The organism is Marinobacter sp. (assembly GCF_052091845.1).
In the GTDB taxonomy this organism is placed as follows: Bacteria; Pseudomonadota; Gammaproteobacteria; order Pseudomonadales; family Oleiphilaceae; genus Marinobacter.
The window spans coordinates 57,308-112,633 of sequence record NZ_JBQDCO010000002.1 but is presented as its reverse complement, the minus strand read 5'-3'; the positions used below and the strand labels follow the sequence as shown (position 1 = coordinate 112,633).

At 54.0% G+C, this 55,326-nt stretch carries 59 protein-coding genes and 1 other RNA gene (1 of these 60 running past the window's edge); 20 read left to right on the top strand and 40 right to left on the bottom strand.

The window, feature by feature from the left end; translation table 11 throughout:
- The 6 genes from ACTHYN_RS01345 to ACTHYN_RS01320 form a co-directional block, all read right to left on the bottom strand.
- Nucleotides 1-932, bottom strand: the 5' portion of a protein-coding gene (locus ACTHYN_RS01345) for a class I SAM-dependent methyltransferase (RefSeq protein ID WP_441810732.1). 367 nt of this gene lie to the left of the window's left edge; 932 of the gene's 1,299 nt are visible here — the first part of the coding sequence; it begins with the start codon at nt 930-932; its stop codon lies beyond the left edge, outside the window.
- Between the two features lie 247 nt (nt 933-1,179).
- On the bottom strand, nt 1,180-2,475 hold the full coding sequence (locus ACTHYN_RS01340) for a TRAP transporter large permease (RefSeq protein ID WP_441810685.1): 1,296 nt from the start codon (nt 2,473-2,475) through the stop codon (nt 1,180-1,182).
- Nucleotides 2,472-3,017, bottom strand: a complete 546-nt coding sequence (locus ACTHYN_RS01335; protein WP_441810684.1) for a TRAP transporter small permease subunit — start codon at nt 3,015-3,017, stop codon at nt 2,472-2,474. Before ACTHYN_RS01335 ends, ACTHYN_RS01340 begins: the two co-directional genes overlap by 4 nt.
- Nucleotides 3,018-3,117: 100 nt before the next feature.
- A complete protein-coding gene (locus ACTHYN_RS01330) occupies nt 3,118-3,252 on the bottom strand; it encodes a hypothetical protein (protein ID WP_441810737.1) in 135 nt (44 codons plus the stop codon).
- A 116-nt stretch (nt 3,253-3,368) separates the two neighbouring features.
- Nucleotides 3,369-3,827, bottom strand: coding sequence for an ATPase (locus ACTHYN_RS01325; RefSeq protein WP_441810683.1), 459 nt, complete (start codon nt 3,825-3,827; stop codon nt 3,369-3,371).
- Between the two features lie 51 nt (nt 3,828-3,878).
- On the bottom strand, nt 3,879-4,940 hold the full coding sequence (locus ACTHYN_RS01320; protein WP_441810682.1) for an acyltransferase family protein: 1,062 nt from the start codon (nt 4,938-4,940) through the stop codon (nt 3,879-3,881).
- 129 nt (nt 4,941-5,069) lie between these two features.
- Here ACTHYN_RS01320 and ACTHYN_RS01315 point away from each other — a divergent pair, with 129 nt between their 5' ends.
- A complete protein-coding gene (locus ACTHYN_RS01315) occupies nt 5,070-6,137 on the top strand; it encodes a beta-N-acetylglucosaminidase domain-containing protein (RefSeq protein ID WP_441810681.1) in 1,068 nt (355 codons plus the stop codon).
- Nucleotides 6,138-6,156: 19 nt separating this feature from the next.
- On the opposite strand, the gene ACTHYN_RS01310 is transcribed toward ACTHYN_RS01315, so the two are convergent.
- Together ACTHYN_RS01310 and ACTHYN_RS01305 are read right to left on the bottom strand one after the other, a co-directional pair.
- Nucleotides 6,157-6,867 (bottom strand): SIMPL domain-containing protein, encoded by a 711-nt coding sequence (locus tag ACTHYN_RS01310; RefSeq protein WP_441810680.1) that lies wholly within the window; start codon nt 6,865-6,867, stop codon nt 6,157-6,159.
- Nucleotides 6,864-7,820 carry a ChaN family lipoprotein gene (locus tag ACTHYN_RS01305; protein ID WP_441810679.1) on the bottom strand — a complete coding sequence of 319 codons (957 nt, stop codon included), beginning with the start codon at nt 7,818-7,820 and terminating at the stop codon, nt 6,864-6,866. Before ACTHYN_RS01305 ends, ACTHYN_RS01310 begins: the two co-directional genes overlap by 4 nt.
- 125 nt (nt 7,821-7,945) lie before the next feature.
- Between ACTHYN_RS01305 and dauA the strand changes: the two genes are divergently transcribed.
- From dauA to ACTHYN_RS01270, 7 genes are all read left to right on the top strand, one after another.
- Nucleotides 7,946-9,718: a C4-dicarboxylic acid transporter DauA gene (gene dauA / locus ACTHYN_RS01300; RefSeq protein ID WP_441810678.1), complete on the top strand. Its 1,773-nt coding sequence runs from the start codon at nt 7,946-7,948 to the stop codon at nt 9,716-9,718.
- A gap of 11 nt (nt 9,719-9,729) precedes the next feature.
- Nucleotides 9,730-11,676 carry a CASTOR/POLLUX-related putative ion channel gene (locus ACTHYN_RS01295; protein ID WP_441810731.1) on the top strand — a complete coding sequence of 649 codons (1,947 nt, stop codon included), beginning with the start codon at nt 9,730-9,732 and terminating at the stop codon, nt 11,674-11,676.
- A 141-nt stretch (nt 11,677-11,817) separates the two neighbouring features.
- The gene (locus ACTHYN_RS01290; RefSeq protein WP_441810677.1) at nt 11,818-13,407 is read left to right on the top strand and encodes an isocitrate lyase; all 1,590 of its coding nucleotides are present in this window, start codon (nt 11,818-11,820) and stop codon (nt 13,405-13,407) included.
- Between the two features lie 377 nt (nt 13,408-13,784).
- Nucleotides 13,785-14,786: a hypothetical protein gene (locus ACTHYN_RS01285; RefSeq protein WP_441810676.1), complete on the top strand. Its 1,002-nt coding sequence runs from the start codon at nt 13,785-13,787 to the stop codon at nt 14,784-14,786.
- Nucleotides 14,787-14,852: 66 nt separating this feature from the next.
- Nucleotides 14,853-15,203 carry a hypothetical protein gene (locus ACTHYN_RS01280; RefSeq protein ID WP_441810675.1) on the top strand — a complete coding sequence of 117 codons (351 nt, stop codon included), beginning with the start codon at nt 14,853-14,855 and terminating at the stop codon, nt 15,201-15,203.
- Nucleotides 15,204-15,216: 13 nt separating this feature from the next.
- Nucleotides 15,217-15,909 (top strand): C39 family peptidase, encoded by a 693-nt coding sequence (locus ACTHYN_RS01275; RefSeq protein ID WP_441810674.1) that lies wholly within the window; start codon nt 15,217-15,219, stop codon nt 15,907-15,909.
- A 4-nt stretch (nt 15,910-15,913) separates the two neighbouring features.
- The gene (locus ACTHYN_RS01270; RefSeq protein ID WP_441810673.1) at nt 15,914-16,405 is read left to right on the top strand and encodes a hypothetical protein; all 492 of its coding nucleotides are present in this window, start codon (nt 15,914-15,916) and stop codon (nt 16,403-16,405) included.
- Nucleotides 16,406-16,432: 27 nt separating this feature from the next.
- Here the strand turns inward: ACTHYN_RS01270 and ACTHYN_RS01265 are convergent, their stop codons facing one another.
- Together ACTHYN_RS01265 and ACTHYN_RS01260 are read right to left on the bottom strand one after the other, a co-directional pair.
- Nucleotides 16,433-17,497, bottom strand: coding sequence for a transporter (locus ACTHYN_RS01265; protein ID WP_441810672.1), 1,065 nt, complete (start codon nt 17,495-17,497; stop codon nt 16,433-16,435).
- Entirely contained in the window at nt 17,494-18,888 is a 1,395-nt protein-coding gene (locus ACTHYN_RS01260) for a sigma 54-interacting transcriptional regulator (RefSeq protein ID WP_441810671.1), read from the bottom strand. Before ACTHYN_RS01260 ends, ACTHYN_RS01265 begins: the two co-directional genes overlap by 4 nt.
- 345 nt (nt 18,889-19,233) lie before the next feature.
- Between ACTHYN_RS01260 and senA the strand changes: the two genes are divergently transcribed.
- Nucleotides 19,234-20,604, top strand: coding sequence for a selenoneine synthase SenA (gene senA / locus ACTHYN_RS01255; RefSeq protein WP_441810670.1), 1,371 nt, complete (start codon nt 19,234-19,236; stop codon nt 20,602-20,604).
- Nucleotides 20,605-20,630: 26 nt separating this feature from the next.
- Here senA and ACTHYN_RS01250 read toward each other — a convergent pair whose 3' ends face one another.
- The 12 genes from ACTHYN_RS01250 to ACTHYN_RS01195 all read right to left on the bottom strand — a co-directional run bounded on the left by ACTHYN_RS01250 (nt 20,631) and on the right by ACTHYN_RS01195 (nt 33,987).
- Nucleotides 20,631-22,202 (bottom strand): cation:proton antiporter domain-containing protein, encoded by a 1,572-nt coding sequence (locus tag ACTHYN_RS01250; RefSeq protein WP_441810669.1) that lies wholly within the window; start codon nt 22,200-22,202, stop codon nt 20,631-20,633.
- A gap of 103 nt (nt 22,203-22,305) precedes the next feature.
- Nucleotides 22,306-23,016 (bottom strand): alpha/beta fold hydrolase, encoded by a 711-nt coding sequence (locus ACTHYN_RS01245; protein WP_441810730.1) that lies wholly within the window; start codon nt 23,014-23,016, stop codon nt 22,306-22,308.
- A 119-nt stretch (nt 23,017-23,135) separates the two neighbouring features.
- Entirely contained in the window at nt 23,136-24,422 is a 1,287-nt protein-coding gene (gene purD, locus ACTHYN_RS01240) for a phosphoribosylamine--glycine ligase (protein WP_441810668.1), read from the bottom strand.
- A gap of 34 nt (nt 24,423-24,456) precedes the next feature.
- Complete coding sequence (gene purH, locus ACTHYN_RS01235) at nt 24,457-26,037, bottom strand: bifunctional phosphoribosylaminoimidazolecarboxamide formyltransferase/IMP cyclohydrolase (protein ID WP_441810667.1); 1,581 nt, start codon at nt 26,035-26,037, stop codon at nt 24,457-24,459.
- Nucleotides 26,038-26,122: 85 nt separating this feature from the next.
- Entirely contained in the window at nt 26,123-26,440 is a 318-nt protein-coding gene (fis, locus tag ACTHYN_RS01230; protein ID WP_441810666.1) for a DNA-binding transcriptional regulator Fis, read from the bottom strand.
- Nucleotides 26,437-27,435 (bottom strand): tRNA dihydrouridine synthase DusB, encoded by a 999-nt coding sequence (gene dusB / locus ACTHYN_RS01225; RefSeq protein WP_441810665.1) that lies wholly within the window; start codon nt 27,433-27,435, stop codon nt 26,437-26,439. The genes fis and dusB overlap by 4 nt, the downstream gene beginning before the upstream one ends.
- A 223-nt stretch (nt 27,436-27,658) precedes the next feature.
- Nucleotides 27,659-28,819, bottom strand: a complete 1,161-nt coding sequence (locus ACTHYN_RS01220) for a DUF3426 domain-containing protein (protein WP_441810664.1) — start codon at nt 28,817-28,819, stop codon at nt 27,659-27,661.
- Between the two features lie 62 nt (nt 28,820-28,881).
- Nucleotides 28,882-29,778 carry a 50S ribosomal protein L11 methyltransferase gene (gene prmA, locus ACTHYN_RS01215; RefSeq protein WP_441810663.1) on the bottom strand — a complete coding sequence of 299 codons (897 nt, stop codon included), beginning with the start codon at nt 29,776-29,778 and terminating at the stop codon, nt 28,882-28,884.
- Between the two features lie 28 nt (nt 29,779-29,806).
- The gene (gene accC, locus ACTHYN_RS01210) at nt 29,807-31,153 is read right to left on the bottom strand and encodes an acetyl-CoA carboxylase biotin carboxylase subunit (RefSeq protein ID WP_441810662.1); all 1,347 of its coding nucleotides are present in this window, start codon (nt 31,151-31,153) and stop codon (nt 29,807-29,809) included.
- An 18-nt stretch (nt 31,154-31,171) separates the two neighbouring features.
- Nucleotides 31,172-31,636 carry an acetyl-CoA carboxylase biotin carboxyl carrier protein gene (gene accB / locus ACTHYN_RS01205; RefSeq protein ID WP_441810661.1) on the bottom strand — a complete coding sequence of 155 codons (465 nt, stop codon included), beginning with the start codon at nt 31,634-31,636 and terminating at the stop codon, nt 31,172-31,174.
- Nucleotides 31,637-31,663: 27 nt separating this feature from the next.
- The gene (gene aroQ, locus ACTHYN_RS01200) at nt 31,664-32,104 is read right to left on the bottom strand and encodes a type II 3-dehydroquinate dehydratase (RefSeq protein ID WP_441810660.1); all 441 of its coding nucleotides are present in this window, start codon (nt 32,102-32,104) and stop codon (nt 31,664-31,666) included.
- A gap of 266 nt (nt 32,105-32,370) precedes the next feature.
- Nucleotides 32,371-33,987: a diguanylate cyclase gene (locus tag ACTHYN_RS01195; protein WP_441810659.1), complete on the bottom strand. Its 1,617-nt coding sequence runs from the start codon at nt 33,985-33,987 to the stop codon at nt 32,371-32,373.
- A 224-nt stretch (nt 33,988-34,211) separates the two neighbouring features.
- On the opposite strand from ACTHYN_RS01195, the gene ACTHYN_RS01190 reads away from it, so the two are divergent.
- Entirely contained in the window at nt 34,212-35,264 is a 1,053-nt protein-coding gene (locus ACTHYN_RS01190) for a DUF2333 family protein (RefSeq protein WP_441810658.1), read from the top strand.
- Nucleotides 35,265-35,325: 61 nt separating this feature from the next.
- Here the strand turns inward: ACTHYN_RS01190 and ppa are convergent, their stop codons facing one another.
- The 3 genes from ppa to rpiA all read right to left on the bottom strand — a co-directional run bounded on the left by ppa (nt 35,326) and on the right by rpiA (nt 38,020).
- The gene (ppa, locus tag ACTHYN_RS01185) at nt 35,326-35,853 is read right to left on the bottom strand and encodes an inorganic diphosphatase (protein ID WP_441810657.1); all 528 of its coding nucleotides are present in this window, start codon (nt 35,851-35,853) and stop codon (nt 35,326-35,328) included.
- A gap of 190 nt (nt 35,854-36,043) precedes the next feature.
- A complete protein-coding gene (locus ACTHYN_RS01180) occupies nt 36,044-37,183 on the bottom strand; it encodes an acyl-CoA dehydrogenase family protein (protein ID WP_441810656.1) in 1,140 nt (379 codons plus the stop codon).
- 156 nt (nt 37,184-37,339) lie between these two features.
- The gene (gene rpiA, locus ACTHYN_RS01175) at nt 37,340-38,020 is read right to left on the bottom strand and encodes a ribose-5-phosphate isomerase RpiA (protein WP_441810729.1); all 681 of its coding nucleotides are present in this window, start codon (nt 38,018-38,020) and stop codon (nt 37,340-37,342) included.
- A gap of 135 nt (nt 38,021-38,155) precedes the next feature.
- Here rpiA and ilvA point away from each other — a divergent pair, with 135 nt between their 5' ends.
- Together ilvA and ACTHYN_RS01165 are read left to right on the top strand one after the other, a co-directional pair.
- A complete protein-coding gene (gene ilvA, locus ACTHYN_RS01170) occupies nt 38,156-39,691 on the top strand; it encodes a threonine ammonia-lyase, biosynthetic (RefSeq protein WP_441810655.1) in 1,536 nt (511 codons plus the stop codon).
- A 214-nt stretch (nt 39,692-39,905) separates the two neighbouring features.
- The gene (locus ACTHYN_RS01165; RefSeq protein ID WP_441810654.1) at nt 39,906-40,070 is read left to right on the top strand and encodes a hypothetical protein; all 165 of its coding nucleotides are present in this window, start codon (nt 39,906-39,908) and stop codon (nt 40,068-40,070) included.
- Between the two features lie 24 nt (nt 40,071-40,094).
- Here ACTHYN_RS01165 and ACTHYN_RS01160 read toward each other — a convergent pair whose 3' ends face one another.
- From ACTHYN_RS01160 to ACTHYN_RS01145, 4 genes are all read right to left on the bottom strand, one after another.
- A complete protein-coding gene (locus tag ACTHYN_RS01160) occupies nt 40,095-40,727 on the bottom strand; it encodes a 5-formyltetrahydrofolate cyclo-ligase (protein WP_441810653.1) in 633 nt (210 codons plus the stop codon).
- 4 nt (nt 40,728-40,731) lie between these two features.
- Nucleotides 40,732-40,912, bottom strand: a non-coding RNA gene (gene ssrS, locus ACTHYN_RS01155) — 6S RNA.
- A 61-nt stretch (nt 40,913-40,973) separates the two neighbouring features.
- A complete protein-coding gene (locus ACTHYN_RS01150) occupies nt 40,974-41,270 on the bottom strand; it encodes a cell division protein ZapA (protein ID WP_441810652.1) in 297 nt (98 codons plus the stop codon).
- Nucleotides 41,270-41,476 carry a TIGR02449 family protein gene (locus ACTHYN_RS01145; protein WP_441810651.1) on the bottom strand — a complete coding sequence of 69 codons (207 nt, stop codon included), beginning with the start codon at nt 41,474-41,476 and terminating at the stop codon, nt 41,270-41,272. Before ACTHYN_RS01145 ends, ACTHYN_RS01150 begins: the two co-directional genes overlap by 1 nt.
- 161 nt (nt 41,477-41,637) lie before the next feature.
- Here ACTHYN_RS01145 and ACTHYN_RS01140 point away from each other — a divergent pair, with 161 nt between their 5' ends.
- Genes ACTHYN_RS01140 through ACTHYN_RS01120 form a run of 5 tightly spaced genes read left to right on the top strand, consistent with a single transcriptional unit; the run spans nt 41,638 to nt 47,035 of the window.
- A complete protein-coding gene (locus tag ACTHYN_RS01140; RefSeq protein ID WP_441810650.1) occupies nt 41,638-42,237 on the top strand; it encodes a UPF0149 family protein in 600 nt (199 codons plus the stop codon).
- Nucleotides 42,238-42,263: 26 nt separating this feature from the next.
- On the top strand, nt 42,264-43,583 hold the full coding sequence (pepP, locus tag ACTHYN_RS01135) for a Xaa-Pro aminopeptidase (RefSeq protein WP_441810649.1): 1,320 nt from the start codon (nt 42,264-42,266) through the stop codon (nt 43,581-43,583).
- A 4-nt stretch (nt 43,584-43,587) separates the two neighbouring features.
- Nucleotides 43,588-44,853 carry a 2-octaprenyl-6-methoxyphenyl hydroxylase gene (gene ubiH / locus ACTHYN_RS01130; protein ID WP_441810648.1) on the top strand — a complete coding sequence of 422 codons (1,266 nt, stop codon included), beginning with the start codon at nt 43,588-43,590 and terminating at the stop codon, nt 44,851-44,853.
- A complete protein-coding gene (locus ACTHYN_RS01125; RefSeq protein WP_441810647.1) occupies nt 44,850-46,073 on the top strand; it encodes an FAD-dependent monooxygenase in 1,224 nt (407 codons plus the stop codon). Before ubiH ends, ACTHYN_RS01125 begins: the two co-directional genes overlap by 4 nt.
- 41 nt (nt 46,074-46,114) lie before the next feature.
- Nucleotides 46,115-47,035, top strand: a complete 921-nt coding sequence (locus tag ACTHYN_RS01120) for a DUF808 domain-containing protein (protein WP_441810646.1) — start codon at nt 46,115-46,117, stop codon at nt 47,033-47,035.
- A gap of 17 nt (nt 47,036-47,052) precedes the next feature.
- On the opposite strand, the gene ACTHYN_RS01115 is transcribed toward ACTHYN_RS01120, so the two are convergent.
- From ACTHYN_RS01115 to ACTHYN_RS01070, 10 genes are all read right to left on the bottom strand, one after another.
- A complete protein-coding gene (locus ACTHYN_RS01115) occupies nt 47,053-47,772 on the bottom strand; it encodes a 16S rRNA (uracil(1498)-N(3))-methyltransferase (protein ID WP_441810645.1) in 720 nt (239 codons plus the stop codon).
- Nucleotides 47,769-48,569 carry a twin-arginine translocase subunit TatC gene (gene tatC, locus ACTHYN_RS01110; protein WP_441810644.1) on the bottom strand — a complete coding sequence of 267 codons (801 nt, stop codon included), beginning with the start codon at nt 48,567-48,569 and terminating at the stop codon, nt 47,769-47,771. The genes ACTHYN_RS01115 and tatC overlap by 4 nt, the downstream gene beginning before the upstream one ends.
- The gene (tatB, locus tag ACTHYN_RS01105; RefSeq protein WP_441810643.1) at nt 48,566-48,988 is read right to left on the bottom strand and encodes a Sec-independent protein translocase protein TatB; all 423 of its coding nucleotides are present in this window, start codon (nt 48,986-48,988) and stop codon (nt 48,566-48,568) included. Before tatB ends, tatC begins: the two co-directional genes overlap by 4 nt.
- 11 nt (nt 48,989-48,999) lie before the next feature.
- Nucleotides 49,000-49,239, bottom strand: a complete 240-nt coding sequence (gene tatA / locus ACTHYN_RS01100) for a twin-arginine translocase TatA/TatE family subunit (protein WP_441810642.1) — start codon at nt 49,237-49,239, stop codon at nt 49,000-49,002.
- Nucleotides 49,240-49,329: 90 nt separating this feature from the next.
- Nucleotides 49,330-49,659, bottom strand: coding sequence for a phosphoribosyl-ATP diphosphatase (locus ACTHYN_RS01095; protein WP_441810641.1), 330 nt, complete (start codon nt 49,657-49,659; stop codon nt 49,330-49,332).
- Nucleotides 49,660-49,671: 12 nt separating this feature from the next.
- Nucleotides 49,672-50,088, bottom strand: coding sequence for a phosphoribosyl-AMP cyclohydrolase (gene hisI / locus ACTHYN_RS01090; protein WP_441810640.1), 417 nt, complete (start codon nt 50,086-50,088; stop codon nt 49,672-49,674).
- A 54-nt stretch (nt 50,089-50,142) separates the two neighbouring features.
- Nucleotides 50,143-50,769, bottom strand: coding sequence for a LysE family translocator (locus tag ACTHYN_RS01085; RefSeq protein ID WP_441810639.1), 627 nt, complete (start codon nt 50,767-50,769; stop codon nt 50,143-50,145).
- A gap of 35 nt (nt 50,770-50,804) precedes the next feature.
- Nucleotides 50,805-51,404 (bottom strand): pentapeptide repeat-containing protein, encoded by a 600-nt coding sequence (locus ACTHYN_RS01080; protein WP_441810638.1) that lies wholly within the window; start codon nt 51,402-51,404, stop codon nt 50,805-50,807.
- Nucleotides 51,401-51,634, bottom strand: coding sequence for a hypothetical protein (locus ACTHYN_RS01075; protein WP_441810637.1), 234 nt, complete (start codon nt 51,632-51,634; stop codon nt 51,401-51,403). The genes ACTHYN_RS01080 and ACTHYN_RS01075 overlap by 4 nt, the downstream gene beginning before the upstream one ends.
- 39 nt (nt 51,635-51,673) lie before the next feature.
- On the bottom strand, nt 51,674-51,964 hold the full coding sequence (locus ACTHYN_RS01070; RefSeq protein ID WP_441810636.1) for a hypothetical protein: 291 nt from the start codon (nt 51,962-51,964) through the stop codon (nt 51,674-51,676).
- A gap of 240 nt (nt 51,965-52,204) precedes the next feature.
- Here ACTHYN_RS01070 and ACTHYN_RS01065 point away from each other — a divergent pair, with 240 nt between their 5' ends.
- The 3 genes from ACTHYN_RS01065 to ACTHYN_RS01055 are packed head-to-tail and all read left to right on the top strand — an operon-like array spanning nt 52,205 to nt 54,210.
- On the top strand, nt 52,205-52,762 hold the full coding sequence (locus ACTHYN_RS01065) for a LemA family protein (RefSeq protein WP_441810728.1): 558 nt from the start codon (nt 52,205-52,207) through the stop codon (nt 52,760-52,762).
- Nucleotides 52,762-53,538 (top strand): TPM domain-containing protein, encoded by a 777-nt coding sequence (locus ACTHYN_RS01060; protein ID WP_441810635.1) that lies wholly within the window; start codon nt 52,762-52,764, stop codon nt 53,536-53,538. Before ACTHYN_RS01065 ends, ACTHYN_RS01060 begins: the two co-directional genes overlap by 1 nt.
- 54 nt (nt 53,539-53,592) lie before the next feature.
- Entirely contained in the window at nt 53,593-54,210 is a 618-nt protein-coding gene (locus ACTHYN_RS01055) for a TPM domain-containing protein (RefSeq protein ID WP_441810634.1), read from the top strand.
- 14 nt (nt 54,211-54,224) lie between these two features.
- On the opposite strand, the gene ACTHYN_RS01050 is transcribed toward ACTHYN_RS01055, so the two are convergent.
- Entirely contained in the window at nt 54,225-54,503 is a 279-nt protein-coding gene (locus ACTHYN_RS01050) for a M23 family metallopeptidase (RefSeq protein ID WP_441810727.1), read from the bottom strand.
- Between the last annotated feature and the right edge of the window lie 823 nt (nt 54,504-55,326).

Sequence of the window (55,326 nt, the reverse complement as noted above, 5' to 3'; positions counted from 1 at the left end):
ATGGGCCTGTTGCGGCCGATGCTGTGAAGAAGCGCTATGCCGTTTGGCTTCAGTGAACGTTTAATCAGCTCGGCAAGGGCCGGGTAGTTCTCCTTACCCACATGCTCCAGCATGCCAACCGAGACGAAGGCATCGTACTGGCCCTCTATGTTGCGGTAATCGTCTTCAATGTAATCAATCTGATTTTCCAGCCCCTGTGTGCGAGCTTGCTTCCGAGCGTAACTCAGTTGTTCCCGGGAAATATTATAAGCGTGAACGGTTACGCCGTAATTTCGTGCCATGTAACGGGCCAGCCCGCCCCAGCCACAGCCCGCCTCTACGACCTTCATGCCGGGCTTGAGCCTGAGTTTTCGGCACACGTGCTCCAGCTTTGCCAGCTGTGCTTGCTCCAGGCTTAATTCCGGCCGTTCGTAATAGGCGCAGGTGTACTGCATTTCGGCCTGGTCCAGCCAAAGCCGATAAAAGTCGTTGCCCAGATCATAATGGTGGTGAATATTCTCCCTTGCTTCAGACAGACCTGTTGCGCGGGGCGCATGGTTGCGCCACAGGGCTTCCAGCCAGCGTGGCCATTTCTGGCGGGCCTGATGAATCGTGCGGTAAAGAGTTTCCATCAGATCTGGCAGTTCGCCCTCTACATCCAGCCGGCCGGAACTGTAAAGATCGCCAAATGCCAGGTTCGGGTTGGACACCAGGGTGTAAAGCGCCTTTGGGTCCTTGAGATACACAGTAAACCTGGCCGGTAATACCTGGGGCTCAATGACCTCACCATTCCACAGGCGAAAGCGAACTGGAGGAGACCCGGCCATGCGAACCAGTTTGGCCACTAGCCAGCGTTCATGGGTGTGTGGCGTACGGTCTACATGAGAGCCTTGCAAAGGCAGGTTCAGAATATGGGATTTATCATTTTGTTCATTGAGCCCTGTGCTCTTGATGCTTTTTTGAACACTTTTGTGATTCACGGATTTGCTCCCTTCTGACCTTAACATGGCTGTTTAGGATGGCGGCTGCGCGCTAGGGCTTGTCCCGAATACCTGTCTGAGAATTGCCAATTGCCTACTCAGTATAGAAAACGTTCTGGTTTTGTCAGGTTTACCGTAAAGCACGGCAGAGGAAGGGCGTTAAGGTGTGAAGAAGGAGCGCGACCTTGCGACCGGGCCAGGCGACCCGGTCGCGGGTAATTCAGTATGAGGAACTCATGCCGAACCATTCAGGGAAAATCACAATCATCGCCAGCACCAACACCTGCAGGGCGATAAATGGCAGTACGCCTTTGTAGATGTCGACCGTTCGTACTTGCCGCGGTGCGACTCCTTTGAGATAGAACAACGAGAACCCGAAAGGCGGCGTAAGAAAACTGGTTTGCAGGTTCATGGCAATCAGAATGGCAAACCAGAGCATGTTGATGCCCATAGCTTCGGCCACCGGCGCCAGAATAGGCACAATAATGAAGGAAATCTCGACAAAATCGATGAAGAAACCCAGCACCATAATGACCAGCATAGCGAGTATGATAAAGCCCCATTTCTCGCCCGGTAGGGCCAGCATCCAATCTTCCAGCAGGTAGTCGCCGCCGGTGTAGCTGAAGACCATTGAAAAGGCCGTTGCACCAATCAGGATAGCAAACACCATTGCCGTTACTTTGACTGTATCTTTCGAAGCATCCCATACCATCTGGAATGAAAATTGGCGATAGATGATCGCCAGCACAATGGCGCCAATACCACCCAGGGCCGAGGATTCTGTAGGCGTGGCTATACCCGTAAAGATAGAACCAAGCACGATTACGATCAGCGCCAATGGCGGAATGATCGCCAGTAATGCATTCATAATCTCTTTTTTTCGGGAGATGGTGCTGTCTTCCGGCATGGCCGGGGCGGTTTCAGGTCTGAAACGGGTCATAATCAGGATATAGGCAACGTAGAGCCCGACAAGAACCACGCCTGGCCCAATAGCGGCCTTGAACAAGTCGCCCACCGGAAGGCCCAGCACGTCACCCAGAATAATCAGAATAATGGAGGGTGGAACAATTTGGCCCAGCGTGCCTGCGGCACAGATGGTGCCTGCTGCCAAACGTTTATCGTAGTTGTGGGCCAGCATGACAGGCAGGGAAATCAGACCCATGGCAACCACGCTTGCGCCGACAACGCCGGTAGAAGCTGCCAGCAGTGCACCCACCAGAATGGTAGAAATTGCCAAACCGCCGGGTAAACCACCAAATAGCCGCCCCATGGAGGTCAGTAACTGCTCGGCCAAACGGGTACGCTGCAGAATAACACCCATGAAAATAAACAGCGGCACAGCCATCAGAACGGTATTCGTCATAACGCTCATGATGCGATAGGGCATGAAGGCAAACAGGTCCATGCCTTCAGCAAACACCCCAAAGAAAAGGGCAACGCCGCCAAAAGTGAAGGCGACAGGGAAGCCCAGCATCAACATGAAAAGGGCAGCGACGAACATAATCATGCCGATCATGCGAGCCCCTCCCCGCCATTTTCGCCTTCGTATTGTTTTTCACCAGACATTACGCGCAACGCGAACGTTGCCATGTTGAGGCCGGCAACGGCGATAAAAAGTGCTGTGATTGGAATAACAGACTTGATGATCCAGCGTTGAGGCAGCCCGCCCGGGTCGCCACTGCCTTCACCCATGTTGTAGGAGTCCAGCGCAAAATCGTAGCCATAAAAGCCGATAAGCCAGGCGAATGGCACCACAAAAACCAGGGCGCCTATCAGGTTCACACAGGCTTTGGCTTTGTTGCTCCAGCGGGCATAAAACACATCAACCCGAACATGACCATCTGTGCGCAACGCATAGGGAATACCGAGCAGGAATACCACCGAATAGAGGTGCCACTCCATTTCCTGCATGCCTATGGATACTTCATTGAACGCATAACGGGCAACAACGTCGTAAAAAACGTTACCAGCCATTAGCAGCATCGCGACACAGGCAATCCAGCCGCAGAACATGGATACACGGGCAAGGCCCTCATCCAGCTTTATAATCCACTGCATTCACAATCCTCCGCCACAGAACTGGCGATTTCACTATTACTATAAACAACAAAACCGGGATCACTTTCAGAGCGATCCCGGCTCCATTACAGCCACTATCTTACTCTACTGTGCCCATGGTGTTCAGGTATGCGCGCTCAGAAATATCGGTATAAGCACGGCTCTGCTCCAGATAGCCCTGTTGGGACTTCACAATTCGCGCTGCCTGTTCATTGCTCTTGTGTCCTTTTGTCATTGTTTTGGATCGAGCGAGGCTTTCTTGGGGAAGCTTTCAACCAGTTCACATTAGCAAGTAATCAGACACAGCGAAATGAAAATAACGCCCGGCTGCGACCTAGGTTGTAGGCTTTTTTAAACGTCGTTCATTCGGCCAATCTGGCTCGCTAACTGTTTGGCCTCGTGCTGCTCAAGTGCCAGTAAATCTTCCAGTAATGACTTGGCCTCTTCAATTTCAGCTTTACCAATCAGTGTGTCATAGAGACTGAGAATCTGATCGTGAAAACCAAAAATGTCCCTGACAATGTCATCGAACCCCATAGAGGCGTACCGGTCATCGCAAATCTGGTTGTATGTCGGCGGCTTGTGCTCAATGTAATCGTATATGCGGGTATTCAGAGCGTTGGGGTTAGCCTGCTTTTCGAACTCACTCACGGTGGTGGCTAAAGTTGATTCATGTTCGGCCACGTAGTCCAGCAAGGCACCGATTCGCTCATCGCTGTTTTGCGCGGCGGATTCATGCAAGCACTTTGCAAGATGCAGGTGCATTTGGCGCGTCCAGTCAATCAGGTTGCCAAACGTTTTGATTTCCATAATAAGCCCCATCAATCCAGTGTTGGTTCAAGTGAATGGTCAAACCTGAGTCTAGTCAATAATTTTGGCGGGTGCTCCTGCTGTTTGAGCGGTTTCTGTTTGGCTGCGCCAGGCACGGAACCGTCGCAAAGCCGGTTTTTCGATGAAATAATGAATCAGCGACGCCAGAGCCACCGCGGTGGTAATCGCGAGGCAGACGCCTAGCCAGCCTGGCAGGCCAGCCTTGTAGCTTAAGGTGATAACGCCGTAGCCAATGTTTTGATGCACCAGATACAGGCTGTATGAGAGACTTCCCAGCCATAACATCGGCTTGTTGGCCAGCCAGTTAAGGTGGCCTGCAACGGCCAGGGCGAACACAGCAAAACAACCCAGCACAAACAGGCTGTATGGGAATTTGTATGCAAGCAGGCCGTGGCAGACAGCTAGCGCGAGCAATAGCGCATCACCCATTGCAGGGCGGCCGTACCGATGAATTCGGAAAATCAGCATGCCGCCCATAAACAAGGGGGCGTATTTTACAAACATCAGGTCTTTGACCAGAAACTCGAGATTGTCGGGTATTTGCTTCCACCAGATAACGCCAGCGTAGCTCACCAGCATCCATGCCCAGAAGGCCAGCCGCAGCCGTGACCAGCCACGCAAGGTGTAAAACAGCAAAGCCATCCAGCTGTAAAAGGTCACTTCTATTACCAAGCTCCAATAAGCGCCGTCGACGTGTTCCGCTCCGAGATACTCATGCAACAGCGTTGCGTTGAGTATGGCGGTTTCAAGACTGACTGCCCGGCTTTCCGGCCCGAAAAAATGCACGGACACAAACGTAAGGGCAATGCCGGTCCAAAGTGCCGGCATGAGCCGAACCCCTCTTGCAAGCCCAAACCAGGCGGCATTACGGGTGCGTTCAAGGGTCATGAAAATGACAAAGCCACTGAGAATAAAAAACAGATGCACACCGTAGCGGCCAAACAGCAGGGTGTCTGTTAGCAACGGGGGCAGGTCGAATGAGTGGCCGAAGAGCTTGTCGTAATAGGGCAGGTAATGAAAAAGCACGACCCCAAAAGCGGCGAGGCCCCGCAATGCATCAAGACTGCCCAGCCTTGCCTGGGAACGGCTCATAAAGATTTCCTACACGAATTTCACCTATAGTAGCCTGCTTGGGCCGCGTGCAATACAGATGAGATATACCATTGTCTTGCCGCAGGTATACCATGTGGTAATACACTGAGTCGCCACAGGGAGACAGCTATGGCCACAACGCTGGGGATTATTGAAGGATTCTACGGGCCGGTATGGAGCTGGCAGGAGCGACAACAGTTGGTGCGCACTCTGGCACCGCACGGGTATGGCTTTTACCTTTATGCGCCCAAAGCAGATGCTTTCTTGCGCAGACGCTGGCAAGAGCCGCACCCGCCCGCCATGGTAACGGAACTTGCAGAGTTTGGCCGGTTTTGTCGCAAACAGGGGCTCAGGTTTGGTATCGGGCTGAGCCCCTTCGAAATCTTTAACCGTTTTGATGGCGCGGCCCGCGCTGCACTTGCGTCGAAACTTGAGTTGCTTGATCGCATAGGTATTGACGAACTGGCTATTCTGTTTGATGACATGCGCGCCGATACGCCAGCGCTGGCTGAAACCCAGGCGGATATCATGCACTGGATTGGTGAGCGAACTCAGGCGAAATACCTTTCAGTTTGCCCCAGCTATTACTCAGACGACCCGGTGCTGGACAGGGTGTTTGGTGAGCGCCCGCCTGGTTACCTGGAAACACTCGGGCGCCGGTTGGGCCATGATATTCAAATATTCTGGACCGGCGAAGAAGTCTGCTCCCGGGAGATTTCTCCCGGACATTTAAAGCGTGTGGGAGAGCAGCTTGGGCGAAAGCCGGTGCTTTGGGACAATTACCCGGTCAATGACGGCGATCGTATGTCCCGGCACCTTCATTTGCGGGGCTTTTCCGGACGCCCGACGGCCAATGGTGCCTACATAGCGGGACATGGCATTAACCCGGCGTTGCAGCCGGTGCTGACCGCGATTCCTGCTATTACGCTGGCAGAATCTTACCGGCTGGGCGGGGATTATCAGTACGGGCAAGCGTTTCGCCAGGCGGCGAAAGAGGTGCTGGGCAGGGAATTGGCAGGCCAGCTCCATGCCGACCTGCTGGTGTTGCAGGATGCAGGCCTGGGCCGCATCAGTGACGAAAAGCGACAAAGCCTGATGCGAACCTACGACGCTTATGATCATCCTGCAGCCAGCGAGATCCTGCGTTGGCTGGTAGGGGAGTACCAGGTCACCGACGAAATGGTCAGAACCCAGTAATACCTTTTGCCTTGGCGCATTAGCGCAAATAATACTGAATGGTCGAAACCACCCGTACGGTTTTCGCAGGCTGTTGCTGCTCCGAAACCCCGGGAGCCTGGTCCCGGGCCAGTATCTGGAACACACCCTGGTTGGCGCGGCGCAGTTCGCCCAGGGTGGTGTCGGCATCTTTGGCAAACTGGTTGGCGGACTCGCGGGCAGAGGCCGTCGCTTCGGCAATCATCTCTGGCTTGATATCGTTCAGCCCGTTAAAGAGGTAGGTTGGGCCGCTTGGCCCATAGTCGGATGACAATACCACGCCGGAATCAACCAGTTCGCCTACAGCCTGAGCCGCCTGGCTGATTTTTTCTATGTCGTCGCTGCGCACCATGAGTGTCTGGCTTATAATAAACTTCTGTTTGCTGTTATTGTCCTGATACGGGTTGGCGCGGGTATCTGTCACATCCAGCCGTTGCAGCTCCACCGCATCATCGCTGATAGCCTGCAGTTTCAGGAACGCCATGATGGCATTGCGGCTGTCATTAGCTTTTCCCCGGGCTTCGTCGAGAGTATCGCCTGTGCCTACAAAACGGATCGGCCACAGGGCTAAGTCGGCCGTTACTTCCCGCTCTGACACACCTTTCACTGTCACGTAACGGTCTCCGGTGCGCAGGTCGGTCAGGCCACCGCTGATGAATGCGGCGGAAATAACGGCGCTGATACCCAGAATAAGGGCAGCAATGACTTTCATGGAGAATCTCCTCGGCAGGTTTCTTTTGCGGGCCGCCGGAATTTGGCAGACATCGCCTTTTGTTCGCGTGTGTCGTCGCGGAAAGCGTCGGGCAGAGGCTGAATGAAATAGAGAAAATCGCCTTTATACCGATTGTTGTGCAAGGGCATCTCATTTGCGTCAGCAGGCCAGACTACCGGCGAGATAACGGCCACTGACAAATCTGGAGCCCGCTGTTTGAGTAATGCAACCGTTCCCAGGTGCTCTTCACTGTGAAATGTACCGGTGATGTGAGTAATCTGATAGCCGGGGTGAGTCTCGCGAGCAGCCAGTATGCGGCTGGCCATGGTGTTGTCACGCAGTAGCTGAGCGTTGTACGTGTTGTTTATGCGCTTGCGCATGGCTTCATCTGCGGCGCGGTGGCTGTTTGTAATCGCCCCGGTGAATTTTTCCCGGTAAGCCGGGATGTCCATAAAGGGGGTGTCTGGCAGCCCTTGTTGCTGGGCTTTGGGCAGCGTGTTCAGGTAGCCTGACCCTTGCCGGCCGACACAGCGTACCATCGCTGCCGGCGCATTGGCTGCAATAACCGGCAGACCATGCTGGCGTGAAAACTCTATCAATGGCCGGTAGGAGCCGCGGTAGTTATCCCAGGCGTTACTGTCTTCTATCATTTCTGTCTCGCCGGTTTTGCCATTCAGGTAGGCATCAAGGGCTGCCTGATTGTCCATGTTGAACTGCTCCATGGACAGCACTTGCATCGGGTTTTGGCGATAGAGTGCAGCCTGAAGCTGTGACTGCAGAAGGTGGGAGGCCTGGTGGCCATGGTATTCACCCACGACAATTACATCGGTTTGTGCCAGCCGTTGACCGAGCGCTTCCACGCTCAGCGTGCTGCCGTTTTCTGGCTCAACGAGACGAGCCTCATAAAGGGTTTGAGGCCTTGTCTCAGCGATATTTTTGCCGGGCTGGCTCACCGTTGCACACCCGGTCAGATTGCCGGCCAGAATCATTAGTATAGTGATGGAACATTTTTTCATGACAAAATTATATATGATGGTGGGCCTCGCTTCCTGTATGCATTCCTAGACACGAGGACAGTATGCCCCATCGCGCTCACTTATTTTCACTCCGGTTTGCCCATGCTTTCCGGGAAGCCTGCATTGACCAGCCATATAACGGCCATCGCTTTCTGCGCGATCTCATGGCTGGTGTCACCGTGGGTATTATCGCTATTCCCCTGGCCATGGCACTGGCTATCGCCAGTGGCGTTGCGCCTCAGTATGGCCTTTATACAGCCTTTATTGCCGGCTTTGTTATTGCGCTAACAGGCGGTAGCCGCTTTAGTGTGTCCGGCCCCACTGCGGCGTTTGTGGTTATCCTTTACCCCATCGCGCAAACATACGGTCTTGGCGGTTTATTGCTGGCTTCCCTGATGTCCGGTGTTCTGCTGATAATCATGGCAGTCATGCGGCTGGGCCGTTTTATTGAATACATTCCAGAGTCGGTCACGCTCGGGTTTACCGGCGGTATCGCGGTGGTGATTGCCACTTTGCAGGTAAAAGACTTTTTTGGTTTGACCGTGGAAACCATGCCGGAGCATTACTGGGATAAAGTGACGGTTCTTGCTCAAAACTTTCCGGCGCTGGATTCCATGAGTGCGTTGGTTGCCGTGGTAACACTTGCAGTGATGCTGCTTTGGCCACGCCTGAAAAGCCCGGTTCCGCCGCACTTGCCGGCGGTGGTGGTTGGCAGCTTGCTGGCGGTTTGGCTGAACGCGAACGGTGCGTCGGTGGATACCATTGGATCACGTTTCAGTTACCTGCTGCCGGGCGGTGGCACCGGGGCAGGTATACCACCTGTTCTGCCGGAGTTTGCCTGGCCGTGGCAGCAGGCGAATGCCAGTGGTGAGCCCATCGGGCTGTCCTGGAATATGGTGCGGGAGTTGTTGCCGGCGGCGTTTGCGATCGCCATGCTGGGCGCCATTGAGTCCCTGCTGTGTGCCGTGGTTCTGGATGGCATGACCGGTAAGCGCCACAGTGCCAACAGTGAGCTGATGGGGCAGGGTCTGGGAAATATTATTGCGCCGTTTTTCGGTGGCATTACCGCAACGGCCGCCATTGCCCGCTCTGCTGCCAACTACCGTGCGGGTGCCGAATCGCCGGTCTCCTCTATGATTCATGCCGCTGTGGTGCTGCTGGCGCTGGTGTCACTGGCCGGTGTGCTGGCCTACTTACCCATGCCCGCCATGGCGGCCTTGCTGATTATGGTGGCCTGGAACATGAGCGAAGCGCCAAAGGCCGTGCGACTGCTGAAAACAGCGCCGCGCAGCGATGTGTTGGTTTTTTTAACCTGCTTTTCCTTAACTGTGGCGCTGGATATGGTGATCGCCATTACCACCGGTGTGTTGCTGGCGGCAGTGTTATTCATGCGTGAAATGGCCGAGATGACCAAGGTAACCGACATCACGAATGGCAAGCGGGTCAGAGAAGAAAACCTGCCGGCTGGCTGGCAGGTTTTCAAAATTAACGGCCCACTGTTTTTTGCAGCGGCCGATCGTATTTTTGGCGAACTCGCTGCGCTATCCGGAAATGTTAACGGGATTATCCTGTATATGGATGGCGTTACCGTGTTGGACGCGGGTGGGTTGTCTGCCCTCAACAAGCTGATTGCCACGTGCCAAGACGATGGCACCCGCATGGTCATTGCCGATCTGCAGTCCCAGCCGCAGCGAACTCTGGCCCGCGGTGGCCTCGGGCCGGTAGAAGGAGTGTTGCAGTTTACAGCGACACTGCAGGAGGCACTGGCCCTGCCGTTGTCATCCATGGTTGCGCACAATCCGATACCTTCCCAACGTTTAGGGCCAAGCTCATGAAAAAGGCTGCCATGTTGCCCTTCCGGCTGATCGATCGGGTAAAGTTTATTGTTGAGCGCCAACTGGTGAAAGGGGCCGGCTTCCAGCTATTGGTGGTGGGCGTATTCATCGGATTTATTTCCCTGGTTGGTGGCTTGCTGGTGGTGCCCCAGGGGGGTGAATTTGATGACCCGGGATCTGCCATCTGGTGGGCTTTTTTGCGTCTCACCGATCCCGGCTATCTGGGTGACGATGTGGGCACCTGGCAACGTTTTGTCTCAACACTGCTGACCATCAGTGGCTATGTGGTGTTTATGGGCACTCTGGTAGCCATTCTTACCCGCTGGCTGATTGCCAAAATGGCAGATCTTGAGCGCGGCCTCACGCCGGTAACCCTGAAAAACCACATAGTCGTGCTGGGTTGGTCCAGTCAAACCCTGCCACTGCTCAGCGAATTGCTGGGTTCATCAGGCCGCATGCGCCGGTTTTTGAAAATACACGATGCCCAGAGACTGAACCTGGTTGTATTGTCGCAGGAAGCCTCCGCAGAACAGGTGCACGAACTGCGCAGTGAACCCGGCATTGGCCGCCGCGCCCGCCAGATTATTTTGCGCTCCGGTTCCGCCATTCAGCCAGACGCTCTGCAGCGGGTTGCGTGTCTTGATGCCGCCGCCGTGATCGTACCCAGTGCAGCCCATGAGGTTGGCAGCTTGATCACCTCCGATGTGGAAACCGTTAAAGCCTTGCTGTCGATTACTGCGCAGGCAAGGCAGCATCAGGCAGCCTTGCCTTATGTAGTGGCGGAAATCCAGGACATTCGCAAACTACCGGTGGTTGAGCGGGCATACCCCGGTGCTGTTGAAGTGGTTGCCGGTAACGCCACTATAAGCCGCTTGATGGTGCAAAACGTACTGCACCCCGGGTTATCTGAAGTTTACAACGAACTGCTCACAGCCGGTGAAGGCAATGAGATATATATTCGGGGCGGTGAATCTGTTGCGGGCCAGACCCTTGGGGAGCTGGCTTCTGAACGCCCGAATGCCGTGGTGCTGGGCTTGCTCCAACAGGGTGAGAGCGGGTGGGATATCCGGTTGGCAGCGCCTTCGGCGACACCTATTAATGTGGACGATCGGGTTGTGATGATGGCCCGGGATTACGCCGAAACAGATGCGGACCCCAAGGTACAGGTTTTACCCAAAATCACCCGTGGTAAAACCAGGCTTGCTGCTCGGGGAAAAGGGCTGGAAGGGCGTCGCATACTGCTGCTTGGCTGGAATCGCAGGGTGCCCAGTTTGATGGCTGAGTTCGCAAGTTATGGCCCGGGACAACCAATGGTGGATGTTGTCTCTGTTGTGCCGGTATCTGAAAGAGAGCATGCGCTCCACCGGTATGCGGCTGGAAACCTACTCGATAACTACAGCCACATTGAAGCCGATTACATGGTTGAAGATGAATTGCGCCGGATCAACCCTGCGCATTACGACACTATTATACTGCTCAGTAGCGATAGACTGGTCTCGGGTGAAGAGGCGGATGCGCGAACGATGGTTGGCTATCTTCAACTTGAAGATGTGCTGGCGGAGTCGCCCGGGCGGCCACAACTGATTATGGAGCTAAGCGATCCGGATAACAGCCACCTGCTCTATGGCCATCAGAGCGAAATGCTCATCAGCCCAATGATTCTCAGCCATATTTTGGCTCAGGTGGCATTGCGTCGTGAGTTAAGAGTAGTCTTGGATGAATTGTTTACCGTGGGCGGAGCCGAGATTCAGTTCCAGAATCCTGAGGGTTACTTTTTGCCTGCAAGCGCGGATTTCCATGTGCTGGAGAAGGTTCTGGCTGCTGAAGGCGAGGTGGCTCTGGGCGTGTTCCGCGCCACCGCAGACGCGCACGGCCGACACCTTATGTTGAACCCGCCCCGTAAACAGTATCTGGATTTACAGCCCGGCGACCGCCTGGTTGTACTTTGCCAGTCTTAATGCCCACTGCGGGCCGCATTACTTATCAGGTGGCATTCATGGCAAAAATGCTGAAAATAGATTATATAAATTTCAATTATAAGCACTAAGCCATTAAAGTGCTCGCAGCCTAGTTAAATCATCAACCCAAGGATAGACATTATGCCTTATTCAAGCGACGTCGATGCGATTGCATCCGTACTGAAGCAAAACCCGACCTGGAATGCGATTAACCCCAAGCACGCTGCTCGTATGCGCGCTCAGAACAAATTCAGAACCGGTCTGGATATCGCCAGGTACACCGCCAAAATCATGCGCGAAGACATGGCTAACTACGACAACGACAAGTCTCAGTACACTCAGTCTCTGGGTTGCTGGCACGGCTTCATTGGTCAGCAGAAGATGATTTCTATCAAGAAGCACTTCAACAGCACCAAGCGTCGTTATTTGTACCTGTCGGGCTGGATGGTTGCAGCACTGCGCTCCGAGTTCGGCCCGCTGCCTGACCAGTCCATGCACGAGAAGACGGCTGTTTCCGGCCTGATCGAAGAGCTGTACACCTTTCTGCGTCAGGCAGATTCCTGGGAACTGAACCACCTGTTCCGCGATCTGGAAGCTGCTGAAAATGCTGGCGACAACGCCAAGGTAGCCGAGCTGACCAAGCAGATCGACAACCATGAAACCCACGTTGTACCAATCATTGCAGACATCGACGCTGGTTTCGGAAACGACGAAGCAACCTACCTGCTGGCCAAGCAGATGATCGAAGCGGGTGCTTGCGCTATCCAGATCGAAAACCAGGTATCTGACGAGAAGCAGTGTGGCCACCAGGACGGTAAAGTAACTGTTCCTCACGCCGACTTCCTGTCGAAGATCAATGCGGTTCGTCTGGCGTTCCTGGAGCTGGGTGTTGAAGACGGTGTGATCGTTGCCCGTACTGACTCCCTGGGCGCTGGACTGACCAAGCAAATCGCTGTAACCGATGAGCCGGGCGACCTGGGCGACCAGTACAACAGCTTTATCGATGGCGATGTGATCGAAAACGCTGAAGACATCAACAACGGCGACATCGTAATCAAGCAAGACGGCAAGCTGGTTAAGCCCAAGCGTTTGGCATCTGGCCTGTTCCAGTTCAAAGAAGGCTCAGGCGAAGACCGGGTTGTTCTGGACTGCATCACCAGCCTGCAGAACGGCGCTGACATGCTGTGGATCGAAACCGAGAAGCCGCACGTTGGCCAGATCGCTGGCATGGTAAACCGCATCAAGGCAGAGGTTCCCGATGCCAAGCTGGTTTACAACAACAGCCCATCGTTCAACTGGACCCTGAACTTCCGTCAGCAGGTGTTCGACGCCTGGACTGAAGAAGGCAAGGATGTATCTGCCTACGACCGCGCCAATCTGATGAGCGAAGAGTATGACAACACCGAGCTTGGTAAGCTGGCCGATGAGTGGACAGCTAACTTCCAGCGTGATGCGGCTCGTGAAGCGGGTGTGTTCCACCACCTGATTACTCTGCCGACTTATCACACTGCGGCACTGTCTACCGACAACCTGGCCAAAGGCTACTTCGGCGACCAGGGCATGCTGGCTTACGTTAAAGGCGTACAGCGTGAAGAAATCCGTCAGGGTATCGCCACAGTCAAGCACCAGGATATGGCTGGTTCTAACATCGGTGACGACCACAAGGAATTCTTCGCAGGTGATGCTGCGCTGAAAGCCGGTGGTGGAGACAACACCATGAACCAGTTCTGATTGAACGGTTCGGATGTTACTGAAGTGAGCTAAAGCGCTCTTTTCAGTCCGCAAAACCCTGCCTGGTGCAGGGTTTTGTTTTTTTACACTGGCAATTTTCTGTATATGCCTGAAACCAAAGTATAAACCTTCATACCATTGCCTCTCCTGTTTGCTTGCTGTTTCAAGTCTGAAACAGTTCCTGCCTCCGCAGTATCTGAGCCCCCTGAGTCGCCTCCCTTAAAAAGCTTTTAAATCAGTAACTTAGCCGTTTGTTTCTGATTCTGGCGTGTTAATTGCGTTGTGCTGTCTTGCGGATCTGGACCTTGGACTGCCAGATAGTGAGCGGGTTGGGTTTGATCCTTTTAAAAACGAATAAAATCGAAGGAAGCGACATCATGAATACTAGGAAAAGCTTGCTAGCAGCTGCTATTGCAATGAGTCTGGGCGTTTCCGGTTTCGCCTACGCGGATATGGGTGGCGACGGAGATCCGAATACCAATGCGAAGAACAGCTCCACGGCCAGTAACGGGTATTCGGGTAATACCGATTCCGGTAATGATAACTCAACCACAGACAACAACTCTGACAACAGCACCACTGACAGCGGTAACACCGCACAGACCGACAGCTCGAACAACAGCACCAATGACAGCGGCAACGCTGACAATACGAACAACTCGGATAACAGCACCAATGACAGCGGCAACACCGCACAGACCGACAGCTCGAACAACAGTACCAATGACAGCGGCAACGCTGACAATACGAACAACTCGGATAACAGCACCCACGATAGCGGCAACACTGCACAGACCGACAACTCGGACAACAGTACCAATGACAGCGGCAACGCTGACAACACGAATAATTCGGATAACAGCACTAACAGCAGTACCAACGACAGCGGTAATACCGCACAGACCGATAATTCGGATAACAGCACCAACGACAGCGGCAACACCGACAACACGAATAATTCAGACAACAGCACCAGTGACAGTGGTAACACTGCACAGACCGATAGCTCGGACAATAGCACCAACGACAGCGGTAATACCGACAATACGAACAACTCTGATAACAGCGTGAATGATTCGTACAATACGGCTGACAGTGGTAACGACAGCTCTGATCATTCCATGGCGCTAGACATGGATGTATTCATGAATAACGCCGAGCTGAACGCTACCGTCTCTGGCACTTCGACCACATACGGAAACGCTAATGCGGATGGTTCGTACACCGAGGTTCGTAATCATAACGAGATCTCTGGTGGCTCAGCGAACTTCACCGGCGTCGGGGCGTTTGCCCAGAATGCAGGTAATGGCAGCATTACGCAGGCTAATGTCAGTGTAATGTCTAACCTTTCCACTGGTGGTGGTGGCGGCACCAAATAAGGAGTCCTGGCTGCACCCGCGCCCTGTTGTAGCGGGTTGCGGCCGGATGGTTCCGGGAGAATTGCCATGGATCGTGTCATCGGCTGGGCATTGAAGGCTGCCGTGCTGACGTTAATGTTCGGGACAACGGGGTATTTATCGGCTGAGGAATGGATGGATGTCACACCGTTAACGGCAGATCAGTTGGCGGAATCCAGCGGTCGTCAGGGAGTCCCGGTGCAATGGCAGCTTAACGATAACCAGCAAAATGGAAACGTGTCCGATAACCTGCTGACGGGAAATGTCATCACGGGCGATAACATTATTTCCGACAATGCGTTCGGAAACATGAGCGGTATTGCCACTGTCATCCAGAACACAGGCAACCAGGTGGTGATTCAGGACAGTACTCAGGTGAACATTCTTATCAATCGCTGACAGGAGGTGGGCCATGGTGAGTCGCAGGCTTGTTGTGTCCACAGTGGGCGTTGCGATGCTGTGGTCCACTGCGTTTGCGGGAACAGTGATGTTGCCGGGAATGGGTGGCGACTTGCAACTGGGGGTGCGCAGTTTCAAAGAGCAGCGTTTCAGTTCGGTGATGCAGCAGCAGTATGATTTCAGTTGTGGCTCGGCCGCGATTGCCTCGCTGTTGTCTTATCACTATGACGACCGGGTTACCGAACAGGCTGTTTTTTCCGGAATGTTTTCTCTGGCGGATGCGGAAAAAGTGCGCCTTGAAGGCTTTTCCATGCTGGACATGAAGCGTTTTCTGGAATCCAGGGGCTATCAGGCGGATGGCTTTCGCATGCCGTTATCCGGCCTGCGGGACAAGGTTCGTTTGCCTATTATTGTGCTTTTGAACATGAATGGTTTCCGGCACTTCGTGGTCATTAAGGGAATCAGTGAGAAAGAAGTGTTTATTGGTGATCCGGCCCGCGGGCTTAAAGTTTACTCCAGAGCGGAGTTTGATGAGTATTGGAATGGCGCTGCTTTTGTTATCCGCAGCCACATACAACAGGGGCGCAGCACATTCCTGACGGGCGGAGATTGGCCACAGATTGTCAGGGCTCCTCTGTCCAGAGGCCAACAAGGGCCGTCACTGGGCCATACGCTGCCATATTGGCCATCCACGAGGGAGTGGTAACGCCATGATGACCATGCAGCGGCTTGCCATAACAGGGCTTGGGTTTGTTTTTATAAGTGCTGCGGTGCCTGCCGTAGCCGATGGCGTGTTTTTAACACCCCCTTTGAGCGACCGCGAGCTTGCCTCTCAAAGGGGCGGTTTCAGTTTGGATAATCTGGAAATTTCGATTGGGCTGGAGCAGGTAATTTCCGTAAACGGCGAGGCCCTTGCTGTCAACCGGCTGACCATTCCCAACCTGAACCAGGTGATGAGTGGAAAGGTTATGCCGCACCAGATGGAGAAGGTATTTGGCATCCTTGGCTCCGGGCAAAGCGGGAGAGCATTGGTCTCAAGTGCATCGGGGGACGGCGGCTGGATGACACTGATTCAGAATGACCTGAATGGGTCAGTTATCCAGAATGCGCGGCAGCTGAACATTGAACTGAACAATCTTGGTGCAGGCTATCGCATTCCCGATAACCTGCGGGAGCCTATTCTTCAGTTTCTCGGCCGCTAAGCTTTTATGTAAGCAGCACCCAACCTCCTAGAGGCTAATGGGTAGCTTTAATGTTATCTCTGTGTTCGGTGCATTTTCCGTTACGCCAATCCCCACCGCCAGGCTCAGAGTGACATCGGGTGACAGCCTCTGGGAAAGCCCAAACGACAATGAGCCAATCTGAATCCGGTCGAAGTTGGCTGCGAAAAGATCAATGTCTCGCTCATAACTTGTTTTTCGGATAACCGAGTGATCGTAGCCAAGGCTGAACGAGGTACGCTGATTAAATGCGAACCCCATACCAAATCCGAACCTGATCACATCCCCCGGGTTTATGGTGCTGCCATTCTCAAAGCCCTTATCGTCTTTCAGGGTGTAAACATAGCTCAGGTTGCCATAGAGAACGGCAGGATCGGAAGGGTAAATGAACGATACACCGGGCTCGAATGACCAGAAACCGGAGCCTGTTGGCCGTTCTTGGAGCTCAACTCCGATGGGGTTTCCATTATCTGTATCTTTGATAATTCGCTGACCAACGTCATAAGGGCTATTGCCGGTAGGCGCCTTTGCCCGGAATGAGCCGATGACATAGGGCCAGCCGTGCAGGCCGTCATTCAGTTGATAGCGCAGGGACAGCTCCACATCACCCAGACCTTCGCCTGATGATTCGCGAAGCGTGTCGACCGGGGTGCCTTCAAAGGCCTGGCGTTCTCTCAGGTCTTCCTGAATGCTCAAATAAGGCGCTCGCACCGCGGCTTCAAACCGGCTGGTAACGCCGTATTTGAATGATAGGGCGCCGACAAAGATATCCCGCTGAACTTTGGATATGTTGATCAGCCCCACCAGCAGAGCAGGAACCACTGTATAGCCCTCCACCGCAACCAGGGTTGCGTTACTGTGGGCAAAAGAAACAGAAGGCTCAATGGTGAAACGCCCGGGGTGGGTAACAATTCCCCGATCTGCGGTAATTGAGGCAATATCAGAAGCCTGACTTTGGGATTCTTCAGATCGAATGGGCGTTTTTTCTGACTCACCGGATTCTGGTTTTGCGGCGCTGATTGCGGGAATCATGCAGGCACTGATAGCGAATAACAGGTGAATTCGGGCATTCATGGCAAATCCCTCTTTCCGTCAGGTCTTGGACGGTTGCTTCGGTTTTTTTCGTTCGGGTTGTACTTGTTCATGAGCCTATACAGGGAGACTCTCGATATGTTCAGCAGCCTTGCGGCCTCGGACATATTGTTGTTTGCCAGTTGGAGGCTGCATAACAGAGCCTGTCGGTCGGCCCGGGCGCGGAATTCTTTGAGGCTGAACCTGCAAGCAGACGCGTCTGAACCTGGTCCCGAATGAGGCAGCCCAAGATCGGAAGCCTCAATGACTGATTTATCGCTAAGCAACCATCCTTGTTGCAGGCAATTCTGTAATTCCCGAAAGTTACCAGGCCATGGGTGGCTAAACAGGCTCTTGACAGCCTCATTGCTCAAGCGTTTTTGTACCGCCCCTGAGGAGGCGGCTTCCAGTAGCGCTTTGGCAAGGAATGGTATGTCTTCAAGCCTGTTTCTAAGCTCGGGAAGTTCCACTTCCAGGCCGCCAAGCCGATAATAAACATCGCTTCGGAAATGCCCGAGTGCCATCAAATCGGGTAATGATTGGCGGGTAGTTGTGATTACTCTGCAGTTTACTGGTATCCGGGCAGAGCCACCGACCCGCTCAATGCAGCCTTCCTGGAGAAACCTCAGGATGACAGATTGCTGTTCCAGCTTGAGTTCGTCGATGCCGGAGAATATCAGCGTACCCCCATCTGCCTGCTCGATTCGCCCTTTTCGTGCGCTCAGTGCATGCGTAAAAGCCCCCTTTTCATGACCGAAAAGCTCACTCTGGGTGAGGGTTTCGGGTAAAGCTGCACAGTTAATCGTAACCAGTGGGCCGCAAGCCCGGGAGGAATGCGAATGAATGAATCTGGCTGCGGCGTCCTTGCCGGTGCTGCTTTTTCCGGTAATCAACACTGGTTCCAGCGTTGCGGAAAAGCGTCGCAGCAGGCTGCGGACCTGTTGGATGGAAGGGGAGTCTCCCTGTAATGCTAAATCCTGGTAATGATCACGGGCAAGATTTCTGGCCGGTTCCACAAGGGTTGCCATGCCCCAAAGATGGCCAAGTACGGTATTCATTCGGCTGCAATCTACAGGGGGCGTATGAAAGTCAGAGCAAAAGTGTGTGATTATCCTCGCAATGGGCGTTCCGCAAGCCGGCCACAGAGGAGTAATAGCGACCCAATGTGTCAGGCCAAGAGTCTCGAGCCAGGTGTCTGGCTGTGGTGTATCCTCCCCGGATGATGTCGGTAATTCCAACACGCCAATCCTGGCCCCATCAGGGACAGCCGCCAGTAAGGGTGCAGGTTCATCAAAACTGAAATCAATCAGGCTCCAGTCTGCTTCCAGTTCTTTTCGTAGGCCTGCATTACTGCCTGTCGTTGATAACCAAACAAGCGGTCGCTTTTCCACCATGGCAAACCTCCATATTGGTGGTGGCTTGAAAATAGGCCTGCCAGTCGTTCAGGATTACGTTAATGCACCGGTAAGACAAAAGAGCCGGTCACTGCCCTGTTAGACCCGCCATGAAACTGCTCGATAATGGGAGACCGCTGCAGGTTTTGTGCCCGAAAGCATATTCACACGCCTGTACAAGTAGTTGCGAACGGCAAGTATCTGGCGTGGTTTAAAACTGTAAATTTGGCCGACACTTTTGGCGTGTGTGTGTTCATTTATGCGCCAGTGGATGGGCTACTTGGCAGTCCGCATGCGGGTCTGCATACTGATCCCTTGAAAGTAAACCTAGCTTGAGGAACCAAGATGAAGGCAGAGCGGATGCAAAAGGCCGAGTTGCTGGCGGAGCTTGCTTTAACGCGCAAACGCACGCGGCAGCTCATCACCTCGTTAAGAGAGCCACAGCTTGAGGTGCCTTACCACCCGGGGGTGAACCCGCCACTTTGGGAAATGGGGCATGCTGCTTTTTTCTATGAAGTGTTTGTGTTCAACCTGCTGGATGGCGATGCCAGCTTTGATCCTTCCATGGACGATTTGTGGGATTCGTTTCATATCGATCACCAGGACCGTTGGCGCAGAGACTTGTTTCCCGGCCTTGCAAAGACCTTGGCCTATTTTGATCATGTATATGACAAGATAGCTGGCCGTATCGAGCGTAAGCCTCTGACAGACCAAGATTTGTATCTGTATCGCTATGCCATTTATCACCAGAATATGCATATTGAATCACTGGTGTGGTGCCGACAGACAGTGGGTTTGGCCCCCCCGCCAGGGGCCGGTTGCGAGCGCCCGGCTCCGCCCGAATCACAGGACAGCTCGTTAGAAGGCGATGCCGTTGTGCCTGCGGGCGACTGGCTGATCGGTATGCCGGGCGACTCGGATCAGTATGCAACCGAAGACTTTGCATTCGACGCGGAGAAGCCCCGCTATACAGTGAGGCTGAATGAATTTGCCATTTCCCGGTGCCTGGTCAGTAACCGCCAGTTTAGGGCGTTTGTAGAAGACGGTGGCTATCAAAAACCGGAACTGTGGTCGTTTGGTGGTCAGAAATGGCTGCGAACAGATATCGACATGGCATTAGTGCAGGGGCAGGCGAAGCCTGTGCTTATGCCCCCCAGACACCCTGTTTACTGGCGAAAGCAAGACAGCCAGTGGCAGGAAAAGCTCTTTGATCAATGGCAGCCATTGCCCCTCGAGGCGCCTGTAACCCACATTAGCTATTGGGAGGCAGAAGCCTATTGCCACTGGGCAGGACGGCGCCTGCCCACCGAGCAGGAATGGGAGGTGGCGGCACTGGGTAACCGGCCGGGAGAGCCTTTTCAGCGGTATCCGTGGGGTAATGAGCAGCCTGATGCTGTTCACGCTGATATGAGCGCAACCGGTATGGCGCAGAATCCGGTGACTGATTACCCGGCGGGAGACAGTCGATTTGGCTGTCGGCAAATGATCGGTACAGTGTGGGAATGGACCAGCAGCCAGTTTTTCCCTTATGACGGCTTTCGCAAAGACATGTATCCGTTCATGTCCACGCTTCAGTTTGGCGACCATAAGGTCAGCCGGGGAGGCAGCTGTGCTACCTCGTCGTGTCTGATTCGGGGTACATACCGCCAGGCATACCTGCCCCAACGGAATGACGTGTACACTGGTTTTCGGACATGCGCTTTGCCAGCAGAATAGTCTGAGGTAACAGGCTACCTCACGGCTTATGACGCCAGTTCCGGTTTGTTTGCGGACGACCGATCCAGCAGATGGCTGGCCAGCGCCACGCCGGTCTCGCTCATGGTCAGGTAGGCATCATCCGCACCTGCTTCCTGAATATGCGTGGCCTCGTCCGGGTACATGGTGTGTGCAACGATATAGCCGGTAAACCCCAGTTTTCGCAGCATGCGCGCAGCAATCAGTTTGGCTTCGATATCACTCATGGCCAGAATGACGGCCTCCAGTGCCGGCATGTGAAGGCTCTCCCAGAAGGTGTTGTCTTCTGCGTCTGCATAGATCACGGTTCTTCCCTCACGCTGGTGTCTTGCGACTTTTGCGGGGTCAGAGTCTAACGCCATCAGGTGTGGCTCTGTTGCCTGCAGCCAATCGTAGGCAGACGTGCCGGTACGCCCCATGCCCATTACCAGAACCCGCGTCTCACCCAGGGAAATCGGCTGTTCATCCGGGTGCCTTTGCTTGCTCTCGAAGGGGGCGAGACGATGGCTAAGCCATTCATAGAGGGGGTGAGCAAACCGGTTCAAGGGCGCGGAAATCAGAAATGACAGAGCAACCGTGATCGCCAGAGGAACCAGCCATTCAGGCAGAGCAATGCTAGCGACAATTAACCCGAACTCACTGTAATTGGTGAGCGAAAGCGCAGTCAAAAAGCCACTGCGGGCCCGTAGGCGGAACAGCAGCATCAGGAAGAAGAACAAAATGCCTTTCAGCGGTAGCACCAGCGCCGCAACTATCGCAAAAACAATGGCGCTGGTATCCGGCAGGCCGCCTATGCCGATTTGCAAAAAGAAGCCAACCAGAAAGATCTCTTTTACACTCCACAGGGATTTGGCCAGCTCCTGGCTTCGGGGATGGTTTGCCAGAATGGCACCGAATATCAGCGCGCCCAGCTCTGAGCTCAGCCCGACGGTTTCAAACCCCATACCGCCAAGCACCAACGCCAATAACAGGCCCAAAAGCACCAGTAGCTCATCGTGGCCACTGGCATCCAGTAGCTTGAACAACAGCGGCCGCAACAGGGGCAGGCCAAATATAATCAACGCCCATTCTGAAGGTGTCTGGCCCGCAGCTAAACTCATCACCACCAGGGCAATCAAGTCCTGCATGATCAGGATACCAATGGACACCCGGCCGTGGAACGCTCTCAGTTCGCGTTTGTTTTCCAGTACCTTTGCGGCAAGCACCGTGGATGAGAAGGAAAGGGCCACCGCCAGCATAAAGGCGACGTACCAGGTAATATCCAGCAGCAGGTAAATCCCCGGCGTAAACACAAAGCAGGTAATGGCAAAGTGGAGAAGGCTGCCGCCGATGACTTCGGGGCTGATAACCGACTTGAGCTTGAGTTTCAGGCCCACAGTAAACAGCATCAACAGCACGCCCAGATGCGCGATGTGCGCCAGCACCGAGGTGGGTTCAGCCGAAATGCCGATAGACGGGACAGCGGCAAGGCCGCTGAGTACAAAGCCCGCCGCCAGGTAGCCAATGAGTGGTGGCAGACCAACGGCTTTGATTATAAGGCCTAGACCGAATGCAAAGGAAATCCAGATAGCTTCAGGCATGAGAGGTTCTTTCAGGGAAAACGGATAATATTCCGTGTAAGGCTACCTTGTTTTCCCCGGTCGTTGAAGCTGATAACAGGGAGTACCTCTCAGCCAGCCTGCGTTATCCCGCGTTTGACGTGCGGGGTTTGGCAAACTCCCGGAACAGCCGGGCTGACTCTTCTGGCGTTTCTATCATGGGAGCATGGCCAATGCCTGGCAATATTTCCAGCTGTGAGCCGGGGATGGCTTTGCGGAACGCTTCGCCGTTGCGATAATCGAGTATGCGATCTTCCTTTCCCCACACGATGAGCACCGGCGTCCTGATCTGTTTAACCGTGTTGCGAAAATATGACTCGAAACCGGCTTCTTTGATAGCGTCGAAAATCACTTCATTTACTTCCTGATTGGCCAGAGCCTGTTCCTCCATAACCCCCATAATTGGCCAGGGAACAAACGGCTTTTCCTCCAGTGCAAAATCCATCAGGCGCTCGAAATCGCCAGGCTTTGACGGTATGAGTGGGTTGTCTCCGGCGAGCACCATATCAACCATTTCGTTTTCATACTCGAGAATACCGGCAGGATCGAACAACACAGCGGTTTTTACCTGTTCCGGGTAGGTGGCTGCGTAAAGGGCCGTAATACCGCCGCCCATGGAGTTGCCCATCAGGTGCATTTCGCTGATATTCAAAGCCGAAAGAATACGGGCTACATGGTTGGTCTGTTCTTGCAGTGTGTAGCCCAGGTCCAGCGGCTTGCTGCTCTGGCCGTGGCCCGGGAACAGGCGCTTACAAGAAAAATGGACACGAGAAGCAAAACGACAGTAAAGCGGGATGTCTTGAGCATTTTTAATGGCTCCTGGCAGTTCGGGTAACACTCAAATTGGGCGAATCTGACCAGATTACCGCAAAAAAAAGCCCGGTCATTGGCCGGGCTGTAACTTGCAGGGCGGCGCTACGACCTTTCCCGGGCAATGGCCCGGTAAGCAATGTCGTTCCGGTAGAACATGCCGTCCCACTGGATTTTTTCGGCCAGCCGGTAAGCCCGGTGCTGTGCCTCAGTTACGGTGTTGCCAAGCGCCGTTGCACAAAGCACCCGGCCACCGTTGGTAACGGCCTTGCCATTATCAAGTCTGGTGCCGGCATGGAATGCTTTCTCGCCGTCTGTGTCTGCTTCCGGCAGGCCTGAGATAACATCGCCTTTACTGTAGCTGCCCGGGTAGCCTCCAGCAGCCAGTACAATGCCCACGGCTGCGCGCTCGTCCCACTCAGAGCTGCACTGATCCAGCTTGCCATCAATGGCAGCCTGGCAGAGTTCTACAATATCGGATTGCATGCGCAGCAGGATAGGCTGGGTTTCCGGGTCGCCAAAACGGCAGTTGAATTCGATAACCTTGGGCGCACCAGCGGTGTCGATCATCAAGCCGGCATACAGGAAACCTTTGTATGGCAAGCCTTCGGCAGCCATACCGCGCACGGTTGGGTAGATGACTTCCTCCATGATGCGCTGGTTCACATCGGCGGTGACCACTGGCGCTGGAGAATAGGCTCCCATGCCGCCGGTGTTGGGGCCGGTATCGCCATCTCCTACCCGCTTATGATCCTGGGAGGTGGCCATGGGCAGAACATTGTCGCCATCTACCATGACAATAAAGCTGGCTTCCTCGCCGTCGAGAAATTCTTCAACCACCACGCGGCTGCCGGCATCGCCAAAAGTATTGCCGGCAAGCATGTCACGTATGGCGTCTTCGGCTTCTGCAAGAGTCATGGCAACAATCACGCCTTTGCCGGCGGCCAGGCCGTCAGCTTTCACAACAATGGGTGCGCCTTGCTTGCGAACATAAGCCAGGGCTTCGTCTACGTCTGTGAAGTTGCCGTAGCTGGCAGAGGGAATATTCTGGCGGGCCAGGAAATCCTTGGTAAACGCTTTAGAGCCTTCCAGTTGTGCTGCGCTGGCGCTAGGGCCGAATACGCGCAGGCCGCGTTCTTCGAAGAGATCTACAATGCCGGCCACCAATGGTGCCTCTGGCCCTACAATGGTTAAGCCAACGTTGTTGTTGGCGGCAAATGTGGCCAAACCTTCCAAATCAAGCACATCAATGTCAACGTTTTTTACGCCCGGTTCATGGGCGGTACCGGCGTTGCCGGGTGCGACAAAAACCGTATCTGCATCCGGAGACTGGGCCGCTTTCCAGGCCAGTGCGTGCTCGCGCCCACCGCTGCCGATTACCAGAATATTCATATCTCGTTGCCCTGTACTTTAATAAGGTGTTGTCTCAGTGCCGGAAGTGGCGCATGCCAGTGAATACCATGGCTATGCCATGCTCATTGGCGGCATCAATTACTTCCTGATCCCGCATGGAGCCACCTGGCTGGATAACGGCGGTAATGCCAGCTTCGGCTGCCGCATCGATGCCATCCCGGAACGGGAAGAAGGCATCAGAGGCCATAACTGATCCTTTTACTTCCAGGTCTTCATCAGCGGCTTTGATACCGGCGATTCTGGCGCTGTATACGCGGCTCATCTGGCCTGCGCCAACACCAATAGTGCGGCCTGACCTGGCATAAACGATGGCATTGGATTTAACGTACTTTGCCACTTCCCACGCAAATAACAGATCGTTCAGTTCGTGCTCCGTTGGCTGGCGGGTCGTCACGACTTTTACGTCGTCCATGGCTACCATGCCCAGGTCGCGATCCTGAACCAGCAGCCCTCCGGTGACTCGCTTGTAGTCCATGCTCTGGGCGCGTTCGCCAGCCAGATTGCCGCAGGCCAACAGACGTACATTCTTTTTGGCGCTGACAAGCTCGATGGCTTCAGGGGCGATGGTGGGCGCAATAATCACCTCTACAAACTGGCGGTCAATTATGGCCTTGGCTGTTGCGGCGTCCAGTTCGCGGTTGAAGGCAATGATGCCACCAAACGAAGATGTGGGGTCGGTGGCAAAGGCCAGATCATAAGCCTGGAGGATATCGGCACCGATCGCGACACCGCAGGGGTTCGCGTGCTTAACGATCACGCAGGCCGGGTCTGCAAACGGCTTCACACATTCCAGCGCCGCGTCTGTATCTGCCACGTTGTTGTAAGACAACTCTTTACCCTGAAGCTGTTTTGCTGTGGCAACACTGGCTTCTTTCGGGTTGCGCTCCGCATAAAAAGCCGCGCGCTGGTGCGGGTTTTCGCCGTAACGCATGTCCTGCACTTTCACGTATTGGCTATTGAAGGTGCGTGGGAAATCGGCGTTTTCGTTACCGGCTGTGCGACCGCCCAGGTAGTTGGCAATAGCACCGTCATACCCTGCCGTATGCTCAAAAGCCTTTACGGCCAGATCAAAACGCGTGCTGTGGGTTAGCTGGCTGTCGTTATCGTCCAGCTCTTTCAGCACCCGGCTGTAATCTGAGGCATTAACCACTATGGCCACGTCGTTATGGTTCTTGGCCGCCGCGCGAACCATGGTGGGGCCGCCGATATCGATGTTTTCGATGGCGGTGGCGAGATCGCAGTCGGGGTTGGCAACGGTGGATTCAAAGGGATAAAGGTTGACCACTACCATATCAATGGGGTCGATACCGTGTTCGCCCATAATGACATCGTCTGTGCCCCGGCGGCCCAGAATGCCACCGTGAATTTTCGGGTGCAGGGTTTTTACCCGGCCGTCCATCATTTCAGGAAACCCGGTGTGATCAGACACCTCGGTAACAGGAACACTGTTTTCTTTAAGCAGACGAAAGGTGCCGCCAGTGGAGAGCAGTTCAATGCCGCGGTCGGTGAGGGCACGGCCGAACTCGACGATGCCGGATTTATCACTCACGCTAATCAATGCGCGACGGACGGAGGTATTAGCCTGGTTTGCCATGGGGTCACATTCTTCACTTGGGGTGAACGAACAAGGGCCTCGCGAAGGGTATCCGGGAGGCCCCTTTCAGGTCAGGGTGTGTCGATTATAGCAGGCCGTACTGCTTTAACTTTTTGCGCAGGGTTCCGCGATTCAGGCCAAGCATGGTGGATGCTTTGGTCTGGTTGTTCCGGGTGTACTTCATTACCTGCTCCAGTAGTGGCGCTTCCACTTCAGATAGCACTAGTTGGTACACCTCGGTAACCGGAGCACCGTCAAGCTGGGCAATGTAGTTTTTCAGGGCCACCTCAACGTGATCGCGCAGGGTAACGGTGGTGCCGCTGCTGTTCACCGTTTGTAACTGGTGATTATCATCGTTGGCCGGGGTGTTAAGCGTGTTGTTTGCCAAAGTTTCAGCGGTCATGCTGCGAATACCTCTCCATTTCGTAAGCCTGAAAAATACTGTTGAATACTCTGTTTTTGCTCCATTGCATCGTTGATCGCATTGAAGCATTTACGGAACTGTTTGCCGGGATCGTGGGACTGCATGTACCAGCCCACGTGTTTTCTGGCAATGCGCACGCCCATGTGCTCTCCGTAAAAACGGTGCAGGGCAGTTAAGTGTTCGCTTAAAATGCGCTCTACTTCATTCAGGGATGGCGCCTGCAGATGTTCGCCGGTCTCAAGGAAGTGCAGAATTTCTCTGAAAATCCATGGGCTGCCTTGCGCTGCACGGCCGATGAGCAGGCCATCTGCACGGGTGTGTTGCAAAACCCGGCGGGCTTTCTCCGGTGACGTAATATCACCGTTGGCGAAAACCGGGATACCCACTCGGGATTTTACGTCGGCAATAGTGTCGTACTCTGCGTCGCCGTTGTATTTATCGGTGCGGGTACGGCCATGAATTGCCAGTGCCTGAATGCCTAGATCTTCTGCCATACGTGCAATGGTGAGTGCGTTACGGTTGTCTTGATCCCAGCCGGTGCGCATTTTCAGCGTTACAGGGATATCAACGGCACAGACGACTGCTTCCAGTATGTCTCTGACCAGCCCTTCATCTTTCATCAGCGCGGAGCCAGCCGCTTTGTTGCACACTTTTTTTGCCGGGCAGCCCATATTAATGTCGACAATTTGAGCACCAGACTCCGCATTAAGCCGAGCCGCGTTGGCCAGCATGTCAGGATCGCCGCCGGCAATTTGTACAGATCTTGGTTCTGGTTCCCCGGCGTGATCCATACGGGTTTTAGATTTGCGCGTATGCCAGAGTTTGCTGTCTGCGATGACCATTTCCGACACGGCCAGTCCGGCACCCATCCTGCGACAGAGAAGCCGGAAAGGGCGGTCTGTCACACCTGCCATGGGTGCAACAATCAGCGGATTGGGCAGCGTGTACGGCCCGATTTTTGCCGTTGGCAACATGGTTTGAATCCGTATCACAGCAGGTTAAGCAAAAGTCGGACTGGAACGGTTGTTTAATAAATAACCGATGTCAGTTCCGAGGGGCGCTAATGATACCGCTGAGGCCACCGTGATTGAAGGGGCAAAGGCGCGAAAAAACTGATTATTTTTCGCTCTTTTTGGTTGACTTTTGCTCTACGGTTGAAAGCTGGAAGGGCTGCCGGGAGATCATCTGCAGCCTGCTTCAGGGCGCGTAGGGGCGAAAGATAATGTTGTAATTTACGGCGTCCCGGCCTGGGTCGCGGATATTTATGGCAATGCGCACGGGTGTTTCCACTGGCATGATATCCAGCTCACCTGCGTCGCCGGCCAGGTATTCCGACGGAGTGAAAATGCTCTGGGCGACAACGTCTCCGTTCAGATTGGAGAAGGTCAGTGCGATGGCCGGGAAAGGCTGTTGAAAGTCTGCCCGATTAATGATGACAGCATCAACCACCAATTGATTCCGGTTTTCCGGGTCTGTGCGAACGACCAGCTTGCGGCTTTGAATGGCCTCAACATTGATCAGAGGGGCCAGCTCACAACCTGCCAATTCACAACCTTTTTCATAGAATGGTCGAAGTTCCGGTACAGCAGACAACCGGTCAAACTGAAACCAGGTCACTTGCGCAACCAGTACACCTATCAGTCCAAGTACAATGAACGACCACACGAGAGTGCGCAGCCAGCTTTTATTGCCACTGCCAACAGATACCGGGTCGTGCCTGAGATCGTCAAATGGAGCGCTTGCCGAGAAGGGCTCTTCTTGCTGCTCCAGAGGACTTTCTTTTTCTTCGTTTACAGGTGCGGCTGAGCTGTTGTTGACGGGCTCGGAAGGCGGTTCCTGTGTTGTTTCGGGCTCTGGCTCCGGTTCTGGTGTGTGAGTGACTTTTTCAGAAGCGCTGTCTTCCCGGAGCATCGCTTCGGCCCAGCTTTCATCAATTTTCTCTTCATGCTCTTCGTCGGTCTCATCCTGCGTGGATGAATCCGTATCGTCGAAGCTGCGAAAGCTATCGCTTAGCTCATCATCGGAGAATGTCAGTTTTGTGCCGGCGTAGCGATCTTCTTCAGCGTCTTCTTCGGGATTATCCGCAAAAAGGAATTCGTCTTCTGTGGTGTCACTGGTAAAGCTGGTGGTAGAGCTTTCAGGCGCGGCGCTCTGCTCTGTCGCTTTGCTGTCTGCGCCAGGGGGCGTTTTCGGTGAGTCACCGCTACTACCGGTGGCCACCTGGTGTTCTACGGCATTGAAGACATCCATGCAGTGCCCACAGCGTACTTTGCCCTTGGCAATGCCAAGCTGCTCATCGGTCACCCGAAAGCGGGTACGACATTTGGGGCACTGGGTTTGCAGGCTACTCTGGGTCATGCTTCGTTCCTGAAAGCGACTGAACTACGAGTTAGGCAGTTTAGTTGTTAAGACAGGCTTCGTCATCTGTCGTTACGTCGCCCTGTGAGGCGTATCCATTCTTCACGCTGTTCCGGCTCGTCCATAATAAACCAGGGCTCATAGGCAGCCATCACCTCTCGGGACTGATAAGACAGGATACCCGAAAGCACCAAATCGCCTCCCGGTTTTGTGAGTGACGCCAGATGAGGAGCCAAACCAATCAGGGGCTGCGCGAGGATGTTCGCCAGCATGACATCCGCTTTGGTGTCGGGCTCGTCTTTGGGTAGATAAAGGTCAAGCCTGGCCTGGTCCACACCATTACGGCGTGCGTTCTCGCGGCTGGCTTCCAGAGCCTGAGAATCAGTGTCTACGCCAACCACGTGGTTGGCACCCAATAACAGCGCCGCCAGGCCAAGGATACCCGAGCCGCAACCATAGTCAGTCACCTGCTTGCCGGTAACGTCTTTGCCATCGAGCCACTCCAGGCACAGGGCTGTGGTGGGATGAGTGCCGGTTCCGAAGGCCAGCCCGGGGTCGAGCATCAGGTTTGCTGCATCCGAATCGGGCGCGTCGGTCCAACTGGGAACAATCCACAGGCGTTCGCCGAATTGCAGCGGGTGAAAATCGTCCATCCAGGCTCGCTCCCAGTCTTTGTCTTCAACCAGGGTGACGTCTATGTCTGCGAGATCCTGCTGGGTTTGTTGGTGCCAGGCATTGCGCACATCGCTGCACAGTTGGTCGATATCCCGGTCTGACTGAAACAGTCCTGTTACCGTCGTCTGGCTCCACAGGGGGGTGGTGCCCGGGTCTGGCTCGTAGAGCGGCTGGTCTGCGGCGTCTTCCATGGAGACGGCATCAGCGCCAATCTCCATAAGTAGATCCTCAAGCTGATCCGCAGTATCGGGATCAGCTGGAATCTGAAGTTGTATCCAGGGCATAGATTTTCCTGCAATGTGAGGCAGGATCTCAGTCCCGCATCAGTTTCTCGAGGTAATGAATGGTGAAGTCTACCGTTTTAAAGCCACCATCGCGCACCAGTTTTCGGTGCAGAGGCTGGTTGGTTTTAATTCCTTCTACCAGCATCTCGTCCAGAGCGATCTTCATGCGCCGGCGAGCAACCTGGCGATCGTCGCCCCAGGTGATCAGTTTTGCAATGAGTGAGTCATAAAACGGAGGCACCGTGTAGCCACTGTAAAGGTGCGAATCGACACGAACACCGTTACCGCCCGGTGGGTGGAAGTGCGTCACTTTACCCGGGCTGGGCACAAAAGTGGCAGGGTCTTCCGCGTTAATACGGCACTCCATGGCATGGCCAGAGATGTGGATTTCGTCCTGGGTATATTGCAGTGGCAGGCCACTCGCAATGCGAAGCTGCTCGCGAACAATATCCACGCCGGTGACCATCTCGGATACCGGGTGCTCCACCTGCACGCGGGTGTTCATTTCGATGAAAAAGAACTCGCCGTCCTGGTACAGAAACTCGAAAGTACCGGCACCGACATAGCCAATTTCCTTACAGGCGTCCACGCAGGCTTTCAGGGTGCGTTCCCGTGCCTCCGGGTCGATGTTCGGCGCCGGGGCTTCTTCGATTACCTTCTGATTGCGGCGCTGCATGGAGCAGTCGCGGTCACCCAGGTGGATGCAGTTGCCATGCATGTCGGCCAGTATCTGAATTTCCACGTGGCGCGGCGTTTCCAGGAATTTCTCCAGGTACACCGTGGCATCGCCAAAGGCATTTTTGGCTTCGGACTGGGTAATTTGCACCGCCTTGAGCAGTGCCGCTTCGGAATGCACCACCTGCATACCGCGACCACCGCCCCCGGACGCAGCTTTGATCATAACCGGGTAGCCAATTCTGCGGGCTATCTGCAGGGTGCGTTCGTCATCATCTGTTAGCGGGCCGTCTGAGCCAGGCACCGTAGGCACGCCAGCGCGAATCATGGCATTAATGGCAGAAACCTTGTTGCCCATCAAGCGAATAGTTTCGGCCCGCGGGCCGATGAAACGGAAACCACTTTTTTCAACCTGTTCAGCAAAATCGGCATTCTCGGCGAGGAACCCGTAGCCGGGGTGGATGCCCACGGAATCGGTTACTTCCGCCGCGCTGATGATAGTTGGAATGTTGAGGTAGCTTTCCAACGGGCTATTGGGGCCGATACAGACGGATTCATCAGCCAGACGCACGTGCATCAGGTCGCGATCAACCTGTGAATGAACCGCAACAGTCTTGATGCCGAGTTCTTTGCATGCGCGCAGGATCCGAAGGGCTATTTCACCCCGGTTTGCGATCAGAACTTTTTCTAACATGGCCATGAGTAGCTATCACCGGGTTCAGGAAATGATTAACAGCGGTTGGTCAAACTCTACGGGCTGACCATTCTCAACCAGAATTTCTGCGACCGTACCACTCTTGTCGGCTTCAATCTGGTTCATCATTTTCATGGCCTCAACGATGCAGACAACCTCGCCGGCTTTAACCGATTGGCCCACCTCAACAAATACCTTTGACGTGGGAGAAGGCGCCCGGTAGAAGGTTCCGACCATGGGAGAAAGAAGGGCGTGCCCGTTCCGGATAGCCTGCTGAGAGCTGTCTTCCTGAACTGGCCCCGGGGTTTCGGGTGCCTGAGCAGATTGCGGCACAGGCGGTGGAGCATAATGGCTGATGTACTGGGCGCCGGCCGCTTGTTCACGACGGCGGGAGATGCGCACAGAATCGTCCCCTTCGTGAATCTCAAGTTCTTCGACGTCCGACTCTTCGAGCAGTTCGATCAGTTTTTTAACTTTGCGAATATCCATAGTCAATCCAGTCCCGTTTTGTCAGGTCTATCGGTGAATTCGTTTGATGGCTGCCTGAAGAGCGAGTTCATACCCCTGGCTGCCTAATCCGCAAATAACGCCTTCGGCGATATCGGAAAAATACGAGTGATGGCGAAAGGCTTCCCGCGCATACACGTTGGAAAGATGTACTTCTATAAAGGGTATCTCTGAAGCCGTTATGGCGTCCCGCAGGGCAACGCTGGTATGCGTGAACGCGGCAGGGTTGATGATCATGAAATCTACGCCTTCAACGCGGGCTTCGTGAATCCGGTCGATCAATTCATATTCGGCATTTGATTGCAGGTGCAGCAGGTGATGGCCGTGTTTCAGTGCACTTTCTTGCAGCTGCTTATCAATGTCTGCCAGCGTCTCGCGGCCATAAACCTCTGGCTCGCGGGTTCCGAGCATGTTCAGGTTAGGGCCATGGAGTACCAGGATTGTAGACATGATTGCGTCTGCCTTTATAATTTTAATAACAGGATCGCCGAAAATATCGGCATTTTCTACCCATCCTGTGGGCTTTTTTTCTTCAGATCAACACTTTTTGACAATGTTATCTGTTGTCCGCTGATTGTGACGAAATGAATACGTCGAACAGAAAAGAAATCAGTTTCACGGAAAGCGATCATTGTCGTTAACGATGGAGGTGACTTCTATACGACGATGGTTTCATACGGGCAGCTTTGGAAGGCTGCCCGGCTGGCTTTGCCTGTTCACCAGGTGTCAGCAAGTATGACGCAGTTGCGGCCGTGTTCTTTAGAGGCGTACAGCGCGCGATCGGCGTTCTCACACAGGGTTTGGGAGGCATTGTTATTCCAGGCAGCCACGCCGCAGCTAAAGGTGACGTTGAATTCCCTGTCGCCCGCTGGTTGCTGGAGTTCGGAGAAGCGCTCGCGAATTTCATTGAGAACATTGCGGGCATCGGTGGGCCGGGTGTCGGGAAGAATAATGGCAAACTCTTCGCCGCCATAACGGCCAATATGATCGGTTTTGCGCAAACGCTGTTTGAGAAACATTGAAAGGCTGCGAAGCACACGGTCGCCAATGGGGTGGCCGAACGTGTCGTTTACCTTTTTGAAGTAGTCGATATCGAGCATCGCAAAGCACAGGGGCTGATTTTTTTGCCTGGCCCTGACAATTTCCTGGTCCAGCAAGTGCAGTGTGTGGGTATGGTTATACAGCCCTGTGAGGCTGTCACGAATCATCAGCGCCAGTAGCGATCGAGCACGACGGCCCCGGTTATGGAGTGTTGCGATCAGATGTTTGGGGTCGATGGGTTTGGTTAGAAAATCATCACCGCCCAGGCTCATGGCGTGTAGCTGCTTGGACACGTCTTCTTCCGCTGAAAGGTATATGATCGGCACGCTGTGGAACCGGTCTTGCTGGCGGATTACCCGGGCGATTTCCATGCCCGTGCAGCCTGGCATGTACATGTCGAGAATGATAATTTCCGGGGAAAACATGTCCAGTGCGTGGATGATTTCCATGGGGTCGGTAATGATATATGCGGTCATGCCCGCCTTTTTCAGAACCGTTTCCATAAATTTTGCCTGGGCTCTGGAGTCATCCAGCACCAACACCCGGTAAGGCTCAACGGTGTTTCCGTGAGTGTAGGTTTCGATTTTTTCGATCAACTGCCCCGGATCTACCGCCGGGTAGAAAAACTCTTCGCCGCCGCAACGAGAAGCGCGCAGGCGAGTCTGGATAGATCCGTCTTCGTCGCTCATGAAGATAATCGGTACCGGGGTGTCATGCCGCGCCTGTAAGCGCTCTATGGTAGCAATGCCGGCATGCTGGCTTCCGCCAAAGTTCACATCCATCAAAATGGTTTCAGGCTTGTGCAGGGCGCAGGCCTCGGTAAGCTCTTTGGCAGAATTGAAAGCTGATGCGCGAAACCCGAAAAATTCCAGCTGACGGATAAGTCGGTTCGCCATCTCTTCGTTCTCGAGTGCGATATATACCGGTGTGCGCCGGAACTGATGTGGCGTCTCGGTATCATTTTGATCAGTTCGCCGTAGAGTGCTGCGCGCAAGCGCATCAGCGGCGTCCTGTAGTTGGCGCTCGGAGTGAACGTCCAGGGCGGTGTTGGCCGGATGATTCCGGAGTAGTTCCAGAATTTTGCCGCCTGCTGCAGCATGGTCAGCCATCTCGAATCTGTGTGCGTACCGAACCAGTTTATCGGTGGCTGCTGTAAACTCCTCACGATGCGCGGTAAACGAATCGCTATTGCCATGAATCTTCTGCCATGTATCCAGAACAACCCGTGCCTGGGTTGTAACCCGGCGTGCAAAATGCTGCCTGAGTTTTTCTTGCTGGCTTGGGTCGCTCATTATGCTCCGGCCTGTCTTTTTTCATTATGGGCCGTCCTTTACGGTGTGGACGATTTTCCCAACTTTAGTCTGTTTTCGGAGTCTATAGTGTTTTGAGTTGCCGGCGTAGGTTGCACCGTGTAAATGTTTGTGAATTCTGCGGTGTGTATATAGAGCGCGCCATAGGTTAGGATCCATACAGACCGTTTGCACAGTCAATATACAGACAAGGGGCTTTACGTAATATGCCAGGTAAAATCAGACAGTATTTCCGAGACAAAAAAGAAGATGTACAGGATTACTCCGGCAACAGCGGTGTAATTGGCAAGTTTGTAATCATTGTTCTTCTGGTCTATTTGCTGGTAACAGTCGTGTTGGGCATATACTGGAGCAGTGAGCCGGACTCCTTCTCGGTGCGTGAACACACCCGCACCGTTGCCAACGAAATGCAGCGGGAACCAATAACCGGTTTTGCGACAACCGTCACAATGATCCGTATAGCGGAAACCCTTCTGGACAAGCCTGGCGGCTATATTGCCAATGATGTTTTTCCTCCCGGCCTGTGGATGGACAATGTGCCGAGGTGGGAATACGGTGCGCTGGTGCAGTTGCGTGATCTTTCCCGCGCTATGCGCAAGGACATCAGTCGTTCCCAGAGTCAGTCTGCAGAAGACCCGGATTTGATCATTGCCGAGCCGCAATTCCACTTTGACAGTGGAAGCAGGGCAATCCCTTCTACAGAAAAAGAGTATCGCCGTGGTATCAAAGCGCTCAAGCGCTATCTTAACCGTCTTTCCAGCCCTGAACAGGCCAATGCCCAGTTCTTTGCCCGAGCTGACAACCTGAACAACTGGCTGGGCGATCTGGAAACCCGTCTGGGCAGTCTTTCGCGCACGCTGGGTGAGAGTGTTGGTAAGGCTTCGGTATCAGAGGCGGTGGCTAACGTTGATGCAGACAACCCACTGAATGAAGAAACCGGTGGGACGGAAATCAAAACTGACTGGACGAAAGTAGACGATGTGTTTTACGAAGCCCGCGGCAGTGCCTGGGCGTTGCTGCATATCTTCCGCGCGGTCGAAGTGGATTTTCGTAAGGTGCTTCAGGATAAAAATGCTATGGCCAGCGTGAAGCAGGTGATCATCGAGCTGGAAGGTGCCGAAGGCGAGATGTGGAGCCCGGTTATCCTGAATGGCAGCGGGTTCGGTGTTCTGGCCAACCACTCACTGACAATGGCTGCCTATCTCTCCCGCGCCAGTGCGGCGATCAGCGATATGCGGGACCTGCTATCCCGGGGCTGAGGGTGTTCGTTCAGGCATAAAAAAACCGGGCCAGGCCCGGTTTTTTTATGTTCAAGGCAGATCAGTTGGCGTAGGCCTTGATTGAATCTGCAATCGCTTTTCTGGCCTCATCGGCGCTGCCCCAGCCCTCTACTTTTACCCACTTGCCTGGTTCCAGGGTTTTATAGTTCTCAAAGAAGTGTTTGATCTGGTCACGCAGCATAACCGGCAGATCTTCGAGTTCTTTGACGTGATCGTAGGCCGTAGTCAGTTTGCCGTGCGGCACAGCAAGTAGTTTAACGTCACCACCGGCTTCGTCTTCCATGTTCAGCACGCCCACTGGCCGGCACCGGATAATGGAGCCTGGCTCAACCGGATGAGGGGTAACAACCAGCACATCGATTGGGTCGCCGTCGTCAGCCAGAGTGTGGGGGATAAACCCGTAGTTTGCCGGATAGAACATGGGGGTGGCCATGAAGCGGTCTACCAGCAGCGCACCCATATCCTTGTCCAGTTCGTACTTGACCGGTGAGCTGTAGGCGGGGATTTCAATGGCAACGTAAATATCTTCTGGCGGGTTTTTGCCAGCGGGGATGTTATCGAATTGCATGTGCGATCCTTTCTGGTAGGTCTCGAGTGTGCGTAATACTGCGGTTAAAATTTGTGCGCGCAATTATACGTAACTCGCACGCAGTTCGAAACTAAACGTTGGTAATGTCTGGCGAAAAGGTGGCTTGCAAAGGGGAGCGGTTTGCTCTCTACCCCTTGGTGAGTGCCACCCCGGAGTAAAGAGGGGTTGTTTAAAGCTTAATCTGCTTGGCTATCAGCTCTTTCATGATTTCGGTGGTTCCCCCACCAATGGACAGTATTTTTGCGTCCCGGTACAGCCGGTCAACCACTGATTCGCGCATAAAACCCATGCCGCCGAAAAGCTGCACGGCTTCACGGGTGACGTTTTCACAAACCTCCACAGAGAAATTCTTCGCCATGGCTACCTGTTTGATCGGGTTCTTGCCCTTTTGCATAAGATCCGCGCAACGGTAGGTGTACTCGCGGGCAATGTCGATCTGGGTCGCCATGTCTACCAGCTTGTGACGGGTTACCTGAAAGCCTGCAATGTTGCGGCCAAAGGCCTTGCGTTGTTGGGTGTATTCCAGAGCAGCTTCATAGGCCAGCTGAGCTGTCATGTAGGCCATGATGGAGAGCATCAGCCGCTCTGACAGGAAGTTGCTCATGATGGCAATAAAACCGGCGTTCTCTGCGCCGATCAGGCGATCAGCAGGAACTCGGCAGTCGTCGAAGAAAAGCTCCGCGGTGTCGCTGGCCCACCAGCCCATTTTGCGCAGCTTGGTGCTGTTAGAGAAGCCGGGCATGTCGCGGTCAACTAGCAGCAGGCTGATGCCGCCGTGGCCCTCGCCGCCGGTGCGTACCGCAACCGTGTAATGATCCGCGCGGGTGCCGCTGGTAATGAAAGTTTTGCTGCCGTTCACGATGTAGTGATCCCCGTCTTTCACGGCACGGGTTTTCAGGTTGGCTACGTCGGAGCCGCCGCCAGGTTCGGTAATGGCCAGCGCAGAGATTTTGTCGCCGCTCAACACTGACGGTACAATTTTTTCACGAACCGCTTTCTTCGCCCACTTCGCAACCGGGGGCAGGCCAATGTCGAGAGAACCCAGGCTGGCGACAAAACCGCCCGAAGTAGAGCGCATCAGCTCTTCGGAAACAGCCACTTTCAGGAACACATCGCCTTCACCCATGCCACCCAAAGCTTCCGGGAAACCAGCGGCGAGAATGCCGGCATCGCCCGCTTTTTTGAAAATCTCGCGGGGAAACTCGCCGGCCTCCTCCCATTCATCAATGTGGGGGAGTACGTGGGTGGTGATGAATTTACGCGCGGTCATGCGTACTTGTTCATGGGTCTCGTTGAAGTAATCAGACACGATCAAAGCACCTTTTTTGTAGACATTGAGAGCAGTGTCTCGCAATATCGTGCACCAAGCAAGCGCTTGGTTTATCGGCGACGAGACATAAAAACCGGCCTGTTATGCCAGTCTTTTGTTGGGTGTTGTCTGGATACGGTTGGAAAACCGACGGGCTCACCCGCCTTTTCGGTAAATGCTCTCAACGCCGGTCTTGGTGCCTAGTAGTAGCAAATCAGCCGGGCGGCGGGCGAACAGTCCATTGGTTACAACGCCCACAATGTTGTTCAATCTTTCCTCAATATGGATCGGGCGGGAAATATCCATATTGTATATATCCAGAATAATGTTGCCGTTGTCGGTTGTGAAACCGTCTCGATAGACCGGGTCGCCGCCCAGCTTTACAATTTCACGTCCCACATGGCTGCGTGCCATGGGAAGCACTTCGACCGGCAAAGGGAAGTCGCCCAAAATGTCTACTTTTTTGGATTCATCAGCGATGCAGATAAAGGTCCTGGCCACCTCTGCCACAATTTTTTCGCGGGTGAGCGCGCCACCACCGCCTTTTATAAGTTCAAGGTTTTCGTTGGTTTCATCAGCACCATCTACATAAAACTCCAGCTCTCCGGCGCTGTTCAGGTCGTAAACTGGAATGCCGTGGCTCTTTAAGCGCTCCGCAGTCGCTTCGGAACTGGCTACGGCGCCATCGAACTCTGTTTTCAGGTCTGCGAGCAACTCGATGAAGAAATTAGCCGTACTTCCTGTGCCAACGCCAATAATGCTGTCACGTTCCAGGCGTGGTGATATGTAATCCACTGCAGCCTTGGCAACGGCTTTCTTGAGTTCGTCCTGGGTCATGGGGCGCTCCGGGTGAAAATCGTGTGGGTTCTGCGCCATTATAACGCCTAAGGGCGACCTGCTTATAGACGGCTGCCGTGCAAACTTTCTACACTGTCCGTTTTCCTCGACCATTCAACAGCAATCGGAACCATCATGCCGCAACGCTACATCAAGAAGATTCTCGATGCGCGCGTCTATGACGTCGCCATTGAAACGCCGTTAACTGAAGCCCGTAGCCTGTCCAAGCGCTTTGGCAACAGCATTATGCTTAAGCGCGAAGATCTTCAGCCGGTGTTCTCCTTCAAGATTCGCGGTGCGTATAACCGGATAGCACAGCTGTCGGAAGAGCAAAAAGCCAAGGGTGTAATCTGTGCCTCTGCCGGCAATCATGCCCAGGGTGTGGCGCTGGCAGCCAAAAATTTAGGTATCAAGGCTGTCATTGTGATGCCGCAGACCACGCCGGAGATCAAGGTGCGCTCGGTGCGGGGGCATGGCGCCCGTGTTGTTCTGAAAGGTGATGCATTTGATGAGGCAGCCACCCATGCGCATGAGTTGATTGAAAAGCATGGCTACACCTATATCCCTCCCTACGATGACCCGGACGTGATCGCCGGGCAGGGCACTGTTGCCATGGAGGTGCTGTCGCAATTCAGCAAGCCGATCCACGCGGTGTTTATTTGTGTAGGTGGGGGCGGCCTGATTGCGGGCATGGCGGCCTACATCAAATATCTGCGGCCTGAAATCAAGGTGATTGGCGTTGAACCGGAAGACTCCAACTGCCTGCAAGCTGCTTTGAAAGCGGGCGAGCGGGTTACTCTGGATGAAGTCGGGCTGTTTGCCGATGGCGTTGCCGTAAAACAGATCGGTGAGCACCCCTGGGAGATCTGTAAGGATCATGTGGACGAAGTGATCACTGTCTCGACCGACGAGATTTGTGCCGCTATCAAGGATATTTTCGAAGATACACGCTCAATTTCCGAACCTGCTGGTGCCCTGGGTGTTGCCGGTATCAAGAAATATGTTGAGCGGGAAAAGATAGAAAACGAGAACCTGGTGGCCACCCTGAGTGGCGCCAATATGAACTTTGACCGGTTGCGGTATGTTTCTGAGCGCACAGAAATAGGCGAGAGACGCGAAGCCATTCTCGCGGTGACTATTCCCGAAAAACCCGGGGCTTTCAAAACCTTCATCAATGCTCTGCACAAACGCAGTATCACGGAGTTTAACTACCGCTACGCAGGAGCCACTCAAGCTGTCATTTTTGTCGGCATACAGGTGCCGGCGGGCGGCCTTGGCCGGGACGAGTTGGTGCAGGATCTCCGTGAGAACGGCTATTCGGTTGTCGATTTAACCGATAGTGATATGGCCAAACAACACATACGCCACATGGTAGGCGGGCACGCGCCCACGATTACCAATGAGAAGGTATTCCAGTTCGAGTTTCCGGAACGTCCCGGCGCCCTGCTGAAGTTTTTAATGTCGCTGGGTACGCGCTGGAATATTTCCATGTTTCACTACCGCAATCACGGTGCGGCATACAGCCGGGTGCTGCTGGGCGCTCAGGTGGAGGATGATGAGGTAAAGGCTTTTGAAGCCATGCTTGAAAAAGTGGGCTTTCGCTATGAAAACATGACTGATAACGAGGCCTACCAGCTCTTCCTCGGGGCAGGTAACGGCAAGGCACTCTAGTTTGTGAATCACGTCGGCCCGGGTGTTTTAGCGTCCGGGCTGATTTCTGTTCTAACCCTTCTGAGCTTTCCTGTCTGTATTTCTTACTGAATCTTAATCTGTTAAAAATTGTAAAATCCGGGATGCGTGTTAGTCTTCATTGCAATTCTTGAAGGCAAGAACAGCTAGCTGATTTACTGCAAGTTTAATTTTATTCAGAACAGGAATTCGCGTCATGGGTGGCAAGCCTGACATTATCCGGGCAATCGTACTGATTTTTGCTGTCGGCCTTGTGATTACGGGGTTTACTTCACTTCAGGCGTCAGAAGACAAGTCAGCGGCCGTGACGGAAGGCGCAGTGGGTGGTGCCCAACTGGTCTTGGCTCCACTCCCCAGGTAACACTGCCCAGGTAACGCAGTTCTGCTATTTTACCCGGTAAATCTGCCTGTCTGTTGCAATGCTATGCAATGGTACGTCCCAGGGTTCAATCGGTAAGGCCCCGACTTTCTGACAATCGTGAGCCAGGCCGATCAGCTTTGGGGCTAGCCTTGGTCGTAATCGACTGAACGCAAACGTTCGGTCGTAAAAGCCTCCTCCCATTCCCAGTCTTCCACCACTTACATCAAACCCCACCAGGGGGAACAACACCGCGTCTAACGCCCAGGCGGGGCGTTTTAGCCCTTTGCTAAAGGCAGGCTCTGGAATGCCGAACCGGTTGGCGACGAGCTCAACACCGTCGTAATAGGGGCTGAATACCAGCTTGCCCGGATGTATCGGGTGCAGCACGGGCAAGTAGAAGTGAATGCCTTTGCGCCGGGCCATAGCCATGAAGGGGTGCGGGTCAATTTCGCCATCGTTGGGCAGGTAAATGGCTATGTGTTTGGCTCTGTACAAATCCGGATGCTTTAGCAGGTTCAAGGCAAGGGTTGCAGAGGCTTGCTCCTGTTCCCGTTGGGACAACGCACGCCTGAGCGCACGCAGGTGCTTGCGTAGTTCGCGGCGCGAAAAAGAGGATAAATCGGTTTCAGAAGAGGATGAGTCGATGAACTTGCTCAAAATAAAGCTTCCCGAGCTGCCGTTATCGGATGTGGCCCTTGAACCCAGAGTTCAAGGTCGGTGGCCGCTGTGACATATTAGGCTTTCCCCTTAACGGGGACGTGCTCACAATGCCCTAGAGTAGCCACCTGGGTAAAGCGCATCGGCTCGAGGACGAATCCGACCAGCGAACAGCCCAAGAAGTAGATTCATTATAGGGCCAGACCCGGGGCCGATTGCAACACCTATTGCTGAATCCATCCGGAATCAATGGTTGGAAGGCTCTCCCAGGGCATCTTCCAACTTGCTGTCCATGGCCTTGAGAAGGGTGCTGGTGGCGTCGGACATGGTGTCCCGCTCAAGCAGTTCGTGGGTCATGTTCAATGCCGCCATGACTGCGATGCGCTCGGTTCCGAACACTTTGCCACTGGTACGTATTTCACGCATTTTGCTGTCCAGGTGTCTGGCTGCCCGGATAAGGGCTTCCTGCTCTTCTTCGGGGCAGGCGACCAAGTACTCCTTATCGAGAATTTTCACCTCAACAGTGGTGGGTTGCGTAGACATCAGTGGTGCTCCAGTGCCCGAAGGCGGCCGATCATTGCTTCGATCTTGTTTTTAGCAAGATCATTTTTTTGCATAAGCTGGGCCCGCTCCCGGTTCCAGTCATCCTGCAACTGCTTCAGAGTAGCGTTGTTCTGCTCCAGTTTCTGACAGTGTTCGATCAGCCTGTCCAGCTTGTCCGCTAATGCTTGTACTTCGGACTGTTCCATGACGTGCCCAGCATAGGTTGAAGGTAATTGCGACTAACTATAAGTGTGCGCGCCAGAACGGTCAATTTACAGGGGTGTCATAAGTTCACAGCACAGTGTTTTGAGTGCGCCCGGATGTTAGCATAGTGGTCTATTTCCATAACACAGGATTGTCTTGGCTCATGTCAGAAACCGACACTTCCGGCGCGGCATACGCCGTTGAATTCGAGCGTTGGGCGAATGTTTTTGCCACCCACAAGGCCTATAGCCACCCCTCCGAACTCCACGGGGCCCTTTGTGGTCGCCTGGCAGCAGGCGCCCGCCTGGAGGAGCCCGAGTGGAAGTACACGGTCTGTGAACACATGGGTTTGCCTGAGAGCACCCTGGAAGACAGCGCAGACTTGGCCAGATTTATGAGCGAGGCGTATGAGCAGACGCTGGCTTCGCTGAAATCAGACGATATGAGCTTCCACCCTCTGTTGCCCGACGATGATTATGTTATTGACCAGCGGCTGGAAGCGCTGGTGGCCTGGGTGCGCGGTTTTCTCGAAGGCATGGCCCTGTCTGCCGGGGAATCCCTCGGACAGGCACCGGACGAGATTCGTGAGCTGATGGAAGATATGGTGGCTATCAGCCAGGTGTCTGAAGATCAGGAACCGGGTGACGAAGGCGAGCAGCAGCTGCTGGAAATAGTTGAATATATCCGGCTGGGTGCTTTGGCTGTTTTCACCGAATTTAACCCTCCGGAAAAACCAGCCCCACAAACGTCAACATTGCACTGAGCATCTCACACTCTGCGGGAGAACCTATGTCGTCCATTATACCCGTCAAAGAATTCGCCGAGCGCCGTCGCAAGCTGATGGAGCGCATGGCGCCAGACAGCATTGCCATTATACCTGCGGCACCCGAACATGTTCGCAATAGGGATGTACTGCATCCGTTCCGCCAGGATAGCGACTTCCAGTATCTGACAGGCTTTGGCGAGCCCGAGGCGGTGCTGGCACTGATCCCGGGTCGGGAGCACGGTGAGTCGGTGTTGTTCTGCAAAGAGAGAAACCCCGAAAAAGAGCTTTGGGATGGTTTTTTAATGGGGCCAGAGGGTGCGATCGAGCGGTACGGCCTGGATGACGCGTTTCCGGTATCTGATATCGATGACATCCTGCCGGGCATGATTGAAGGTCGCAGCCGGGTCTATTACCCGCTGGGAAAAGATCAGGGTTTTGATACCCGGGTGATGGACTGGGTTAAGGTGATTCGCAGCAAGGTGAGAAGTGGCGCGCATCCGCCGGGCGAGTTTGTATCACTTGAGCACTTTTTGCACGATCTCAGGCTTTATAAAAGCGCCAGCGAGATCAACGCCATGGCCCGCGCCGGTAAAATCAGTGCCCAGGCTCACTGTCGCGCTATGAAGCGAGCGCGCAAAGGCGGCAACGAATACAATCTTGAGGCTGAGCTGATTTATACTTTCATGGATCATGGCGCGCCTTCCACGGCGTATCCATCCATTGTTGGTAGTGGTGCCAATGGCTGTATTCTGCATTACATCGAGAATTCTGCACCGCTGAAAGACGGTGATCTGGTGCTCATTGATGCCGGCTGCGAAGTGGAATGCTATGCCTCAGACATTACCCGCACCTTCCCGGTTAACGGCACCTTCAGCCCGGAGCAAAGAGCAGTCTATGAAGTTGTATTGGCTGCCCAGTACGCGGCTATTGAGGCTGTTCGCCCGGGTAATCACTGGGATCACCCGCATCAGGCGGCCTTGAAAGTTCTGACCGGCGGCTTGATCGAACTGGGTTTGTTGTCTGGCACGGTTGAGGACGCCATTGCCAGCCAGGCTTTCAAACCCTTTTTCATGCACCGCACCGGCCATTGGCTGGGCCTGGATGTACATGATGTAGGCGACTACAAAGTAGGCGACGCCTGGCGGCAACTTGAGCCGGGCATGACACTTACCGTTGAGCCTGGGCTGTATATTTCGCCGGGCAATACCGATGTGGATGAGAAGTGGCGTGGCATTGGCATTCGTATTGAAGACGACGTGGTGGTCACGAAAGAGGGCTGCCGCGTGCTGACCAGCGATGTGCCGAAAACCATTGAAGAGATCGAAGCACTGATGGCGGAATGAGCCTGTGAAACACTCCGATACCGATGTAATTATTGCCGGCGGTGGGCTGGCGGGGGCAACGCTGGCACTGACTCTTGCCAGAGTCGCGCCAGGCTTGAAAGTGACGGTGGTTGAGGCGTTTCCACTATCTGCGGATGCATTGCCAGATTCTTATCAGCCAAGCTATGACGCCCGCTCCACCGCACTGGCGTGGGGCTCGCGGCTCATTTTCGAAGAGCTCGGTCTTTGGTCGCGGTTATCGGAGTATGCAACACCTATCCAGCACATTCATGTGTCTGATCGGGGCCGGTTCGGGGCCACCCGCCTTAACGCCAAAGAGTATGAGCAACAAGCCCTGGGGTATGTGGTGGACAACCGCTGGATGGGGTTGTGCCTGATGCGGGAGTTGCTCGAAACCAACACCCAATGGTTGGCGCCGGCGGAAGTTATTGACATGACGCCTACCGGGCAGGGCGTAAGCGTTTCAGTAAAAAGTGAGGATGAGATCAATACCGTTGCTGCTCAGTGTCTGGTTGTTGCAGATGGTGGGCGCTCCGGGCTCAGGGAAAAGCTCGGGTTTCAAGCCAGTCATCACAGTTATGACCAGAATGCGCTGATTGCCAACGTAACCACCAGCGACAGTCATGAGTTTTCGGCCTATGAGCGTTTTACCGATGCAGGACCCATGGCGTTGTTGCCCCATGGGTCGCCATTTCGTGCGGGCCATCAATCTGCACTGGTGTGGACGTTGAGCAACAGCGAGCTTGAAGAGGTTCTGGCCATGACGCAGAGTGAAAAGTGCCAGCGGCTTCAGGAGCGGTTTGGCTGGCGCCTGGGCCGGTTTACCCATACCGGTGAGTGCAGTCACTACCCGCTCATACTGACCACCGTAGACGAACCCATACGGCCAGGCGCTGTGCTTGTGGGCAACGCAGCGCACGCCTTGCATCCGGTAGCGGGGCAAGGGTTCAATCTGGCCTTGCGAGGGCTGATGACACTGGCGGAACAGTTCCGGTTAGCTGCAGAACAAGGCCAGTCGGCAGGAAGTTTCCAGATACTGCGTCGTTATCATCAGTTACACCGCCCGGATTGGCAGCAAACCGTGCAGTTTTCAGATTCGTTGATTCGTATTTTTGGCCATTCCCTTGCGCCTGTGGCGGCAGCGCGGGACGCCGGGTTGATCGGGCTGGATTTATTGCCAGGAGCCAAGCGTCTGTTTGCTCGCAAAGCCATGGGCACAGGTGGGCGCCGTGCAATTATTAATGGGCCTGCTTCGAGCGATCAGATATGAGTGATATCACCGTATACGACATTCTGGTGGTGGGGGGCGGCATGACCGGCACCGCGCTTGCTCTTGGCCTGTCTCAGCAAGGCTGGAGGGTTGGCCTGATTGAAGGCAGTGAGCGTTCCGCTCTGTTGAAAGTTCCCGAGCCTGTTGAAGGCGTGGCGGATTTTGAGCCACGGGTCAGCGCAATTTCCATGGCCAGCCAGAAGCTACTGGAATCCCTGGGTGCATGGGAGGGTGTTGCCGCCGGTCGCCACTGCGCCTACCAGGCTATGACTGTGTGGGATGGTGACGGCACCGGGCGCATCCATTTTGAAGCCGCCGAACTTCAAGCCCGCGCCCTGGGGACTATTGTTGAGAATCGCAGTCTGGTCAGGGCGCTGTTTGAAACGGTTGAAGTCAGCAATGTTGAGCTGATTGATGGCGTACAGGTTACGGGTAGTTGGTTGGATGGTGGCCGGCGTGGCATTGAGTTGGCCGATGGCCGCAAACTGGTTGCACAGCTTGTGGTTGCGGCGGATGGCGCCAACTCCCGCATGCGCCAATGGGTCGGGCTACCCACTCGTGAGTGGGATTACGACCAGCAGGCCATTGTATGCACCGTGCGCACTGCACAAAGCCACAGATACACAGCCTGGCAGCGGTTTTCGCAAACCGGGCCGTTGGCATTTTTGCCCTTGGCAACCGAAAACGGCGATGAAACTTTTTGCTCCATTGTCTGGTCGCAGGATACCGATGAAGCGCGCCGTCTGATGGCGCTGGATGAAGCAACGTTTACCGCGGAGCTTGAGCGGGCGATAGAGCAAGAATTGGGTGCTGTGGAAATGATTTCCAGGCGTTTTGCCTTTCCGCTCCGGCAACGGCACGCCAAAGACTATGTCGCAACCGGTTTCGTTCTGGTGGGCGATGCTGCTCACACCATTCACCCGCTTGCGGGGCAGGGCGCTAACCTGGGGTATGGCGATGTCAGGGTGTTGATGGACGAGTTATCCAAAGCCAGAGCTGGCGGGTTGAGCCCTGCCAACGAGCTTGTGCTGGCCCGTTATCAGCGCCGTCGCAAAGCTGAAAACCTGACCATGATGGCCGCCATGGAGGGCTTCAAGCAACTCTTCGGCCGTGATGAGTTGCCACTCAGATGGATCAGAAACACAGGTATGCGTTGGTTGGACGGTCGGGGCCCGATAAAAAACCGTATCGCAGCAGAGGCGATGGGGCTTATTATTTAAATACTTCGTATTTACTCAGCCCACAAAAAGGATCTGCACTGATGGCAGGAACCAGTCTGTTAGCGCTTATCGATGATATTGCCGCACTTCTTGACGATATCTCCCTAATGACAAAAGCCGCGACCAAGAAAACCGCGGGTGTGTTGGGAGACGATCTTGCCCTGAATGCGCAGCAGGTAACCGGCCTAAAGCCAGTGCGCGAGCTGCCCGTGGTTTGGGCCGTAGCCAAAGGCTCGCTGATAAACAAGGCGATTCTGGTGCCAGGCGCTGTTGCCGTCAGTTTTTTTGTACCCTGGCTGGTCACGCCGCTATTGATGCTGGGCGGGGCTTTTCTGTGCTTTGAAGGCGCTGAAAAGCTTGCGCACAAATTTCTGCACGCAGAGGACGAAAAGCAGCACAAAGAAGAGCTGCGCGAGGCGGTGAAGCAGCCAGAGGTTGATTTAAAGGCCTTTGAAAAACGCAAAATAAAAGGCGCAGTGCGAACCGACTTTATCCTGTCTGCAGAGATCATTGCCATTACACTCGGTGTTGTGACCGGCGAGAGCATAGGCTTGCAATTTGCCGTGCTGTCGGTGGTAGCCGTGATGATCACCGTCGGTGTATACGGCCTGGTTGCAGGCATTGTGAAGCTCGACGATGGTGGTCTTTACCTGACTCAAATGGACAGTGAGTTTGCACAAAAAACAGGGCGGGGCATTCTGTGGCTGGCGCCATATATGATGAAGACCTTGTCCATCCTGGGGACCCTGGCCATGTTTCTGGTGGGCGGTGGCATTCTCGTACACGGCATAACGCCGGTTTATGACGCCATTGAACACGTTGCTGGTGGTCTCGGCGGCCTGTCGGCCACGCTGATCCCTGTGTTGGCCAATGGCATAATCGGCTTGCTGGCGGGAGCGCTGCTGGTGGCGGTGATAACGCCTTTACTTAAGTTGTGGCAGGCCAGGTCTGGCGCATCTTAGCCCGGAGGTATTCCGGTTCAGCTGCAGGCGTCGAACAGCCGGCTTGCAAGCACAGGCACCGCGGTTTCCACCCGAAGAATGCGAGGCCCCAAGTGAACGCCCAGGCAACCCGCTTCTTCAAGCTTGCCCACCTCGTAGGGTGTAAAACCACCCTCCGGGCCGACACAAAGCACGGCCGGGTTGCTCAGGTGTGTCGGGCAGGGTGTCAGGGTGCCGGGGTGAGCTACCAGAGCCTGCTTGCCTTTTAGCAGGGCAGGTAGTTCATCTTCCACGAAGGGCTTGAACAGCTTGCGGATATGCACGTTCGGCATGACCGTATCTTTTGCCTGCTCCAACCCGAGGGTCAGGTTTTCATGCAGGTTTTCATCTGAAAGCAGCGGCGTTTGCCAAAAGCTTTTTTCCACCTTGTAGCTGTTGATCAGCCAGATATCCTTAACACCCAGTGTCGCGCTGGTTTGCAGAATGCGGCGGAACATCTTGGGCCTGGGCATGGCGAGAACGAGCGTGAGAGGCAACTGAGCCGGTGGCTGCTGGTCCAGCATTACAACCAGTTCGGCTTCCGAGTGGGTGAGCTTAACCACCTTGCCAAGCCCCATCAGACCATTCATACGGCCGACCGGCAGGTGGTCTCCGATGGCGATGCCCAGCACGGATTTTATGTGCTCAAGCCGCCTGCCCTGTAGCACTGCACGGTTGGGTGCCACAAAATCCCCATCAAACAGCAAGGCCAGGTTCATTCAACCGATGACTCGTCGGTGTCCGGCTCTGCTACCTCGCGCTTTGCCAGCCGGCCGAACAGAATGCCGAGCTCGAACAGAATCCACATAGGCACAGCCAAAAGTGTTTGCGAAATAATGTCTGGCGGCGTCAGCATCATGCCGATAATAAAGCAGCCAACCACTACGTAAGGCCGTTTTGCCGCCAGGTCAGCCGGTGTTGTAACGCCGCTCAGGATCAGCAAAATGGCGGCAATGGGGATCTCAAAGGCCACCCCAAAGGCAAAGAACATCTTCAGCACAAAGTTGAGGTAGCTGCTGATATCCGGCAATTCAACAATGCCCTCCGGCCCTATGGCGGTAAAAAAGTTGAACACCAAAGGGAACACCACGAAATAGGCGAACGCGGCGCCCAGATAAAACAGGAGAACGGAGGTAAATAACAATGGGAAGGCCAGGCGCTTCTCGTGAGCATAAAGTCCCGGCGCTACAAAGCTCCAAAGCTGGTAAAGAATAACCGGGATAGCGGCAAACACTGATAAAAACAATGCCAGCTTCAGGGGTGCGAAAAACGGCGAGGTAATATCCGTAGCGATCATGGTTTGCCCGACTGGCAAAAGTGACCGAATGGGCTCGGACAGCCAGAGGTACAGCTCGTTGGCAAAAGGGTAGATCACCGCAAAACAAATAACGACAGCCAGAATCATTTTCAGCAAACGGTTGCGAAGCTCCAGCAGATGCTCCACAAGAGGCATTTGCGGCTGTTCGGAAGAGTCATTCTGGTGTTTTGGGTCATTACCGTCTGTTTTTGCAGTCATGAAGGCTTATCCGACGGTGTTTTCGGGGCATCCGGCTGGTCCACCTTGCTCTCTTGGGCGTCGTTATTTGAACCGCTTTGCAGGCTCTGATCTGCCACCGGTTGTTTGTCGGCTGCTTTTTTGCCAACCGGTTTGTCCGATTTGATCATGTGCTCATATTGTTTGGCTTCATCCAGGGCACCGCGTACCGTTTTTTTAACGTCATCCAACCCTACATCGCCGGCTTCGCGCAGCTCTTTTCTCAGTTCATCGGCTTTCAGCTGGCTGTCCAGCTCATTGGTAAACTGGCTTACCATACGACGCGCACCACCAACCCAGCGGCCGGCGGCCCGGGCCGCAGTAGGCAGCCGCTCGGGGCCAAGCACCAACAAGGCAATAACGCCGCAGATCAGCAGCTCAATAAAGCCGATATCAAACATACTGCCTGGTCTCAGCTATTGGATTTTTCCTTTGGCTTCTCTTCTGCCGCCTGCGAGGTTTGCTCGTCGGCTTTGCCTTCCAGAGAATCCGGGTCTTCGGTTTTGTTGCTGTCATCGTCGTCATTCATGGATTTCTTGAAGCCACGAATGGCGCCGCCAAGATCGCCACCAATGTTGCGAAGTTTTTTGGTTCCGAACAACAGAATAACAATGCCCAGTACAATAAGAAGCTGCCAGATACTGATGCCCATTACGGGATCCTCGTTTTGATGTTTCCAATCGTGTGTATTGTACGCCACTCAAGCAGGTTGGCGGAAACCCCCGTAAGGGGTATTGCGCCATTACTCGCTTCGGGATGCCTTCTCGTCCAGCCCTGAAAGATCAAACCGGCTGGATAGTTCATCCAGAACATCCTTCGAGCTGAGGCCCAGGCTGGAGAGCATCACCATACTGTGAAACCAGAGGTCTGCGGTTTCGCTGATGACCGCGCGGGTGTTTTCCGAGTGCTCTGCATCCTTGGCGGCCAAAAGAGTCTCGGTGCACTCCTCGCCCACTTTTTCCAGAATCTTGTTCAAGCCCTTGGCATGAAGACTGGCAACGTAAGATTTTTGCGGGTCGGCGGATTTTCGGGCTTCCAGAACCCGAGTGAGGTTTTCCAGAACATCACTCACTGCAAATACTCCTCATTGACTGCCATAAATGGCATCGGGATCTTTAATAACGGGTTCAGTGCTCGCCCAGTGTCCATCCTTCAAAGAGCGGTAAAAACAACTGCGCCGACCAGTATGGCAGGCTATACCGCCTTTTTGCTCTACTTTCAGTAATATCACATCTTCGTCGCAATCAAGGCGAATGTCCTTAACAACCTGCTGGTGCCCGGACGATTCACCTTTGCGCCAAAGCTTGCCCCGGGAGCGAGACCAGTAAACTGCCTGGCCTTCCTCAGCTGTTAAACGAAGCGATTCCCGGTTCATCCAGGCCATCATCAGAATATCACCGCTGGCAGCATCCTGGGCGATTGCCGGGACCAGTCCGTCTGCTGTCCAGCGAATGGCTTCAAGCCAATCAAGAGTGCCTAGATTATCAGAGAAGTCTTTCATTTTTATGAATCCTGAGAGTTTTACCGGCAGAAGTATCAGTTGCGTTGTTCAGAGTTACAGCTTCGCACGAAGCAGATTCAAACCAAGGCCGATATACACAAAACCTGTGACTTTACTTATGGCCCCAGACAAACGTCTATTCGACCTGGCCGCCTCTGCAAATCGGGAAGCGAACGCGACAAGTAAAAGACACCACAAGGTACCGCCCAGCACAAACACGCCCCCTAAAAATAAAAAAATACTGGGGCCATTGTTGCTGCCAGGAACCACAAATTGTGGCAGAAATGCGAGAAAGAAGATGGCAATTTTGGGGTTTAATAAGTTGGTGAGAAATCCCTGATAGAAAAACTGTAAGCGGCGTTGAGCGGCCGCGCCAGTGGATTCGGTCAGTGTGCGATTGCTGCGCAAAGCTTGAATGCCAAGGTAGATCAAATACGCGGCACCAATAAATTTAACCGCCGTAAATGCTAACGCTGAACTCGCCAATATCGCAGAAAGCCCGATGGCTGCGAATAAGGTATGCGCTAGAATTCCTGCGCTCACACCAAATACGGATAGCAGTCCCGCTAAACGCCCCTGGGATATTGTTCTGGCTAAAATGTACATGGTGTCGGGGCCCGGTGTAATCCAGAGCAAAAAGCTCGCGCTTAAAAACAGCAAAAAATCATGAGCTTCCAGCATCTATGCTCCCTGGAGGAAAGTGACTTGCTCCGTGCCTAATCGACTAGCTCTATTCCCAAACACTCTAGCAAGTTCAATGCTTCAAACCGTGAAAATTTAGCGCATTCCACGTTGTTCTCTAATACGTTAATCGCATAGTTGGTTGAATCGCAGAAATCGACACTTTGGAGGCTCGTTCGCATGAACACGCTGTGCGTGAAATCGCTATAGTTCATTGCTGATTTGTTAAAGTTCCCTTCACGGAAATCAACATCATGCAGCTTGCACTCATCCAAGGTGAGCTCGTTTAAAGTGAGCCCGAAGAACGATGAGTCGTTTAAGATGCAGTGTTCAAACCTCAGCTCAAAATCAACGTGGTAGATAGGCCAGGTCGCTTGTGTCCAATCAATACCAATCAGCTTGCATTCTCGAAAGTTAATTCCAAATAACCTCGTGTTAAAAAGGTTTACCAAGCTGAGGTTGCAGCGGACAAATTCGCAGTTAACAAAGTTGCAGTTCTGAAATTTGACGCCAGAAAAATCACAGTCTAAAAACTGGCACTCTTCAAATTCGACCCCTTCGTAGCACTCTTCAGGCACCTCATGCTTTTTGAAGGAAGCTTCTAGGTGCTGTTCACCATCTTTAAAAATTTTCATTGGGTAGCTCGGTCGATCTCTTTCGCTTGCTTCGATGTTTTATTTTCTATAAAAGCGTTCATGTCCTTTTCAAACTGCTGTACGTCTTGTGGGTTCACCGGAATCTTTGGGACACCGCTGTTAGGCGGCTCTGTAGAGCTCTCAGTGCTGGGCTGAGTTCTCTTGCTGAGGTTTGTGGTAACAAGAAGGCCAACAATCATTAAGGCGATTAACAAAATAATCAGCCGCATGACGGTACCGTACTATTTTTCATGTGTTGGTCTCCACATTCATACTCGATTGAGTGCAGAAACACCTTCGATTTCAACCACGGTTTTAGCATCTGATCGCTCAATGATTTTCACCAACGTCGATTGAATGGTTTCGTCTTCTCGGGCATCATTTTCACTCATAAGTGCTTGCTCCTGCGGCTCTGAGCTCTCTTGCGAAATGAATGAAATAACGATTTTCGTTGCAGAGTCAGCCGTTTCCCCGAAGTATTCCAAAGAAATTTCCGGGTAGCCATTGAAACCTTTTTTTACCTGCTTTGCGATCCGTTTTTTTGCTTTATCGATGTTCATAATTGGAGCCTGGTGAATTGGGTTCAAGTAATAAACGAAGCCCCTTATATCATCTGCAAGAACCGCAGAAGCTGACTGACTGTTTTGAAGTGGCTGAATGTGCGACCCTCTCACTCTTCGTGGCCCTTAGTTCAGGTGCCTCGTCCATCTTCAGGGAATCTGGACACCATGCAAACACTGCCAACTTACACATGCTTCTATACACCCCTGCGCTCGGTGCGGCAACTGACAGCGCTGCTCATGCTGGCGTTTCTGCTGACCGGCTGCGGCATTAACAACATTCCCACCTACGACGAAAAGGTTAAGTCCGCTTGGTCGCAGGTCGAAAATCAGTATCAGCGCCGGGCCGATCTGGTGCCAAACCTGGTGGAAACCGTCAAAGGCTTTGCGACCCAGGAAAAAGAGACCCTGACCGCCGTGATTGAGGCGCGCTCCAAGGCAACGTCCATTCAAGTTGACGAAAGCATTCTTAACAACCCCGAGAAGCTCCAGCAATTCCAGCAAGCTCAGGGCGAGCTTAGCAGTGCATTGAGTCGCCTGATGGCTGTTTCTGAACGTTACCCGGATTTGAAATCCAACCAGAATTTCCTTGCGCTGCAATCGCAGCTTGAAGGTACAGAGAACCGCATATCCGTAGCAAGGCGCGATTTTATTCAGGCCGTTGAGCGTTACAACACGGAAATTCGCACCTTCCCCGGCAAAATCTGGCACAGCATTCTCTATAGCGACATGGAGCGGCACGAAAACTTCAAAGCCACCACAGAAAACGCCGACGAGGCGCCCAAGGTAGAATTTTAATGCAGTTTTCCTTGCGCCATTTCCCGTGCTATTCCTTTGCAGCGCTGATTGCCCTGATCGTTTTGCCGGTGTCAGCTGCCTTGGCTCAGTCTACCCCGGACTTTCCGGAGCTGAGTGGGCGTGTGGTCGACAAGGCCGAGCTGCTAAGCCCGACCACTGAAACCAAAATCACTCAAATGCTAAAGGCCCATGAACAGGAAACCACAGAGCAGGTTGTGGTGGTTACTTTGCCTGATCTGCAGGGCTACGCCATAGAAGATTACGGCTACCAGCTGGGTCGGCATTGGGGCATTGGCCAAAAGGGCGAGGACAACGGCGCCTTGCTCATTGTTGCCAAACAGGAACGCAAAATCCGGATTGAAGTTGGCTACGGTCTGGAGGGGCGTCTCACCGATGCCGCATCCGCCACGATCATCAACCGGATTATGACGCCTGCGCTCAAGCAGGGGCAGTTTGAGCAGGGTATTGGTAATGGTGCTGCGGCGATTGTGAAAGTGCTTGGTGGTGAACCTCTGGCCGCTCCAGGCCAGGCCACTGGCGGTCAGCAGGAAAAGCCGAATGGACGCCTGGTGACGCTGTTTTTTATGATCATAATGGGCGTAATTTACTTCGTCGGTGGTGGCCGGGGCCGTGGTGGGCGGGGTGGTGCAGCCGCTCTGCTCGGTGGCGCTCTATTAGGTGCCAGCATGGGTGGCCGTGGTGGTGGCGGATTCGGTGGTGGCTTTGGCGGCGGGGGCGGAGGCTTCGGCGGTGGAGGTGCTTCCGGTGGCTGGTAGCAGCATGACATTCTTCGCCAGAACAGCCTTCAATACATCAAAAAGCGATACCCCATGACACTATTAAACGAGCAAGAACAGGCAAAGGTTGCGGCTGCCATCAGTGCAGTCGAGCGGGAAACAGACGCTGAAGTGGTGACTGTACTGACGGCTCAGGCCGATAACTACGCCTATATCCCACTGCTTTGGGCCGGGCTTATTGCGCTGCTGATGCCTGGCATTGTCAATTATGTAACCGGCTGGTTGAATGCTGACATGTTGTTGCTTGGCCAGTGGAGTGTGTTCATCCTGCTCAGTGTGGTGTTCCGGATACCTGGTATCAACCGGCGGCTTATCCCTCGTTCTGTACGCTACTGGCGAGCCTCCAATCTGGCCCGGCGGCAGTTTTTAGAGCAGAATCTGCATCACACCGCTGGTGCTACGGGCATGCTGATTTTTGTTTCAGAAGCCGAACGTTACGTCGAGATTCTGGTAGATCAGGGCATTTCCAGCCAGGTAGACAACGACGCCTGGGAAGCCATCATTGCGGCGTTTACCGAACAGGTGAAGCAGGGCGAAACACTAAAGGGCTTTATGGCCTGCATCGAAGCCTGTGGCGGGCACCTGAAAACCCATGTGCCAGCTACTCGCCAGAAGAATGAACTGCCAAATCATCTGGTGATATTGTCTTAAAGCTCTAATCTTCCTCAAGGCAGTACCGGCTCCGGTTTCAGAAACGGTGCCGGATCAATCGGGCCGCCTGAGTAAATCCCGAAGTGAAGATGGGGCGACGTGGTTCTGGCGTTACCGGTGTTGCCCACGTATCCGAGTATCTCGCTTTTTTTAACGACATCGCCGGATTCAATCGCGAATGAGTCGAGGTGTGCATAGTAGTAGCTCGCACTGCCGATGCCCAGCATGCCGCCCGACAGCCACACGTGGTTGCCGCCAATGCCACCTGTGTCCGTTTGAACACGGCCATCAATGACCGCTCTGACGGCGTTCCCCTTTTTGCAAAGATATCCACGCCGTGATGCTCTCGGGCGCCGCCATCGCGGGATGCGCCGAAACTGCTGCCTATATTGCGCTGCGATGCAGCTTCTACGGGGAACGGCAATGAGCCGCCAGTGGCGATAGCCAGCGAATACTCTACCCTGGCGAATAGCTCCGGTTGAAGCACAATGCGGTAGGTGCCAGGTTGCGGTGCAACCCAGCTCTTGGTTACACCATCTGCATTCAGTTTTTCGATGGTTGACCAGCCTTGCTTGTCACTTTTGTGGCGCTCCAGACTGGCGTAAAGCCGACTGCCTGAGGTATCCAAACGAGAGAGTTGCCAAACCAGCTTTTCTCCCCGCTCAAGTGCCACCTGATAGACATGCGCCTCAATCTGATCATCTGTAAAGGCTTTGGAGGTGCGGTACTGACCACCAACTTGTAAAGGTTGCTCACTGGCCCGCTCAACGGCGCTGATCCATCGCTGCCCCAAGGGACTATCCATCAACCCTGCCAAGCTCAAACGCCAGGCAAAAAGATCTCTCGGTGACCAGCCCAGCATATCGAAGGCCAGGTAATGTACTGCGTTTTCGCTGCTTTCGGCTGCGTTGTGTCGCAGGTCATCACGCATAACCAGAAGCATGATAAGCAGAACCAGCAGGCCAAAGAGCAGCCAGGGACGAATACCACGCTGCCCGGGCTTCACAGGGTTGTCAGCGGCTGTGGAAGCAGTTTCAGACACGGACCTTTGCTGGCTACCGAGTGCTTTGGATGGGTTGCTCATGCCAACATTCACCAGTTGCAGGAAGGTTTACG

Excerpts from the sequence above, each read along its gene's own strand:
- fis (WP_441810666.1), bottom strand. The coding sequence starts at position 26,440 with ATGACCGCTGAAACTTTGGCAAACAACACGCTTAACACCCCGGCCAAC.
- accB (WP_441810661.1), bottom strand. The coding sequence starts at position 31,636 with ATGGATATTCGCAAAGTTAAAAAACTGATCGAACTGCTCGAAGAGTCG.
- purD (WP_441810668.1), bottom strand. The coding sequence starts at position 24,422 with ATGAATATTCTGGTAATCGGCAGCGGTGGGCGCGAGCACGCACTGGCC.
- ACTHYN_RS01275 (WP_441810674.1), top strand. The coding sequence starts at position 15,217 with ATGGTGAGTCGCAGGCTTGTTGTGTCCACAGTGGGCGTTGCGATGCTG.
- tatB (WP_441810643.1), bottom strand. The coding sequence starts at position 48,988 with ATGTTTGATATCGGCTTTATTGAGCTGCTGATCTGCGGCGTTATTGCC.
- prmA (WP_441810663.1), bottom strand. The coding sequence starts at position 29,778 with ATGCCCTGGATACAACTTCAGATTCCAGCTGATCCCGATACTGCGGAT.
- purH (WP_441810667.1), bottom strand. The coding sequence starts at position 26,037 with ATGGCAAACCAGGCTAATACCTCCGTCCGTCGCGCATTGATTAGCGTG.
- dauA (WP_441810678.1), top strand. The coding sequence starts at position 7,946 with ATGCCCCATCGCGCTCACTTATTTTCACTCCGGTTTGCCCATGCTTTC.
- ACTHYN_RS01195 (WP_441810659.1), bottom strand. The coding sequence starts at position 33,987 with ATGAGCGACCCAAGCCAGCAAGAAAAACTCAGGCAGCATTTTGCACGC.
- ACTHYN_RS01190 (WP_441810658.1), top strand. The coding sequence starts at position 34,212 with ATGCCAGGTAAAATCAGACAGTATTTCCGAGACAAAAAAGAAGATGTA.
- ACTHYN_RS01165 (WP_441810654.1), top strand. The coding sequence starts at position 39,906 with ATGGGTGGCAAGCCTGACATTATCCGGGCAATCGTACTGATTTTTGCT.
- ACTHYN_RS01055 (WP_441810634.1), top strand. The coding sequence starts at position 53,593 with ATGACACTATTAAACGAGCAAGAACAGGCAAAGGTTGCGGCTGCCATC.
- ACTHYN_RS01080 (WP_441810638.1), bottom strand. The coding sequence starts at position 51,404 with ATGAAAATTTTTAAAGATGGTGAACAGCACCTAGAAGCTTCCTTCAAA.
- ACTHYN_RS01140 (WP_441810650.1), top strand. The coding sequence starts at position 41,638 with ATGTCAGAAACCGACACTTCCGGCGCGGCATACGCCGTTGAATTCGAG.
- ACTHYN_RS01145 (WP_441810651.1), bottom strand. The coding sequence starts at position 41,476 with ATGGAACAGTCCGAAGTACAAGCATTAGCGGACAAGCTGGACAGGCTG.
- ACTHYN_RS01310 (WP_441810680.1), bottom strand. The coding sequence starts at position 6,867 with ATGAAAGTCATTGCTGCCCTTATTCTGGGTATCAGCGCCGTTATTTCC.
- pepP (WP_441810649.1), top strand. The coding sequence starts at position 42,264 with ATGTCGTCCATTATACCCGTCAAAGAATTCGCCGAGCGCCGTCGCAAG.
- ACTHYN_RS01125 (WP_441810647.1), top strand. The coding sequence starts at position 44,850 with ATGAGTGATATCACCGTATACGACATTCTGGTGGTGGGGGGCGGCATG.
- ACTHYN_RS01115 (WP_441810645.1), bottom strand. The coding sequence starts at position 47,772 with ATGAACCTGGCCTTGCTGTTTGATGGGGATTTTGTGGCACCCAACCGT.
- ACTHYN_RS01340 (WP_441810685.1), bottom strand. The coding sequence starts at position 2,475 with ATGATCGGCATGATTATGTTCGTCGCTGCCCTTTTCATGTTGATGCTG.
- hisI (WP_441810640.1), bottom strand. The coding sequence starts at position 50,088 with ATGAAAGACTTCTCTGATAATCTAGGCACTCTTGATTGGCTTGAAGCC.
- ACTHYN_RS01320 (WP_441810682.1), bottom strand. The coding sequence starts at position 4,940 with ATGAGCCGTTCCCAGGCAAGGCTGGGCAGTCTTGATGCATTGCGGGGC.
- ACTHYN_RS01065 (WP_441810728.1), top strand. The coding sequence starts at position 52,205 with ATGCTGGCGTTTCTGCTGACCGGCTGCGGCATTAACAACATTCCCACC.
- ACTHYN_RS01335 (WP_441810684.1), bottom strand. The coding sequence starts at position 3,017 with ATGCAGTGGATTATAAAGCTGGATGAGGGCCTTGCCCGTGTATCCATG.
- ACTHYN_RS01285 (WP_441810676.1), top strand. The coding sequence starts at position 13,785 with ATGAATACTAGGAAAAGCTTGCTAGCAGCTGCTATTGCAATGAGTCTG.
- aroQ (WP_441810660.1), bottom strand. The coding sequence starts at position 32,104 with ATGTCTACAATCCTGGTACTCCATGGCCCTAACCTGAACATGCTCGGA.
- ilvA (WP_441810655.1), top strand. The coding sequence starts at position 38,156 with ATGCCGCAACGCTACATCAAGAAGATTCTCGATGCGCGCGTCTATGAC.
- ACTHYN_RS01315 (WP_441810681.1), top strand. The coding sequence starts at position 5,070 with ATGGCCACAACGCTGGGGATTATTGAAGGATTCTACGGGCCGGTATGG.
- accC (WP_441810662.1), bottom strand. The coding sequence starts at position 31,153 with ATGGCCATGTTAGAAAAAGTTCTGATCGCAAACCGGGGTGAAATAGCC.
- ACTHYN_RS01290 (WP_441810677.1), top strand. The coding sequence starts at position 11,818 with ATGCCTTATTCAAGCGACGTCGATGCGATTGCATCCGTACTGAAGCAA.
- ACTHYN_RS01265 (WP_441810672.1), bottom strand. The coding sequence starts at position 17,497 with ATGAATGCCCGAATTCACCTGTTATTCGCTATCAGTGCCTGCATGATT.
- tatC (WP_441810644.1), bottom strand. The coding sequence starts at position 48,569 with ATGACTGCAAAAACAGACGGTAATGACCCAAAACACCAGAATGACTCT.
- rpiA (WP_441810729.1), bottom strand. The coding sequence starts at position 38,020 with ATGACCCAGGACGAACTCAAGAAAGCCGTTGCCAAGGCTGCAGTGGAT.
- ACTHYN_RS01075 (WP_441810637.1), bottom strand. The coding sequence starts at position 51,634 with ATGCGGCTGATTATTTTGTTAATCGCCTTAATGATTGTTGGCCTTCTT.
- ACTHYN_RS01260 (WP_441810671.1), bottom strand. The coding sequence starts at position 18,888 with ATGGTGGAAAAGCGACCGCTTGTTTGGTTATCAACGACAGGCAGTAAT.
- ACTHYN_RS01150 (WP_441810652.1), bottom strand. The coding sequence starts at position 41,270 with ATGTCTACGCAACCCACCACTGTTGAGGTGAAAATTCTCGATAAGGAG.
- ACTHYN_RS01060 (WP_441810635.1), top strand. The coding sequence starts at position 52,762 with ATGCAGTTTTCCTTGCGCCATTTCCCGTGCTATTCCTTTGCAGCGCTG.
- ACTHYN_RS01330 (WP_441810737.1), bottom strand. The coding sequence starts at position 3,252 with ATGACAAAAGGACACAAGAGCAATGAACAGGCAGCGCGAATTGTGAAG.
- dusB (WP_441810665.1), bottom strand. The coding sequence starts at position 27,435 with ATGTTGCCAACGGCAAAAATCGGGCCGTACACGCTGCCCAATCCGCTG.
- ACTHYN_RS01070 (WP_441810636.1), bottom strand. The coding sequence starts at position 51,964 with ATGAACATCGATAAAGCAAAAAAACGGATCGCAAAGCAGGTAAAAAAA.
- ACTHYN_RS01250 (WP_441810669.1), bottom strand. The coding sequence starts at position 22,202 with ATGCCTGAAGCTATCTGGATTTCCTTTGCATTCGGTCTAGGCCTTATA.
- ACTHYN_RS01120 (WP_441810646.1), top strand. The coding sequence starts at position 46,115 with ATGGCAGGAACCAGTCTGTTAGCGCTTATCGATGATATTGCCGCACTT.
- ACTHYN_RS01280 (WP_441810675.1), top strand. The coding sequence starts at position 14,853 with ATGGATCGTGTCATCGGCTGGGCATTGAAGGCTGCCGTGCTGACGTTA.
- ACTHYN_RS01325 (WP_441810683.1), bottom strand. The coding sequence starts at position 3,827 with ATGGAAATCAAAACGTTTGGCAACCTGATTGACTGGACGCGCCAAATG.
- ACTHYN_RS01270 (WP_441810673.1), top strand. The coding sequence starts at position 15,914 with ATGATGACCATGCAGCGGCTTGCCATAACAGGGCTTGGGTTTGTTTTT.
- ppa (WP_441810657.1), bottom strand. The coding sequence starts at position 35,853 with ATGCAATTCGATAACATCCCCGCTGGCAAAAACCCGCCAGAAGATATT.
- senA (WP_441810670.1), top strand. The coding sequence starts at position 19,234 with ATGAAGGCAGAGCGGATGCAAAAGGCCGAGTTGCTGGCGGAGCTTGCT.
- tatA (WP_441810642.1), bottom strand. The coding sequence starts at position 49,239 with ATGGGCATCAGTATCTGGCAGCTTCTTATTGTACTGGGCATTGTTATT.
- ACTHYN_RS01220 (WP_441810664.1), bottom strand. The coding sequence starts at position 28,819 with ATGACCCAGAGTAGCCTGCAAACCCAGTGCCCCAAATGTCGTACCCGC.
- ACTHYN_RS01085 (WP_441810639.1), bottom strand. The coding sequence starts at position 50,769 with ATGCTGGAAGCTCATGATTTTTTGCTGTTTTTAAGCGCGAGCTTTTTG.
- ACTHYN_RS01295 (WP_441810731.1), top strand. The coding sequence starts at position 9,730 with ATGTTGCCCTTCCGGCTGATCGATCGGGTAAAGTTTATTGTTGAGCGC.